Genomic DNA, 57671 nt, shown 5'->3' with positions numbered 1-57671 from the left:
TAAACCAGAATGGCTTTGACTTTACGGCCTACCCGCAGGAGATTCCGGCCTGGACCGGTGGAATTTGGTGGGCCAAGTTCAAAAAGCTAAAGGTATCGGGCTTCCCTAAAAACCAGTTTCATTTCTACGCCGTGGACATTGAGCGGCCTGCCTACAATGCGGGCGACGTGGCCAATCAATTCCTGACCTTTGAGGACGTGCAAGCCTACCGGGTCGATAACGACGATAGTTTGTGTCTGTACGCCGAAGGGCAATTTGGCCAGGTGCAGTTTTTGGGTAACTGCCAGTTCGACGGGCCGAATCTGGACAAAGGAACGCTGATCAAGCTCATTTCGCACCCGCACGATAACGCCAACGGTAGCGATAACGTGTACACCATCAACTTCATGGGTACCACCATGCAGGGGGCTAAGCTCGGCGTATACACCTATAACGTCAGCGGGGTTTGTTTCTACAACTGTCACCACGAAGCCTTACGGGGCGTCTACCACATCGACGCAGCCAGTCAGGTAACCATCGATGGGGCGACCCAGGCGGGCGGCTGTGGTGTCGATGGGGGAGCCGGATTCTTTCTCAAAAATTCGGTGTCCCACGTTACGTTTCGCAACGTGCCGGTAGGGGGTGAAGATACCACCGTTATTAATCAGAACGGTACAACCATTTCGGATGGTTGGTATGCAGCAGGTCCGGTCAAGTTCACCGGTACCACGCGTCAAATTCAGGTGGTGAACGGCACCCTATACTCAGCCAACGAAACGAAGATCCTGCTCGATACCGCTAACGTCCCGGACGTGGTGTTTAGCAGCATTAGCGGTGGCTTAGGCCCGGACGCCCTACTAACCTGCCGGGTGTGGGGATCGGGTTCATTCAAGATTATGACGGGGGGCAATATTAGCCTGCCCAACTGGATGAACGGGGTTCTGTATGCTAAAATGAACGACGTGTTGGTGTTCAAACACATGGATCTGCCCGACGCCTGGGTACTGGTCAGTGCGACCAGTGCCGACCAATCGGCGAACCTGGTCACCAATGCGGGACTGCCCACCACCGCCGACGTGGCACCCGGTAAAGCCATTCTGTGGAAAGATACCTCGGACGGTTCGGTCAAGTGGTATCTCAACGACGGGGGCATTATCAAGGCCGGGGCCGCTTTCGCCTAAAGAGCACAACGCTAATCAATCAAACTCAATCAATCTCAATACCCATGAAATCAATCCTTGTTGCCCTGCTTACCCTATTTAGTTTGGCCGTGCAGGCCCAAACCGTTACGCCCGTAATTAGCTATTCATTCGTTAACCAGGGCGGATTAAAGTTTGAACAGAAAGTTGTCACGTTACCTGCTCAGCCTGCCAGCGAATCCGCTATTTCGTGTCAGCGGATCGGGGAGAATATTGTTTGTGATACGATTCCCGCCCGTGCAGCGCTGCCCGAATCCAAAACGGCTACGTTAACCGGGCGCATCGTCGGCATTGAAACTGACGCGGCTCCTAATCCGCTGATTGCCGTGCCCCACAAACGGAAACTGGAACTGATCAGCTTGACCGAGGACGCCGAACAGGAATTAACCATTTTCGTGCAGGCCAACTACTACACGCCCGAAGGGGAGCGGATGACGGACGCTATTGCTCGTGATGCAAGTCTGAGTGATGACGCCCGGACTCAGAAACTACGGCTGTTTCAGTCGTTTCAGTTCAAGCCTAAGCGCACGAAAGGGAGCTGGGTCAACCCGGTAACAGGGGCCTTTGTCCCAGTGGGCACAGCGGGGGCCATCCCCGAGAATCTGTTTTACCAGCGTTTTCCCATTGAGGGGTTTGCGGCACTGGGTGTACCCCTGACGGCGGAGCAGAAACGCTACCCGGATTTGCTCAGAAAGCTAATGGTCGTGTACATGATTCGTAGTCTGGAAACCAGAACCGGCATCTAGTATGACACCAACGCCCAGCGTCAGCCAGCGTTTTCCCCTGTTCGCCTGCCCGATCCGCAAGGCCGAACAGGATCGTTGGCTGACGCTTTTTCCCAGCTGGTTCCTGGCGAACGGACAGTATATCCTGATTCCGGCAGGCTACAAATCGGACTTTGCTTCTATTCCCTGGTGGACGCCCAATATCGTCATTCCGGTGGGCGGATTAAGCGCTATGCCTGCCATCGCCCACGATTGGATGTACGAGTCAGGCTGCGTATCAAGGAAACTAGCCGACGATACGTTTCGGCGGCTCTTGAAACAGACGGGAATGGCCGGTTGGCAATACAATCTCATGTACAACTACGTGCGCCTGTTTGGTTGGGTGCGCTACAAGAAACGAAAACAGCTATGACCCCTCTCAAATGGTTTCTGGCCGTCCTGGCGCTCGCGGGCCTGGGTGGCCTGGTCTACTGGCTACTGACGGCGGGCGGCTCGGCGCAGACTCCCACGGCGGGCGCTGGTGCGACGCCTGGCACGGCAGCGGGCTTAACGTCAACGCAGGCTAGCCAACTGGAAGCATTAACGAACCAGGTGCAAACGCTGGCCCAGACCACGCAGCCGGTTTACGTGCCCGTGCCGACGCCCATGCCAGTGACCCCGTTCGACTACCTGAAGGCGTACAAAGACTACGTACCTAGCCCACCGGCCACGACCACCTAACTCGCTTCATCGATGGATAATTTATCGGGATTGACCGAAGAACAGAAAAATATCGCGCTGGCTTTTCAGGCCGTCAAAAAGGATATGCAGGCCCTGCCCCGCGTCGGGCTGGCCGAGAGTTTGGCAAAACTTTCCTCGCTGGAGCGCAACGGCATGACGGCGGTGTTTCTGCAAGACCCGAACCGGGGGGGCAGCTTTGCCTATCGACCCGCTTCGGCAAATCTGACCATCGACAACGGGACCGTTTTCGGAGCCGCTGACGGCGGCTACTGGATACGGCCCTACCAGGGCATGAAACTGCCCCAGTGGTACGGAGCTATCGGCGACGGGGTGACCAATGATCAGGCGGCCATCAACCTGCTGTTTGTCTCCCTTAAAGACGGGGACGTGGTAGACTTTGGCAACCGTACCTACCTGTTCGACGTAGTCCGGGTGCCCGTCAAAAAGCAGCTCACCCTGCGCAATGGTACCCTGAAAGGACGATTGGAAATTGGCTCATCGACGCTGACCGATGCAGCTTTTGAATACTGGATACAGTTGGACGACGTGCGTTTTGATCGTAGTCATTTAACCCAGCGGGATCACGCTATTGTCTTATCAAATGCCAAGAGCATCAACATCAACAAATGCTCGTTCAAGGGCGTCGATGCGGCTGTGTACGTGAGGGGCTTCAACAAGATGCAGCACGTCGCCCGCCTAACGATCAATAACTGCCGCACCGAGCAGGATTTGACCAAAGTGGTACCCAATGATCAGCTGATCAACTACCTGCTGTACGTCGATAACGAGCGCAAGTACCAGGCTGATTGCACCTTCGGTATCGGTGACGTGCATATCACCAACTGCAACGACGTAGCGTGCCGAATCAGCAACGTAGTGGGTTGGGGGGTGGACGGGGCGCAGATGGCCAATAACACCTTCTTTATGACGGGGGGCGGTTACCTGTCCACGACCAAAAAACAGAACGTCTATATCTGGCGCTCCAACTGGGTGTCGATCCAGAACAACCAGCTCTTTGAACCAGGTGAAGAAGGGGTACTGCTGGAGAACTCCAGCAATTACACCATTCTAAATAACCGGATCGCCTGGCCGGGTCAGCGCAACGCCCTACAGGGGTGGGGTATCCGGGTAGCAGGCAAGGGCTGGCCGGATGCGGATTACAACAATGGGCTGATCGCCAACAACACAACCGTTATTCCCAGCCGGGGCGGGGTGTGGGTGGACGAAGATTCGGCCAACGTCAACGTTATTGGCAATACGACGCTGAATCCCGGCAACCTGAGTATGTACTACGGTGACGCGACCAAACCGCAGGGGCAGGGCGTTCCCGCCGTCGATCCGGCCAACGCTACAGCCGGTGGCTGGCACGTCAACACGCGCCGGGTTTTATTCGTGGGCAACACCACCGACGTGGGTTCGTTCTCCTTTCCGGTCGATAACACCAAGCCCTATAGCGAGTACTTCAACAACCGGCAGGCGCATAACTTCGAGGAAACGGGCAGTACCAGCACCCGGTCGGGCTACGTGGTTACCTTTGCGGGTAACACCATTGATGTATCGAACGCCCAGTACGTGCAAACCAACGTGCCCGCTGGTGGCTCGGTCAGTTCCCTGTCGGGCTACAGCGTGGGGCAGGTCGTGACGATCTTCAACGGCTCGACGCCTTTCACGCTTATACATAACCCGGCGAGTCTGCGCCTGAAGGAAAACCAAAACACGGATGTGCCCTACGAGGGTACGATCACGCTGGTGCGCCGGGTTGGTTACTGGGTAGAGATCGGGCGGACCTACGATAAACCGTCATTTAAGGGCGCCGTCGATTTTGCCACCGATGGGGTAAGTAAGCAATTCACCGTCAATCACAATCTGTACATCGTCCCCAGTGCCATTTCGCTGGTGCAGATCGGCAGTGGCTCAGCGGGCACGTTTGCGGTGGTGGAGCGGACCAACACCACGATCAAAATCGAAACCAGTACCGTGATCCCAGCCGGTGAGGGTCTAACCGTCAGCGTCAATCTTTCCTAACCATTTATTCGATTCATTATGCGTATGACGCCGATTAAGTGGATTATCGTCGCTCTGGCCATTTTGGGCCTGGGCGGGTTGATCTACTGGTTACTGATTCCTAAGACTACCCCGTCAACATCGGGACAAGGCTCGGCCCTTGGCTTTCTGGCCAATCTGTTTGGTCCAAGTAGTTCAAGTACCACTACAACGACTATCACCTGGGACAATCCGGGCGGGGGTGGTTACGTGCCACCGGCCACGGGCGTCGATGACGGCGATAAGGGCGGGGGTAACTATACCGCGAATCCGAACTGGTATTTTGGCGAGTACGGAGCCATGCAAGGCACTGACTTCGAAGGTCGTCCCTACGTCGCTACGTCCGCGCCGGTGATCCCGTTCGAGGTTAAGAATAGTCCCTATACGTTTGGGGTTGATTATCCTTATCCCGAACAAACCGCCAAAGGAGTGGCCAACCTGCGCCGGTTTCCCGAATTTAACTTGCCCGCCAATAAGCTGCACATTATGGGGCCGTGGTACAACGACGGTTACGCCAACGAGAGTAATTTTAGCCGTGGTGTTACCTCTATTGTGACTTTGCCCAACTTCCGCAGCGAGGGGGCACCGCAGAGCATCGTTCATTTGCCCCGCTCTCAGAAAAACGATATGATTGGTGACCCGGTGCTACACGCTATTGCCCGGACGCTGGCGGCTGGCGATCCGACGCACCCCAACGCTGACGCCTGGGCTTGGCTGGGTCACTCGAAAACGTTTACGCCTAATCAGGCTGCGTATATGGAAATCGGCCGGCAGCTGTGGAATCAAGAGCGGTCGCTACAAGATGTCAACAACCAGGGCGTTACCTACATCTGCGTCGATATGGAGGACTCCCACCCCTGGGAGCTAAACCGTTTCTGTGTAGGGTCGGTCTATTTGGGTTTATGTCAGGCAGCAGCCGAAGAAGGTTTACAGGTCATTCCGTATCTGTATTCGAATGGTATCGGTCAGGTAGGTATCATCGGCTTTTCGGATGTGGTCAACGGGTTCCCGGAGTATTTACAGGATCGGTTTGACTGGTTTAATAACGAAGATACGCTCGTTCAGGCGCTCAATCAGTACAATGGGGTGGCCACGGTCGATACCTACATTCAGGCTGTTTGGGGATTGGAAGATTTCTTGGCCCGCGACGAAAGTGGCAACGCCTACACCGATGGCCAGGGCGAGCCGGTGTTTTCATCCCTGGGGCAAACCACCGTGTACGGGCAGGTTATTTATCTGGAGCCCGGTGAAGCCAAGCGGGCGTTGCAGGATCTTTACGAGCAATCAACGCGGCTTTACCTAATGAACCACCGCTTAGCGGGGGCGTATCCTGTTTACGGCGGGCAGCGTCGGCCATCGCTGGTGAACGCGCAGATGGGTTCGTTTACCCGCAACTCTAACGAGGGCGTAGACGGTACCATTCAGAACGACCGCCCGGTTCCAGCCTGGCAGCTGGAAATGTTCAACTCGATGAACCTGTTTCTATCGAATCATATTTATTGCTGGGGCGTCGATTTTAACCACGAACCGGGGGCGGTGGGTGCGGATCATAGTAGTGTCTGGAGTTACCAGGCGCATGGTACGATGGAAAGTATTGTGCGGGCGCTGCACCGGAGGTCCGCGTTTGCTCAGATTCAGACGGCCCAATTTAAGTGGCTCTGGTTTAACCTGGCCATCGTCAATAACCTGCGGGCAGACGGCAATACCTATAGTCAGAAAGCACTGACTCATGGCAAGATATTGAACGTAAACGGGGCGGCCTGGCTAGAGCTGTGGTTTGCTTTCCCCTGTGCGGATAACAAGCCCAAACTATTCACCGTCTGGGTGACCAAAAACGGCGTTCAGTCGGAGCCGTTTCAATGCTGGATTCAAAGCGGGCGGCACTATTTCTACGATGCGTTTCCGCTGCCTGGTGTATTCAGTTATGACCAGCTGGAGGGCGCGGATGTATGTCTGCACTACGTCGATGAGCACGGGGTAAATCGCTACTTCCGGGGTGATTATCGCGTCGATGCAAGCGGACTTAGTGTGCCTAACTCGTAAACTTTGCTACTGTATGTTTATTGCTTTTAAACACGTTCCGAACGATCCTGACCTGGCTAATTCACTGATTACGTTCTGGACAGAATCGGCCTGGACTCACTGCGAAATACTGCTAAACTATCCCCGGCCGCTGGCGGTATCGTCCCGGCCTGCTACTGGCGTGACGGCCAAAACCTGGGAGGAAGTATTGACCAGTCCGGATATTTGGGATTTGTACGACGTACCGGTTTCCTCACCGGAAAGCCTATGGGCGTTCCTGCTGGGTGAAATGGGTAAACCCTACAACTGGACGGGCTTGGTAATGGGCCACGTTGTGGGCGCTACTCAGCTGAACCCCAATGGCTGGTTTTGTTCTGAATTAACTTACGCAACATTAAGCCAGTATGCGCTGATTGATTTACCTTTACGGGAGCCCGCGCACGTTTCCCCGGCGCTGCTTAGACAATACCTAATCGATGCGGGCTGTACCCGCTACGGGCTGGATAACCACCAGCTTACCACGGTCTAACCTGACTCTGCTCCAGCGGAAGTAGTCAACTAAACTACTTCAAGTCATGGCTTTCACCGGCAACCAAAAGTACGGCTACACCGACGGCGATCAGATCGGTAATCACGGGGGGCAATTTCCCATTTTTGCGCGCGTTCGTAACGGCGAACTCTATGCCGTAGCACGGGAAGATAACCCGTCACACCCCACGCCTGGACGCTTCGGTAAGTTATTTACCTTGTCTCGGGAGTTTCTAAAAAACACGGTTTTCGGGGCTTATAAATCCGATGCAGATGTGTTCTCGGATAAACCGCAGAACGTAGAAGATACCTCGGAGCCGGGTAGCTCGTTCGTGCTGGTCAACAACACGGATACGCTGATTAAGCGGCCTAACCTGGGTAGTACGACGCCGACCAATACCAACCCAACGACGACCAACCCGACCAACACCAATCCGAATCCAACGACGACCAACCCGGCGAACACCAATCCGGCGCAGACGGGCCTAACTACCACGCCTAGCACGAGCACCAGCACCACGACGGTGATTACCCCGTCAACGATGACGCCTACCATCAAATATTCAATTATTGGCGTAGCTGTACTCGTTGTTGCGGGCATTATCTACATGGTCGTTAGCTCCAGCAAACGCAATGGCCGACGCAACTAAGTACACTGTTCCTGTCAACGGGCCGTCCGGGGGGCGGTTCGTTGACCTGGTCGAATTTGCGCAGCTGACCGAAGAAGCCAAGGCGCAGGCAGCTGATCCGGGACCGGCTGGGCCGCCACCAGTGGTTATTATCGCACCGGAGCCAACGCCAACGGTGTTACGGGTACTGGTGGCCAGTCGGGCCGGGCACGACCTGGTACTGGCGCAGCTCACGCCGGGCGATCCCTGGCTTATTGAGCCCGTGCAGCTGCCATCGGGGAATGACGCTTTTTTGGTACGGGCTAAAAACCTGCTGGCGAATCCGGACATCAAGCTACTCGCGCCGGTGGATCTGGCTAAGATCGCCGGTGAATCCAGCGATAACTACGGATTGGACGAACCGGCTTCGTTTCCGGGCCTACCAGGCTACCGCTTCGATCAATTCTATCCGGATAAAGCCAAGTACTGGGAGAAATCAGATCGGCCGAATATGGTGGATTATACCGCGCAGGCCCTTGCTGCTGGCGTTGCACCCGCACCATTACCGCCGTTGCGGCCTGAACCGCTGCCGTCACCCTTGAACGATCCGGAACTGGTTGGTCGGTTAATGGAAAGCCGTACAGCATCGGTACTCTCTGACGTGCCGTTCGGGTATGATCGCTTGCAGATAATTCATCCTCCGTATGAAGATGGTTGGCAGATGATGATGGGGGAAATCGGCATGAGAAACGCGCCGGGTTTCCCAAATGAAACGCCCGATCTGCTACGTCGCCACGGCAATAACTTCATGGACGCGATGTTCTACTACGGCGGATCGCGGGCACCCTGGGGGCTGCCTAAAAAAGATGAAGCCTTATTTTTCGAGGTGACGGGCGCTTGCTGGGACCCGTACCGGGCGGTAGCCGACGTGCTGCTAACCGGGCTAGAAACGATTGGTAACAGCCTGGTCAAAACCCTGCCCGCCTGGAACTCGGTCGAAGAAAACGGGCTGATTGATGGGATACCCACGATTAAGCAATGCCACTTTAATATAGAATATCATTGGTTACTAGAGCAGCCGTATAAAGGAGCCAACCCGGCTAATATCTGGCAGCTGTGGACCGACGAACAGAAGAACCGGCCGTTTTTTAATTACCACTCCAGTCAGCTGGAGAGCGCTCAGATCATCTACAACCGGGGCGGAATTGGGCTACTAAACGAAGCGCTGCACCAGAAATGGCGTAATATCGCGGCCCTATCGATTCAGATCATCAACCGCAGCAGCAACATGCAGGCGTATTTCGGTGACGGTCCGGGTATTGCCCCGATGCACTACATCAAATCGTTTGGTGGGGACTATACGCTGAGTGATTTGCTGTCAAGCAACGTCAACGACGCCAGCCGGTTCATGGATGCTAACCAGTACGCCAACGCGGGCAAAATTGAAGTCGGTGGCCAGGTTTACAACGTAACGGGTAATCTCAAAGCGATGGGGGGCAAGTCCCACTGTTACCATTACGAATGGGGCGTCAATATCAGTGCCCAGGATCGTGAGCTAGTTTTGTCGGGCCAGGGGCCGCGTGATATTCGAATCTGGCATGATCGGATGCAGCCGGAGTTGTATCGGCCCTATGACAAGGCGTTTCATGCGCAGTTGACCAATTACGTCGAAACCAAAAAAGGCTGGGTTCACCCGGTGATCTGGCAGACGGAGTCCAACTACGAGAACTGCTATTTTGTCGATGGCCAGGAGATACCGGGCAACTGGCTAGGCTGGACGGAGAATCAACCGCCGTTTTTGCCTTGCAAGGTGCCGCTACACCCGGAGGTCTGTAACAGCATCATCTATAATGCCCGTATGAACTTGCAGGGTGCCTATCTGTGGGGCTCGGCACGTCGGCAGGATCTTCCGGCAGGCGTATCGGAGCATACGAACCCAACGGTACACCAGACGGCCCGTGAGGGCTTGCAGCGGGCGCTGGACGAGGTCAATCAGCACCGGGCGTTTGGTCCCGATACAATCAATTTGTGGGATACCATTAAGATCTGGAACGAGGTCAAAAAAGAATGGTTTGCGGGGGATGCCAGTCAGTTACTGCTACGTAATGGCCGTAACGCAGCTGGACAGCCGGCGAGTCCAATTCCCTTGGTGCAGGGCGTTTACCGGCCTTCCGAGAAGCTAGAATTGTATTCCGTTTACGTGCCCCACCTAAAGCGGCAAGACACGTCTATGGTGCGCTTTATATCGCCCATCAACGGCAGGGAGCTGACCGCCCGCGCAACGGGCTGGGGGCCAACGCTGTGGACCCGTCAGGGCTAACAAAATCCGCTTATCTAGTCGCTCACCAGCTGGAGTACTGCTTCAGCTGGTGAGCTTACTTCTCTTCTCCATGAATCCCGAAACGCAACTCGTTGCCGCCGTCGTCAAAAAAGGGCTTAACCTGAAAGCGATACTACTTCCTGTTGTTCTGGGAGTGCTGCTAATCGTGGCCAGCGGTCTGGGTATTCACCAGTGCTCTCGTAAGCAGTTCTGGAATGGCCGCACGGATAAACTGGTAGCTGACTCAATCCGAAACGGGCAAGACCGGGTACGATGGCGGGGCGATTCGCTAGGGCAGGTAAGTATTATCCTGTCTCAGAAAAGCCAGATCGAAAAGGCCACCAGGTTGGCGGCTGATTGGGAAACCAAGTTTTACGGGCAGGTAGCTATTTCAGATCAGCAGGTAGATCGACTGTCTTACCAGGCTAAACAGGTCGCTCTTATGCGTGAGCTGGTGAATAACAAAACCCTATCACCTATCTACCTACGGGATACGCTGCGCATTGCCGTATCCGATACGGCGATCTTGACGGCGACAACAAAGACGGTAAAACGGGCAAATCTGGCCATGAGTCAGGTAGATAGTATGAAAACTGTCGTCGCTATTCAGCAGACTGCCCTGGAGAAGTCGGACGCCCGCTTACATCGAGCCCGCGAGTCGAGTCTATACGCCCAGGAGAAGCTACAAAAGCTGGCAGAACCTAGACCCTGGTTCAGTAAATCCCGGCGAAAAGAAGCTAGTGAAGCCGTTCCGGAAGTACGCAAAAAACGGGAATCCGAAGAAAGCGAACTTGAACGAGCGCTGAATTACTGACGGCTGGACTACAGTATAAAAATACATCTAAACGCACAGATTGACAAACGTTTAAAGTTCTTTTCATGGAATTTATTACTGCGCTTATTGACCTCTATCAAGCCGCCCTGGCTAACCTGGATTTCGTCTATAACCTGGCGTCATTTTGGGGGACGGTCGTTGGTTGTTTAGTTTTTAAACGAAACGCCGATTGGGGGGACCGGGCGAGCTGGCTACTGGCAGGTTATTTTTTTTCGCGCTACATCGGCCCGCCCACTGCCCAATATACCTTCCCGAATCTACAGGAAGCGATTCGGTTTGTGCTGGCCATGTTCTTCTCGTTTATCCTGGCGCTGATCGTGAAAATCTTTGAATACGTGGGGGGCAATCCCAAGTTTATCCCGGCCATTGTGATGGCGCTCTTACCTAGTTTTATCGCTAACAAACTACAACCGAAAGATGAAGAATCTATTAGCTCTTAACCTCCTGGCGAGTGGTCAGCATTTGCTGGCCCTGACCTGGCTACACTGGCTACACGTTAGTACCGTGGGTGCCTTTTTGTTTTATCTGATCAAGGGGTTCAATATGCTGCGACCCTCAAAAAGCTGGCCGTACCGTGTACTGGAGTGGGGGGTAGTATTAAGCCTATCGGCCTACCTGGCTGCGCTGGTGACTAATGCACCCGAAAGTAAGACCAGTGTACAAGATCTAATCGAGCCGTGGATCTTCTTAACGCTGGCCATTGGGGCGGGGTATTCGGTCAGTAAATGGCCGGGAATCGTGCAGGAAGCCATCGAGCAGCAACTAACTCCCGAGCGGGATTATTGGCGGCTTGCTCCCCACGCCGGTGGACTACTGATTGCGGGTTTGTTTTCGCTGGGTCTGTTATCGTCGGGTATCGATGATGTTAAACAGGGCCAACAGCAGGTTATTGCAACTGACGCAACAGCGGCCCGTGAAGCAATGGCCGCCCGGAAGGAAAACGCCCGCCTGCGGGCGATTAATGAGCAGCAGAGCGCGAAACAAGATACGTTGATTGACCTGGTTGCCCAGGTGCTAATTGTGGCCCAGTCGAACGGGCTAACTGCGCAAATGAGTGTCGAAGAAGGTAAGAAGCGGGAAGCGCTAATAACAAACCTAGCTCGTCAGCTGAAGCGTTACCAGCAGATCAAGTATCAACGGTCAGTCACCACACCGGAAAAGCTGCCAGCGTTGCCCTACCAAACCAGCCAGGTCGTTGATCCGGATTCGACTAAGGTAGATGTCCTATTTGTGCCGGACCTGGCCGTTATGCCGGACTGACAAAATTTTGTTTGTTAATATCCATCGGACGTAGATCCTGCGACCGACGATTATTTGGTTTGTTCTTTGACTTGTTGGTTTTGAAATAGGTGAGGGGGCTATCCCCCTCACCTACAAAATTACTGCCATTTAACTTCTTTCGAGATTCGTTTTTCGCCTACCCTGGCGTAATGCTTAACGTGTTTCGTGGAGTTGTGGCCAAGCATAGCCGCTACAGATTCCTCTGAAACGCACATATCGTTGAGCAGCATATCCGTAAACGTTTTTCGGGCTATTCTGACCGTTAGCTTTACCTGGATGCCAGCCATGTGCTGAATCTGTTTTAGCCAGTCATTATAGCCTGAATTACTGATCTTAGGTAGCTTCTCGATACCGCCGTACTTGTCGATCAACGCCAGGGCATTATCGCTGAGCGGGACGATCTGAACAGATTCATGGGTGAAGAATTGCGAGTCGGCATATTTGCCCCGTGGCTTGAACAGCCATAGCCGTCCATCGATACCCGTTCGTACTTCGTTGGGCGTCAATGTTTGGGCATCCTCGTAGTGCAGGCCCGTGTAACAACTGAAAAGAAACAGATCCACAATTCGGCGCATTTCGGGTCGCCAATCAAACGTATCGATTTGGCGTAGTTCTAGCGTCGTTAAATGCTCGGTATTGATCCGCTCTTTCTTTTTCAGTACAAAGGTGGCCAGCTTGTCAACTTTGTGAATTTCGCTACGTACCGCGGACTCTGTAATGTTTTTTAGAATCTGCGTGTGGCGAATGATGTACTGGTGATCGAGCCCACGGGACTTACACCAGCGTACAAATTCATCGGCTTTGCCCAGGTTGAACAGCTGAGAGTCGAGCGTTTTGTATCCGTTTTCTTCCAGGAATAAACGGATGTTCTGAATCCGGGTGTTGTAGTTTTTTCGAGTGCCCTTGTTTTTGTACGTGGCCAGGACGTGTTTTTCGAACTCGTCTACCAGCTCATAAAACGTGTAAAATTGCTGCTGTTTGCCTGTGTAAAGTTTAACTAATTGGTTGGCGGCAATGGGTTCCTCTCGGCTTTGAAACTGCAAAAACAACCTGGTTAAATCGGATTTGATCTGGTCCAATTTGAGATTGTTATCACTAACCTGGAGTGATTTGCCCTTTATCCGCTGTTTGCCGGAATCCCAGTCTGGAGGCATGACCTGAATGAAGGTGCTGAAATCGTTGGCGTGGACGCCGTTGAGTTTTACCCGACAGTATATTGTGGCCTGGGCTTCGGGGTTTTTTCGGTTTTTCTTCAGCAGAAAAAGCACACGCATTTTTGACGCTGCATAATAATCGGTTGTTTAAGTGGTATAGATGAAAACTTAAACAACTTTATGTATGTAAATACAGAAATGGATAGTGTATATAATTTACTAGGAGGTAGGTACACCCCGCTGTTTTGGGAGTACACCCCAATAACAACCCCGTTATACGATCCTGATAGTAAATAGAGTAGGAGGGAATACGCAAAAAACCCGCTGAAAAGCGGGTTTTTGGGCCTAATTACCTAGTTTCAGTGCACTCGTAGGGATTCGAACCCCAAACCTCCTGATCCGTAGTCAGGTGCTCTATCCAATTGAGCTACGAATGCGTTTCCCGTTGTTGGGAGTGCAAAAGTAGGCAGAGAAATAACGTTTGTCAACCTATTTGCCTAAAAAATTTGCGGGTCGCTTGCCCAAAAAAGCCTGTAATCCTTCCTGAAAGTCGGTTGTATACCCTAACTTATTCTGATTGTCAGCTTCTTGCTCCAGCATCTGGTCGAGGGTAGAGTAGAGCGATTGGTTGAAACTTTTTTTCATAGCGCCAAGGGCAAGGGTAGGAGTAGAGGCATAATAGGCCACGGTTTCATTAACAACCTCGTTCAGATCTCCCGCCGGTACTGATCGGTTCACCAGGCCAATGCGGGCGGCTTCTGGGCCATAGACCCGGCGTCCGGTGCTACTTAGTTCAAACGCCCGCTGTGGCCCCACCAGACGCGGCAGGAAAAACGTAGCGCCCGCGTCGGGCATGAGGCCAATGTTGACGAAGATCTGGCTGAAATACGCACTGTCGGCGCAGATCACCAGATCGCAGGCCAGTGCCAGCGACGAACCAGCGCCAGCCGCTATACCATTCACCCGCCCAATAATTGGCTTGGGCAAGTCGCGCATGGTTTTGATCAGGGGATTGTAGGTCGTACGTAACGTATCGCCCAAATTGATCTGCCCATCAGTAGGAGCGGCTTCTTTCAGGTCGGCTCCCGAACAGAATGCTTTGTCGCCCGCGCCTGTCAGTACCACTACCCGAACGGTAGAATCAGCCCCGGCGTTGTCGAAAGCTGTCTTCAGTTCCCGGAGTAGGGCGGGGCTGAGGGCATTGTATACGTGTGGACGGTTGAGCGTTATCCGGCAAACGCCATCCAGACAGGAATAAAGCAGGTGTTCGTGCATGAGGGATAGGACTAAAAGCTTTATGGCAAAGCTAACTTTTTTGTCATTCAGATTAGGACGCAGCCATCAGGAGAAATTGATCTTGCCACGGGAATATAAACAGCAAGATCTGCCCTAGTCATAATGACTTCGTAACCCAAATAAGCATGAACGTAAACCATTTACACCAGTAACAACACGGCGGCTACACTGACAACAAGACCGAGAGAGAGTCCAGCCCCGACTTCAGCGGGGGTATGAGCATTAAGTCTGAGCCGGGCACTGGCGACCAGTCCAGCCAGAATGACCAGAATGATCGTCGGTAGAAACAGTTCGGGCAGACTGAACTTGAGCGCTAGGGCGGCAATACTGCCCAGCACGCCCCCAATGCCCACACCGTGCGCGCTAATCTGCCAGTAGAGACTAATCAAACCCACAAGAAGAATAGATACGGTGATGCTGCCAAGCAGGATCGGGATTTCGGGCGAGAGTGTCGAGACGATCTGCATTCGATAGGCAAATAGGTAGCCAACGAACGTATAAATCAGGGCCGTCAGGAAATAAGGGATGCGCCGGTCAGCCAGCTGATCGAGGTAAAGATTTCGGATGTAGCCGCTCTGGAACAGGTAATAAATGAGAAGCGAGGGAGCCGCGAATGTCCCGATGAACAGCAACACCAGCAGGCTGGCCCGTAGCGAAACCGAAAAGACATCAAGTCCGATAACAGTCGGCGTTTGCAGCAGTAAAATGCCGAATAACAGCGTCGGCATCAGCAGCGGGTGCAGGATGGCCGATAGAAAGTAGGCAAATCGAGTAGCCAAAGGAATCCAGTTACAAACAACAAAGGTACCGCCGATTGGTCATTGAACACAATCGGCGGAGATTCTTTTGACAACTCGTAATTAATTACAACTGTTTCCGCAGGCGGGCTACCGGGATATTGAGCTGTTCGCGGTACTTGGCGACGGTCCGGCGGGCAATGTTGTAGCCCCGGTCGTTCAGGATTTTTTCGAGCTTATCGTCCGATAATGGGTTCATTTTCGGCTCGTTGTCGATCAGTTCTTTCAGGATATTTTTCACCTCGCGGCTGCTGACATCCTCGCCCGATTCGGTCGAAATCCCTTCGGAGAAGAAGTACTTGAGCGGGTAGATGCCAAACTCGGTCTGTACAGCCTTGCTGTTCGCCACCCGTGACACCGTCGATACGTCCATGTCGATCATGCTCGCAATATCCTTCAGGATCATGGGGCGGAGTTTGGACTCGTCGCCCGTCAGGAAAAAGTCGTACTGGAAACGAACGATGGCGTTCATCGTTTTGAGCAGGGTCTGCTGGCGCTGCTTGATAGCGTCGATAAACCATTTGGCCGCGTCAAGCTTCTGCTTCACGAAGGTGACCGTTTCTTTCAGCGACTTGTTCTGCTTGCTGCTCTTGTCGTAGGTGTCGAGCATGTCAGCAAACGATCGGCTGATCCGCAGTTCGGGTGCGTTTTTCGAATTGAGCGTCAGTTCGAGTTTACCGTTATTGTTGGTTAGAATAAAATCTGGAATCAGGTACTGCGCCGACCCTGAGTCGCCTTCGACCGATCCTGGTTTGGGGTTCAGCTTGATGATGATGTCGATCACTTTTTTTAGTGTCGCATCGCTGATGCCCAACCGACGCTGGATTTTGTCGAAGTGCTTTTTCGAGAACTCATCGAAAAAGTCGTCGATGATACGAATGGCCAGAGCGTTGCAGGGCTCCGCCGGATCTTTCCGTTTGAGTTGCAGCACCAGGCATTCCTGTAGCGTACGAGCGGCAATACCCGGTGGGTCGAAAGTCTGAATCTTATGTAGTACCTCTTCAATCTCTTCCGTGTCGGTAAAGATATTCTGCGAGAAGGCCAGATCGTTGACGATGGCTTGTAACGACCGGCGGATGTACCCATCGGCTTCGATGCTGCCAATGAGCTGTAAACCGATAGTCCGCTGTTCGTCGGTAAGTTGCAGGTAGCCAAACTGCTGTAGAAGAGAATCTGTCAGGCTGGAACTGGTAGCCAGTGGCATGTCGCGTTCTTCCTCCGCGTAGTTGCCGTCTCCCTGCATTTTATAGCCCGCATAATCTTCGTTCTGGAGGTAGGAATCGATGTCCAGATCATTGTTCCGGTCGTTGTAGTCATCGTCGTACTCATCGTCGAACGAATCCTCATCTTTCTGGTCGTACTCCTCGTCCATTCCCTCTTCCAGCGCCGGATTGACCTCCAGTTCTTCTTCAATACGGGTGTCCAGTTCGGCCGTAGGAATCTGCAACAGCTTGATAAACTGGATCTGCTGCGGAGATAGCTTCTGCTGAAGGGACTGGGAAAGGCTTAACTTTTGCATGTTGATACGGTCGGCTGCCTAGGCTATGGGTTGCGTTGAGCGGCAGGTACAGGTTGTGAAACTGGCCTGCGCAATTATCAGACCAAATTTCGGCCTTATTTGTTTACGGGTGAAAAAATTTTGTCGAACGGTCTCCGGCTGTACATTAGCGGCATGACAAATAAGCTCTATGATACGTCGCTCAGTCTATTTACGGATCTCTATCAGGTAACAATGGCCTATGGCTACTGGAAATCAGGACAGCTCAACGCCAGTATCACCGAAAAGGAAGCGGTCTTTAATCTGTACTTCCGCCGGAACCCCTTCGACGGGGGCTTTACCATTGCCTGTGGACTGACCAATGTTATTGGCTACATCAATAATTTCGGCATGTCTAAAAAGGATTTGCGCTATCTGCGGACACTGACGGGAAACGACGGTCTGCCGCTGTTTGACGAAGCCTTTTTGGAATACCTGGCCGATCTAAAACTTACCGTTGATATTGACGCTGTTCCGGAGGGTACCATCGTGTTCCCGAACGAGCCGCTGGTGCGCGTGCGTGGCCCGATTCTACAATGCCAGCTGCTGGAAACGCCCTTGCTGAACCTGGTTAATTTCGAGTCGCTGATTGCGACTAAGGCGGCCCGGCTGCGGCTATCGGCGGGCAACGATACGTTGCTGGAGTTCGGTTTGCGCCGGGCGCAGGGCGTGGATGGTGGGATGACCGCGTCGCGCGCGGCTTATATCGGCGGCTGCGACGCTACGTCAAACGTGCTGGCCGGGAAGCTGTATGACATTCCGGTGAAAGGTACGCACGCCCATAGCTGGGTGATGTCGTTTGATAATGAGCTAACAGCTTTTGAGACCTACGCCCAGGTGCTTCCTAACAACGTAACGTTGCTGGTTGATACGTACGACACGCTACAGGGCGTCCGCAACGCGATTGAAGCAGGTCGGCAACTGCGGGAGCAGGGTCATACGCTGAGCGCCATTCGACTGGACTCCGGCGACTTAGCTTACCTAAGCATCGAAGCGCGGAAGCTGCTGGACGAAGCGGGTTTTTCGGAAACGGCCATCGTGGCCAGCAATGATCTGGACGAAACCATCATCACCAGTCTGAAACAGCAGGGCGCTCAGATTACCATCTGGGGGGTGGGAACAAAGCTCGTAACGGCCTACGATCAGCCTGCACTGGGGGGCGTGTATAAACTGTCAGCTCTGCGCGACACGGAAACGGATGCCTGGCAGTATAAGATGAAACTGTCGGAACAGGCCATTAAGACCTCAACGCCTGGGATTCAGCAGGTACGCCGGTTCCTTGACGAGCGGGGATTCCTGGCCGATATGATTTTCGACGAGAGCCAGGGCGGACTGCCTGAGTCAACTGATTCGGTCATGATTGACCCGCTGGACTTCACCAAGCGTCGGCGTTTTGGGAATAACGATACGTACGAGGATTTGCTGGTGCCAGTCTTCCGGGCTGGTCAGCAGGTGTACGACGCGCCGAATATTCACGCAACCCGGTCGCGGGTACAGGCGCAGCTTGCCAGTCTGCACCCCGGCGTCAAACGATTTGTCAACCCGCATACCTATCCGGTCGGGCTCGAAAAAGGCCTGCATGACCTGAAAACGGCGTTGATTCTGAAACTCCGGGAAACGGCTGAATAAGAAAGAGAGTGTGCCGGTAATTTCTTTACGTTACTGTTAAGCCACTGGCTTGACGATAATGAATTGTTGATACGTACTGGTAGTTGATGGGAGATTCCACCGGTTAAATTGCGCTTTAATTGACTATTGACCGTCTGATCAACAGACGGGAGAACGCATTTTGACGGCTCCATTCCGGCTGCTTGCTTGATTAGGAGACTCAAACGTATAAGCTATACACGCATGAAATTGTCTGTGTTGATTGTTGGGCTAGCCCTAGTACAAGTACTGATCAGCTCGCCCCTGCTGGCGCAGAAGTCCCGTCGGAAAGCTGTTTTCGTCATTGTCGACGGGATTCCTGCCGATGTGATCGAGTCGGCCAAAGTGCCCAACCTGCGGGCCATTGCCAAAGCGGGTACGTACACGCGGGCACACGTGGGTGGGGATAAGGGAACGTATTCGCAGACGCCAACCATCTCGGCGGTGGGTTACAACAGCTTACTGACGGGCACCTGGGTAAACAAGCACAACGTCTGGGACAACAGTATCAAAGCGCCCAACTATCACTACCCAACTATTTTTCGCCTGTTCAAAAACCAGTACCCTGACCGGAAGACCTCCATCTTCTCCAGCTGGCTCGATAACCGGACCAAGCTGATCGGTACGGGTCTCCCGCAGACGAACAATGTGCAGGTCGACTACGCCTTCGACGGCTACGAACTGGATACGGTACAGTTTCCGCACGACCAGGAAAAGCGGTACATGAGCCGGATTGATGAGCACGTAGTGGACAAAGCCGTCGATTGCCTGAAAAAACAAGCGCCGGATTTGTCGTGGGTATACCTGGAATACACGGACGACATGGGTCATCGGCACGGCGACAGTGAACCTTATCGCGCGGCTGTCGAAGCGATGGACGCCCAGATGGGGCGGCTCTGGAAAGCTGTTCAGGAGCGGCAAAAGCGGGGTGAAGAATGGCTGCTGGTCATCACGACTGACCACGGCCGCGACGAGCAGAACGGGAAAAACCACGGCGGGCAATCGACCCGGCAGCGAACGACCTGGCTGGTCAGTAACCAGGCCGAACAGAACGCCTACGCTCGTTATAACCAGCCCGGTGTTGTTGACATCATGCCGACGCTGGCCCGTTTTCTGAACGTAACGATCCCGGCTGATATCAGCCGGGAGGTGGATGGCATTCCGCTGACGGGCCCCGTATCCGTCGCCGATGCCCAGGCAAACTACTTCCAAAACCAGCTTAGTGTAAGCTGGCAGGCGCTGGAGCCCAGCGGAACGCTGAAAATATGGGTAACCACAACAAACCTCTTTGAATCAGGTGGTAACGATGAGTACAGATTGATGGCCGAGGTGCCGCTGGCCCAGAAACATGCCGTGATCGATGTCGCAAAATATCCGTCATCGCTCTATAAAGTTGTGCTGGAGGGGCAGCACAATACGGTAAATCGCTGGGTTGTGCTCGAGGAGAAAAAGTAACTCGGCTTTTACCTATATTTGGTGTGAAGCACGGCAGTGTAGGCCTGGCTGTCATACCATGATTCCTCGATTCCCCCTTGGCTGCTGTTTATTGCTATGCTGGCTCTGTTTAGCGGCTGAAGGATGGGCGCAGCCTATTGCTCACCTCAAATTGCAGCCCGAGCGTTTGAAGCACGCCCAGGAAGCGGAACGGGCGGCTCGCCAGAGTAATGACGCACTGCAACTCGCCGAAGCCTGGTATCTGTACGGTAAGACTCACTCGTTCGCGGGCGATTATCGAGCCTCGCAGAGCTACTTCCTGAAATCGTTACAACTCCTGGAACCGCGGGGAGACTCCGACCATCTGAGCCGGCTCTACATTCGACTGAGCGAAAACGAAGGTCGTATGGATCACCTCCAGCCAGCAACTCAGTACGCTCGACAGGCATTGGCCGTTGCTCGTCGGGTTGGCAAGCCTAAAACCCTGGCGCTAGCATACGGGGGAATGGCGCAGGTGTATAGTCTGCGGTGGGATGGGACAAAAAACGCGGTAGCCGATAGTATTTTGTTTTTCTACCGCCAGCAGGAACGTCTGTACCGCCAGCTTAACGACACCCTGGGAAATGCTGAAGCTGGCCTCAAGCTAGGGATTTACTTCACGCACCTGGGCAACCCGCTGGCTATTACGTATCTGAAACAGGCGCTGCATCAATTTGAACTGATGCACAGGGCTCGTATGACCACCAGTGCATTACTGCATCTGGCCGAAGGGTACCTGCGATTTGATCAGGCTCCCTTAGCCTACCAGACGCTTAAACAGGCCGAAAACGTATATGCGTCCAACAACGTCGATGAGATCGATATTCAGATGGGGTTCGAGCAGCAGTACGTGAATTATTACCGGGCAACGGGCCAGTGGCAGAAAGCGTTTACGCACCTGGAAAACTACAACCGGCTGGAACGTAAACAACTGACCTCGGATTACGACGGCACGGTGGCTCGAATGAGCGTATTGTACGAAACCCACAAGAAGGAAGCGCAACTGTCCGCTCAGCAGATCGAACTGGAATACTTAAAAGCCCAGCGCTTGTCTACCGTGCTGATCTCGTTACTGCTGATAGTCGCCATTGGGGCCAGTATTATTCTGTTTCGTCTGTACCGTATCAACAAACGCACAAGTCTCCACAATGCCGAACTGGTCCGGGAGCAGAACCACCGCGTTAAGAATAACCTGCAGGTGGTATCGAGTTTACTGACGATGCAGGCGCGTCGGCTGACAAACGAAGTGGCCCGCAAAGCCGTGGAAGAAAGTCGCTTGCGGATCGATTCGATGGCCTTCGTGCACCGGCGTTTGTACGAAAGCGATAAGCTGGTCGCGGTTAACCTGAGAGAGTTTATCCAGGACCTGACCGATGGCGTTCTGGAAACGTTCGACTGCAGCCACGTGCACGTAAAACTAAATGTAGAGGCTAACTACCTGTCGGCCGATAAGGCTACCCCGCTGGGGTTGATTCTGAATGAGTTGATTACCAATGCCTGCAAATATGCGTTTCCGGGGCAAATGCAGCCCATGCTACGGATTGACTGCCACCTGAAACAGGACCTGATTAAACTTCGGTTCATGGATAATGGCCCCGGCCTGGACGAGTCGCTGGCAATTACGGTAACGGAAAATCAATCGGCTCGCTCGCCAAAATCGTTTGGAATGTTGCTAATCCGGTCGCTGGTCGCCCAATTGAGAGGGACCTGCCAGTTCAGTGCTGCCTGGACGGTTGCGCCGGTTGGCTCACTGGCCGAGACCAGTCCGGAAACAAGCCCCGGCACGCTGTTCACGCTATCGTTTCGCACGACGGATGAGTAACGGAATAACCGCCCGACGTTTCTTTTTTATTTCTTAATACGCGGGTTGGCAGGGCAATCGAAACTTTCTGTTGCTTTACAGAACTTTTCGCTTGATTTCTGGAGCTATGCAACCCATTAAATTAGTTGTTTTCGACATGGCCGGTACAACCGTAACCGACCACCATGAGGTCGAACGGTGTTTTGCGCGGGCAGCCGCTCAGACGGGTCTGTCCGTTTCCGACGAACGAATTCTAGCCATGCAGGGACTGGCCAAACGTTACGTATTCGAAACGCTCTGGAAAGAACAGCTGGGAGAAACCAGTGCTGATATAACCGCCCTTGTGGATGAGTCCTACGCCGTATTCAAAGAGGTATTAGAGAATCATTACCGTACCAACGGGGCTACGCCCACCGAAGGCTGCCTAGAAACGTTTGCGTACCTGAACGAACAGGGGATTGCTATCGCACTGACGACAGGCTTCTACCGGGTTGTGACGGATATTATCCTGGAAAAATTAGGGTGGCTGTCTGGTCTGGATGGTCGGCGAATTGGTCGACCGGACAGCCTGATTCAGGCTTCGATTGCCAGCGACGAGGTGGAGCGGGGGCGGCCGTATCCACTCATGATCGAGCGGGCCATGACTTTGCTGGATGTGGTAAATCCTAAAACGGTGGTAAATATCGGCGATACCCCTTCGGATCTGTTGTCGGGGCGGGCGGCCGGGGTGGCGCTAAATCTGGGCGTGACGAACGGCACTCACCGCGCCGATCAACTCGACACGTACCCACACGATCAGCTGCTTGGTTCACTGGCCGAACTGCCTTCGCTGCTGGCATCCCGCAATGAACTGATAGTGCCTTAATTATGACGTACGATTTGCTTATTGTTGGTGCCGGAGTACTCGGTACGTTTCATGCCTATCACGCGGCTAAAGCTGGTCAGCGGGTGTTGCTGCTGGAAAAAGATCGTTACCCGGTAGGAGCAACGGTCCGAAATTTTGGACAGGTCGTTCCCTCGGGACTGGCGGGGCGCTGGTTCGACTATGGCCGCCGAAGTCTGGATATTTACGGAGAGATTCAACGAAAAACTGACCTAACGATTCGTCAGAACGGAACGGTGTATATCGCATCCGACCAGGCCGAATGGACGCTGGCCAACGAACTGCACGACCGCTACGCGAGAGTTGGCTACGCGAGTGAGCTGCTATCCAAAGCGCAGTGCCTGGCAAAATACCCGAGTCTGCAACCGGACTACGTAAAAGGGGCTATTTTCTTCCCGCAGGAGGTTAGCGTGGAGCCGGATCAGATGATTCACCGGCTGATCGCTCACTGCCAGCAACTGGGCGTTACGTACCAACCGGCCTCCACCGTGATTGGCGTGAATGAAACCAGTACCCAGGGTGTGCGGGCGACGCTCAACAATGGGCAGCAGGTTTCAGCCGTCCGGCTGCTGGTTTGCAGTGGACACGAAGTCCGGTTGCTGTTTCCCGAAGTGTTGGCGAAAGCTAATCTGGTTGTCAGTAAGCTCCAGATGCTGAAAGTAGCGCCGGTGGCTGGCCTGGACCTGCCGGGTAACATCCTGACGGGGTTGACGATTCGCCGGTACGAAGCCTTTGAAGAATGCCCATCGTTTGCCAGTTTAGTAACGCCTGAGCCGCTGGCTGAATTGAAAAAATGGGGGATTCACATTCTCTTTAAGCAGGCCCTCGACGGGTCGATCATCGTTGGCGATTCGCACGAGTACGCTCCGGCTACCGAAGCTGAAGATCTGGGCTTTCATACGCAGGAATACATCAACCAACTGATGCTGACGGAAGCACAACGTATCGTGCAGTTTCCGCTGGTTGTTCAACAGGCCTGGTCAGGGTTTTACAGCCAGACCAAAGCCGAAATCTTCGAGCATAACGTAACGGACAGCATTCGTATCATCACCGGTATTGGTGGTAAAGGCATGACGTCCAGCGCGGGTTACGCGGAAGAAAGCATTCGACAATGGTTACGTTAGCCCGTTCGACTCGATCAGACAGTTCCACTGTTCATCACTCAACTTCATAACGCTCAGCCGGGGTTGTCGTAGTAATGGGCTATTCTGAAAAGCTGTGTTCGCTCTCAAGGCCGCTAACGAAATTGGCGACGGTAGCATTCGGGCAGGCACCAGTGTGATGGCCAGCCAATGCTGGTCGCTGCTGGTTGGATCGGGGGTGGCCTGACTTGTCACGATCATGGTGCCCCAAATGGTTTGCTGATAATAAAAAAGAACACTGTCGCCGGGCTGCATTTGGGCGATAGCCTGCCGGGACTGTGCACTACGAATGCCGTACAGTTGGAACTGACCAGCCGCCACTACCCGCGCCCAGGTTCTCGATTTAAACGGTGATTTCACGAGCCAGTAAGCCATCACCTTTTTGTCTCGTTCAACAACCGAAGTACTAGATGCCCTCGCTCAGTTGTGTAATATTTCTGTTGAGAGCTGCTGGGACGGTCTGGGACCGTTCGCGCCAGTAATTTTGCGTTCAGCAAAGGGTCTACGTAGCGCGTTGCGTTTTTGAGCTGGTTCGTAAGCGCCAACGTATCTTCCAGAATAAACTTCCGGCTTCTAGGGGCTACACAGGCGCGGAGAATCATAGCGAAGTAGGGTTCCAAAAATTCGATCAGGGGGCGGTATCGGTCAGCTTTGGCCCAGTCGATGATTTTGCGATCTTCACTGACATCGTACAGAAACCGGTTGAGCACTTCCCAATAATTGTTGCCCGTAATCGGTACGAGATCGTCTTCAACCTGGTTACTAACTTGATTACTGACCTGGTTACCGGGGCCGCTGTCCGTAACTAACCAGGCTGGCTGAATGGGCAGTACCGTCAGGAAATATGTGTGTTCGCTATCGGTTTCAAATCGGGGTTCGGGTGAACCGTTCTGGCGCATTTTACGCCGAATGAGCGGCAAACCGGTTCCGCGCCCCTCGGCCAAGCGCAGCTCTTTCAGAAAATCGCCGATACGCCGGTTCCGGTAGTCGCGGGCAATGATGCGTTCTTGTTTCAGCGTCTCGTTACTTACCGGCGGCACCGGTCCCGGATAACTAAGTACCTGAAACGAATCAGGCAGAATCTGAATCTCGATGGGCTTGGCTTCTTCATACGACTTATGATACACCGCGTTGGCTACTGCCTCTTCGATGGCATCGTAAGGATAGTTGAAAAAGCGGGCGGCCTCTGCCTGCCCGGAAATTTTTACAGTTCGCTCCTGAATAATTACGGCCTGTAAATAAGCCAGGCAATCGCGGAGTTGCTTATGAAGGGGTCCACGAAACGTTTTCTCCGTAAACCGGCGGGCACTGTCATCTTCGTGAATGACTACTTCGATCCAGGCGCGGCCAAAATAGTACTGCGGCTCAGGGTGAAAAAAAAGCAATCCTACGTTGAGCGGACGTACCCACTCGGCCGGGCCACGAGCAATCTGCATCTGCTGGGCCAGAGCGGGCAGGTCGGCATGGCTGCTTTCCTCGAACAAATCACTACGAATTTCCTGCAAATAATCCCGCATAAGGCCCAATTGCAGGGCGTTGAGATCGGCCTGCTGATTGATCCGGTCATCGTAGGGTATGCGTGCAGTCAACTCGTCCAGCCGTTGTCGGTGAACGCCCTGCGCAATAATACTACTGGTGCCGACACGAATGTATGGTTGACGCTGACCTTTGGCCCCCTGCGTAGTGGGGGCCGTGTAAGGGCGCAGATCGCCCGATGGTACCCACACGACCAGAATATGCTGCTGGAATAGCACATAAGGCTGAACAATGGGTAAATAGTTGGGCTGGAGCTGGTGGCTTAGTTCAACAAGTTTCTTCTGGATGGCATCGAGCTGATCGGGATTAAGCCCCTTCGGCGGCAGAACGGGACGCCCGCTTTGCTCGGCCATACCGATGATAATGTAGCCCCCGCCCCAGTTGTTAATGTCGTTGGCAAAGGCGCAGATGGTGTGAACGATTTCTTCCGGGTTCCAGCCTTCCTTGAATTCCAGCCGTTCCCACTCGACCGACTCGCCGTTGACCAGATTCTCGATATTTACAGGTAGTGCCATTATACCAAAGGCATTGTTTTCAACATTTCGCAGAATGGCAACCGGTAACTCACCGGCTCGTTGGCCCCCAACTCGATCAGAAACACATTCATATTGAACGAAGTCGTTTGCTCAGCAGCCTGCAATGCGTTTAGTAGATGCTGAGCGGTGCTGGCCGGTAACCCTTCGTCAACCGCTAATGCGATAACCTGACGAAAAAAATCTGGATTCGACAGGCTCGCTACTGCGCTGTTAAACGAGGGTACGTGCCGAAAGTCGATACCTTCAGGACTAAGGGGATGACGCAGCGTCCAGGGGTGCGAAAAGTGGCGAATTGTATAGAGTACCAGCAGGCCATACAGCGTTGGTAGCAGGGCATGACCGTGGGTATGGGGCCGGGGCAGAAAATACCGCTGACGTAGTTCGTTGACCGTAAAACGTAGGTTTGTCTTGGCCCGTGTTACATCCGTTTCGGTTACGACTAGATCGGCCCAGGTAAGGTGATTGCGGATCAGATCCAAAAACTCGCCGATATACTGCCGAATTTCCTTCTCTGGCTCGTGGTTACACGCCAAAAACAGCAGGAAATTATACTGGTAATCAGTCGCCCGAAAAAATTGTGGATAGTCCTGCTGAAAACTTTGCCGGATGCTATCTGACGTAATATCAGCGTTGAGCGACAGGTTGATGTCGTACTGCTTTTTCAGGGCCGACAAATGCCCCTCCAGCTCGTAAATAAATTCGTTGATGCGGCTTTCTGTATTGTGACGGCCCGACCGCAACGTTTTGGTCTGACTGGCTTTCTCGCGGAAGAAAATCCCCAGGGTATGCTTCAGGTATTCCAGTGTGACCCGATCTTCGGGCAAGGTAGGCGGTATCATTCGGTTACAGGGGTTGGGGTTGATGTAGTAGCAACGGCTATAGCCTTCTCCCTGTTTCTTCGCTGCGCTTCAGCCAGTTTGGGGTAACGCCGGGCATACCAGGTTTCTACTTCCTGAATGTCTGCTTCATTTAGCCCGTAGGCTTCGTACACCAGTCGGTCAATTTCAATCTGCTCGTTGCTGGCGTAATCGTAGCGTGGGTCAACTTTTTGCTGCCTAATTATTTGCTGAACGAGCAAAATGATTTTCCTAACCTGTGCTTCCCTCTCATCAATATATGGAAAAGGAAAGGCAGCAATGTCATCGCCACTAGTATCTACAGAATGCTTTATGTAAGTCTTAAATAGATATTTAGCAAATCTGGAAGAAAGTATTGCCAGGAGTGTTTCATTACCGTAATAGTCACAAAAAATCCCTGATCCCTTTGCCTCAAATACACCGCCACTATTCAGTCGAAATGTTGGTGAATAGACGCCAGATATGGAAAAAGTAAGACCATTTCTAAAAAAGTATCTTTCGTTTTTCCAAGCGGAGCCTGGATTACTCTTCATATCTTTAATTGCTCCGCTTGCCCAATTAATGTAATAGGGTGTTGGCACATTGTAATTAGGCATCCATCCGTCTGATGAGTCAGACTCGCCCCCTTTCTCAAAAGGAACAAAGCAACCCGTCAGCGTCTGCCAGTCCTTGTTCATTCCCTCCACCTTTTCCTTTGAGGTTAGTTGGGCCATTTCCTCGGAAGGGCAAATCATCCAACTTTCTATACAATCATAACTTCCTTTTGTGCCAGGTAAAGCTCGAACGTAATGCTTATTGCCTCCAGTCGAAATACCATGTGGAGAATCTGCTATATCGCCGAATCGGATTATGTCAACTGATAAGTTATTCATGGTTGCGATACGAGCTTGAAATGTATCTCCGTTAAGAACCACTTCTTTTCTTACAGCTTGTTTACCAGCATCGTTCATCAGCGCGAACAGCTTGGGCGAGGCCACAAAGAACGGCAGGTTGGTGTTGGTCGTAATCAGGTATTGCGGATACTGATAAATAGCGTATTCGGGGGTCGAGACAAGTTTGGGAGATGTTGCCTGACCGTAGGCAACATCTCCCAAACTTGTCTCGTTCAACAATTCCAGAAAACGCTCATAGTGATCGTGGATCGATACGTTGGTCAGGTCGGCCATCAGCACCTGATGGGCCGGTTTACCTGCATCCGTTCCAATGGTGGTCGGCGAGTCGGCGCGAGACAGCAGGCTGGTTTGCACGGCCTGCGCGCGGCCGTCGAGCGAAAGCTGCCGACCGGGTACGCGGGTTTGCAGCGCGGGGCCGTCGGCGGGGTGTCGGAGCGGGGCCGGGGTTTGGCGGGGTGGCGTGTGGCACTTTTGCGCGAAGATAATGGCCGTGTTTACCGTCGCCGAGAACGTATCGGGATGCACCCGTACCATCTTGTGCAGGTAGTGCGCGCTCATCTGTCGGCGTAGGGGCAGGTGGGTTTTGATTGTCATGAACGTATCCGACACAATGAACGCCAGTACGCCATCTTTGCGTAGGGGCGTCGTGCGTTGCCCATCACCCAAAAACCGGCTGATGAATGCCCCATACGGGTCTTTCGAGCCCAAACCGAGTGTGGTCTTCACGTCGTCGGCAATGGCCGTTCCGCCGTAGGGCGGGTTGCCAAGCACAATATCGAAGCCCCCCCCCCCGGTCTCGTAGTTCAGGGAAAAAAGCCGACAGGTTGAAAAACGGGGCCGACAGATTACCGTGCTGAAACCAGTCTTTCAGCAGTTGGCGGTTGGCAATGCGCTTGCTGGCGGCATCAGTATGTTTCACCTTGCTGATCGCCATCCCAAACTGCTCGTAAGGGTAGAGCGTATCCAGATACTCGGCCAGTTGATCGGCGATGCGGTCTTTCTCTGCGAGGGTGCGGTTGCGGTCGTAATACTGCTCACGGGCGTCGGCCAGCCGGTCGACAACCCCCAGATCGAACACCGATGGGCTAATGTCTTTCAGTGAATTGGCACAAATAATCTTAGTTTCAAGATTGGGCAGGGGCGAAATATTGTAGTTCGCATTCGTGGCCGACAGATCAACGTCCTGCTCAATCAGCAGACTGATAAAAAACCGCAGCTTGGTAATGACCGATGCCATTGGTAGGATGTCGAGACCATAAATAGCGTTACGAATCAGGCCTAGCTTGCGGGCGTAGTTCTGATCGTGGCGGGTCAGTTCGCGCCGGGTCTGATCGCGGAGTTCGGCGGGTAGTCGTCGTACCTGCTTTTCTATCCAGCGATGATTACCACCGTCAACCAACTTCAGTAGTGCTACTACCCGGTTGAGCATACCCATCGGAAAGGCTCCCGAACCGCAGGCCGGATCCAGCATTTTCAATTCATCGAACGCATCGAGAAACAAGTCCGAAAGAGCTGAATCAGCAGGTGTCTGATCGTGAAATACCAAGTCTGTAATGGCCTGCCGGGTAGTAGCTGTTAACTTATTATTCTGGTTGGCAAACGTAGTCAGATACAGCACCAGCGACTCATTGACCATGTAGTCGATTACGCGCCGGGGGGTGTAGAAGGACCCGGATGCTTTGCGAGCGGTTTTGGCAGTGTTCTCGTCGGGGTCAGTTTCGGCCAGCAGGTTTTCAAACACCATACCCAGCAGTTCGGGGTCGAGGGCTACTTCTTCTTCAAGTGGCGTGTTTTCATCGATGGTAAACTTATAGCTGCTCAGAAGCCGGTTTAATCCCTGCGTTTTCTGCTGTTTTTTGCCGTCAGTTCTAATCAGTTCAGCCCCGTAGAATAGGCGGTTGGGTACGCTGATTTTACCATCTTCAATAACATCGTTCGCATTATCTTCCTCCAGTTTGTCGAACAGACCACCATTTAGATACGGTACACGGTCGAACAGGGTATAGTCGAAACTGGTGGGCAAATACCGTTTCCCCATGTACTGACCGGCCCGACCCCGACCCATCGGTTGGTTGAGGCAGGCAAAAAAGACGTTTTGCAGAACACCCCGATAATATGAGTTTCGGCTCAGAAAGTCGGCGGCACCGGTGTCTGGTAGTAGATCGACAGGTACGTCGCGCAGGTCATAGAGCTCGAGCAGCCGCCGGTCAATCAGCCCTTTCTCTTTCAAGAACCAGCAGAACAGCGTTCGGCAAATAAGCCGCACCGTAAAGTGCTGTACGTTTTCAGCATCATTGGCATGATACGACGCTTTGATCGGTAGCTTGATCGTAGAAATGGCAATGTAGTACCAGGTTGACAGTTCTTTGTAGAACCGATTGTTCAGCTCCCGGATGTTAAGGGTCGTCTGCCAGCATTTAAGTACCTCATCGAAGTTCTGAGCAGGCAGATTTCCAACCGTTAACCCATGCAGAATTCGTAGGTGGGCGGGGTGTGGCTGGGCTAGGCTGATGTCTTTGATAAGCGTAACCTTTTCCAACACATCACGGCTTTTGTCCTTTTTGTTTGTCCGCCGGGCAATGACCCCCAGTGTCAGGTGCGTATCAGTCTGAATCAGCACCACCGTCGGTACACCAAAAGGCCGGTTCAACTGCCGGGTAATATCCGCCAGTTCGGTACGGGAATATGGCTTCTCGCGCGTTTCGAGTCGGAGGGCATGGAAGAAAAAACTATTTTTCTGACCCGGCTCAATTTCATTGAACAGCGTCAGAGATCGTTTTACTTCACTGTCGGTAAGCTGGAACAAAAACTCGAATTGTTTCCACTGCTCAGTCAGTGCTTTTTGGTTGTTAAACTGATCGGGCTGTATGTCAAATCGTTCTTTGAAGCCTTCAGCCGTGCTATCATCCAGCCGAATAACCCGGCGGCTTTCGTAGCCCAGGGCACGTAACAAATTAGTGGCTGCCGTGCGGAGATCAAGCGAAGTAAACTCGGTAAGGGCGGTATTGATAGGGGCTAAGTCGGAATGCATTGGAATATAACTTATTTAATAATCAGCCAGGTAATTAGATCGAAGGAAGCATTTTCGTCGGTCTTCTCGTCGGCGGATTCGTCTTCTTCTTCCGGAATGACAAACGCATTACTATTCGTTTTTACCTGAACGGCTACTTTCTTCTGAATACGCCGGGTGTTGGCGTCAATGGCTTTTTTCATCAGGCTGGTATAGTGTCCTACGTCAGTGCCGTTCTGCGTTTCAGCGTTGAACAGGTCGCAGAGTTGTTCGTATGCCTGTTGCCGATCCTGGCAGAGCAGGCGGAACACTTCCAGAATTTGCTTGGCACTGACATAGCTGTAGCGTACCGCCCCGTCGTCGTACACGTAGGCCAGGTAGTAAGGATGCAGTGGGTTAATAGCCCGGCTCTCGCTGGCAACCGCATCGGTTTTCTGCCGTAAGCAATACAAGGCTCCCGGCTTGATAAGATCGTTATTGCCAATTTTTAGCTGACCCTTATCCGCCAAGTCAGCGTACTTGCCAATTGGCGAGGGCACGATGGCATACAGACCAAGCGGTGCGTCGGCAAGCTGCTTCTTGTTTTTTTCAATAAACCGCATCAGTTCGACCCGGAAATCATCGAGCGTAAAATCAGTTAGCGAAACGCCCCCTTCGTTGAGATCTTCCAGATCCAGGATTTCTTCCTGCAAGCGTTTGAGCTGTTTGTCGCGGTACTTCAAATCCTGCTCAACCAGTTCCTCAATCTGATCGTTGCTCAGCAGGTTATCTTCCCCCGTGGCCGTCACGTCGACCAGCGCCATGCGTGCTTCAACGCGGGTTTTCAGGTTGATGTACTGATCGAGGTCTTTGGTCGGCCAGAAGTTAACCAGTTGAATGCGGTCGTTGACTGAACCCAGCCGGTCGATCCGCCCAAACCGCTGGATGATGCGGACTGGATTCCAGTGAATGTCGTAGTTAATCAGGCAGTCGCAGTCCTGTAGATTTTGCCCCTCCGATATACAGTCCGTCGCAATCAACAAATCGATTTCGTCGGTTTGGGGCATCGTTTTCGTCAACTGATCGCGACGCTTCGAGCGGGGCGAAAAATTGGTCAGAATGGCATTGAAATCGGTTTGCCGGGTATAGCCTTTCGGCTGAAAGGTCGTTTGGTTGCCCCCGCTTCCACCCGATACCAGTGCCGAATGCAGGCCAAGCTCTGTCGATGTCCAACCGTGCAGGTTTTCGTAGAGGTACTGCGCCGTATCGGCAAAGGCCGTGAAGACGATCACTTTCCGGTTATCAACGTTGAGCGGACTCTTTACTTTGTCGAGGATCAGCTTTTTCAGGGCCTGTAGTTTAGCATCCCGGTCGGGTGTGATGGCTTCAGCATCATTGTAAAGAGCGATCAGTTTGTCTTTATCGTCGCGCAGGTCGTGCAGCCAGCTATCCAGATCGATATGAGCAAGGTCGAACTTTTTCTTGCCGCCCACCAGATACGCATCTTCGGCAGCTTCTATTTCTTCGTCACCAGCCGCATCGATAGCCAGTTCATCCGATTCAAGAATAGTGCGAACGGGATTAGCCTGATAGGCCGTGATTTTTTCTTCCAGCCGCTCAATCTTCTTGATGGTCCGGTCCATCGAAAGTTCGAACGATTGCACCGAGCTTTCCAATCGCTTTAGAAAGCCTACTTTCATCATCCCGATTAGGAAATGCTCACGTTTTTCCTGCGAGAAATTGGCCGTCTTCTGCGTATCGATACGCTCACCATACTCGCCCTTATACGGATCGAGCAAATACGCCGACGGATTGAACAGGCTAAGTTTATAAGAGGAGATTTCCCGGTTAATGGCGTCATACGAACGAAAACGGTGCCGAGTGTCCATGTCAGGATAAACGGCCATTGGTTTTAGTCGCTCCGGAAACTTACCAATAGCGTTCATGTCATAAAACGTCTCGATATGTCGCCGGGAACGGGCAATGGTCAGTTCATCGAGCAGCTTGAAGAAACCACTATCTAGCTTCTCCAGCAACCCCTGCACCGTGCGATTCGGATTTCTCTTAGGGTCGGCCCAGTCGGTAAACTGCTTTTGCGCGGCTGCTAACGTAGTGCCGATGTTCTTAACTCCCGCCGATTCACTCAGTGCCGTATCGCTTCCCCCTGTGATGAAATAAATCTGATTCCGCAGGTCTTTCAACGTGTTGTTGACCGGCGTGGCGGATAACAGTAATACCTTGGTTTGCCCCCCCCCCCGCCCGGATAATGTCGTCCATCAGGCGGCTGTACCGGCTTTTAATGAGATTCCCATCGGCGTCGTATTTGCCGACCGTGTTGTTGCGGAAGTTGTGTGATTCGTCGATCACAACCAGATCGTAAGCCCCCCAATTAAACGTCTCAATGGCGATGTTGTCGGCCTGGGAGACACCCTGTATCCGGCCCAGATCGGTATGATACATGACCGCGTAGTTCAGCCGGTCGCGCTGTAGAGGATTCAATACCGAATTTTTACGAGCCTGATAAATCGTCCAGTTGTCGCTCAGCTTTTTGGGGCAGAGCACCAGCACGTTTTTATTCTTAAGCTCGTAGTATTTGATAACAGCCAGTGCTTCAAACGTTTTACCAAGTCCGACGCTATCGGCCAGTACGCAACCTCCGTGCTGCTCGATTTTATTAATTACCCCACGAACACCATCTTTCTGGAATGGATATAACTTATTCCAAACAACCGACTCAGTAAATTGCGTTTTACCGTCGAGCAGACTGTTTTGCTGCTGCTGAGTTAGGTACTCCTCAAAGATGTGATATAGTGTTTTGAGGTAAACAAATTCGGGGGCGGTATCTTTATAAAGCTGTTCCAGGTACTTCAATACGTCAGCTTTCACGTCGCGCACTAGAGTCTCGTCAGCGTTCCAGAGCGTATCGAACCAATCTTTCAAATCGGTCAGCGACGATTTGCTATCGACAATCAGGTTAAGCTCCATGTTAGGTCGATTTCCAAAACCCAGCCCGCTTGCCGTAAAGTTGGAACTGCCTGTAATTGCATCTTTATCGCCTGACGCCTGCTGAATATGGTACAACTTGCCATGCAGGAAGTTAGGCTTAACCACGGACCGGATGTCTACCTTATCTTTAATCCATTGAGCACAATCCTGGGCTACTACCTTTTGTTTTGTCGAGTTGCTCAGTGAGATACTATCTTGTTCAATTCTAGAGGAACGGTACGTCTTGCTATCATCTAGGACAAAGTTGGGTTCACCAAACAGAAATCGTAACTCTTTGATCTGATCGAGTTGTTCCTTTAAATGATAGTAAGCGTAGATGGTAAAATAGGCGGAAACGATGGACAGCCTGGACTCCGGGTTGATATAATCACGTAAAAAATCACCAACACTACCCCTGTCTTTATTGTCGCGTATTCCAGAATGCATAGAGGGAAAAACGTTTTTGCATTCTCCAAAAATATAAAATTAACAGGCGCCAACCAGACCAGAGACACTAAAAAAGATGCGACGAGTCACGTTACGACATGGCTTTTCCTTAACATCCGCATCATCACCGGTATTGGCGGTAAAGGCATGACGTCCAGCGCGGGTTATGCGGAAGAAAGCATTCGACAATGGAGCTAGACCGGTAGCGGAAAGCTGCTAAGCAAACCTAATGGTTGGGGGCAGCCCGAGTAAGACGTTCCCAGTTGCCATGCGCGAACAGCGCCTTCTGATCGTCCGAAAGAGCAGCCTGCTCCAGAAACGAGCGAGCTTGCCGGCCCGGCCTGTACTGGTAGGGATAATCGGTCGAGAACAGAATTCGCTCCGGGCCGACAATCTCCAGCGAGCGCTGCAAATACGACTGACTCCACATGCCGCTGGCCGTTACGTACAAGTTCTGTCGGAAATAGTCGGCGATGGGCCGTTGCAGACCTGCGATGTTCCCAAGCGCGTTCATTCGCTCCAGGTAGAAGAGAACAACCTCGCCCCAGTGGCCGAGGATCAACTGAAGCGTAGGGAATTTGTCAAAAACGCCAGCTATAATCAGGCGAACAAACTGAATACCCGCTTCGTAATGCCAGCCCAGGCCAAAAGTAGCGAAAGCCGTATCGACCGTATCATTGAAGCCTGAGTAATACGCATCCCGGACGGAGCGCTGGGGAATCTGCGGGTGAATAAAAATCGGTACCCCTAGTTTAGCCGCTGTCTCAAACAGAGGCAGGAAGTCGGGGTGATCCATGTTTTTGTCGCGGGTGCGTCCGCACAGCATAGCGCCCACCAAACCGAGCTGGTTTACGCTACGTTCCAGTTCGGACGCCACATGGTCCGGGGCAGCCGTTGGCAGGGTCGCAAAACCCTGAAAGCGGGTAGGATGCTGAGCTATCGTGGCGGCCACAAAATCGTTTGTCTGACGAGCTAGCAACACACTCTGGTCGGCTTCGAGATTATGTAGGGCGGGCGTCGTTACTGACAGCACCTGCACGTCGACCCCCGCTTCGTCCATTAGCGTTAGTCGCTGCGGGCCAAGGTCGGCCAATCGTTCGTCGATAATGCCCTGATCCAGCCGGTCGGTACCTTCCTGACCAATGGCGGACGCAGCCCATGCCGAACGAATCTCGCTCGTTACAAAATGCTCTTCGATAGCAATCAGCTTAGTCATGTTTTCGTCGATGAAGTTTCCTGGTAGAATGGAGAACCAACGTCCTGGAATGTCAACTGGCGAGTGGGCGAAATGGTTGAGTCTATTAGTAGGCTCGTCAACGGCTACAACGTAAATGACGCGCTGCGCTAAACACGTAATCAAACCGTTAGCGTGGCTTCCTGCACAGCGGTTGGTGCTGGTTTGATCGTGGTTTTCGCGCGTCGGGCCTGCCGCAGATAACGAACGTGGAAGGCTCCGATACCCAGTGCCAGTAGTCCCTGAATCAGTACCGTGTTCTGGACGCCAACGTGCTCCGAAATCGTACCAACCAGCAGACTTCCAAGTGGCTGCATTCCAGCATTGGCCATCACAAACAGACTGATAACCCGACCCCGCATAGCTGGGGCCGACTGGGTCTGGAGCAGTGTGTTGGTAATCGTTACCTGCGACATCATTCCGAACGCCCCTACAGCAATCAGCGCCAGCGCGAGTGGATACCAGGGCGCGTGCGAAAACAAGATCAGGCCAGCACCAAATACGAAGGTGTTGATCGCCAGTATGTTGTTTAGGTTGGTGGTAGGTTTTAGCGACGCCAGGTAGAGTGCGCCAACGAATGCCCCCAGCCCGATAGCGCTGTCGATGAGCCCGAAAGTTGAAGCCGTCCCGTGGAAAATATCTTTGGCGTACACGGGCATCAGCGTCGTGAACGGTAACACCAGCAAACTTGTCAGCGCCAGACGACCGAGAATAAACCGAATCGATTCTGTGTTCTTGGCGTACGCGAATCCCTCAACCAGTTCGCCCAGGATATTTTTGGGGTGGGGGCGCGGGGCAAAAGCTGGCAGTTTCAGCATGAGCAGCGTACTGATCACAGCAATGAAACTAACGGCGTTCAGGCCGAAACAGGCCACTTCACCGAGCGTTTCGATCACCAGCCCCGCCAGAGCAGGTCCAATCAACTTTGACAGGTTGACCATCGATGAATTCAACGCAACGGCGTTCGGTACGTCAGCTTTATTCTCAACCAGATCGTACACCAGCGATTGGCGAGCCGGTACGTCGAAGCCGTTAATGAGGCCCAGCACTACGCTCAGACCAATGATTGTCCAGACGGCATCGGCCTGAAAATAAACGACGGCCGTGAGTAGAATCGCCTGAATCATGGACAAGACCTGCGTCAGCAGCAGGACCTTGTAGCGATCGTAGCGGTCGGAAACGACTCCTCCAATCGACGTAAGGAGTGCCGACGGAAACAGCGTCGCAAAGACGCTGATTCCCAGCATCAGCTTCGAGTTCGTGGTGGAGTAGATAACCCAACTGACGGCGGTTTTCTGCATCCAGGTTCCCAGCAGGGAGAGGGATTGCCCGGTAAAGTAAAGTCGGTAATTACGGCTACCGAAAGCCCGGAAAGTTTGACTGTTCAATTCAGTAATGTTGTCGTAAAAAAATCAGTAAAATCAGCTTATTCAACATCCAATAGCCGGTTAAGCGGGCCCAGTGCCTGACGTAATAACAACTGTTCATCCGCAGAACAGGTTTGAGAAATGGCATCGCTTAGCCACTCGTCGCGTTCGTGTCGGGTGGCTTCCAGAAAGTGCTGCCCTGCTTCGGACAGCGAAATGCCAACCTTGCGCCGGTCTGACTCCAGTGGTTGCCGAACGATGTAGCCCAGCGTGTCCAGATGCTGTAGAATTTGTGACATCGATTGTGACGTAACCTTTTCCCGTTTGGCCAGCTCCCCCGGCAGCCGATTCGGCTCTTCGTGAAGTAGCTTGATGACGCTGCGTTCGGTCATCGACAGGGGACTGCGCCCTGATGAATGACTGCGCAGTTTTTTCATGAGCCGGGAAACAATCGTTCGCAAGTCAGCCGCTAGTTGTGAATCGTCGAGTTGTGTCATATTAGTTCAGTAAACTACGTAAGTTACTTTACTAATATGACAACGATTAAGCTGGATTAGTGCCGGAGTTCCGTACTTTTTTTGATAGCCTGCAGATTGCTTCACTGGTAGCAGCCGACCAGGCTACGAAGCCTCTTTACTCATTTGTTAAGCCGCTATTACGGCCCCAGAAAGTTAATGGGCCTGATATAAACAGATGTCATGATAAGCATCCATCGCGGCTACTATTTTGCCAGAAATCGAAAAGAGTCGCGTATTAAGATTACGTAAATTTTTACGACACACTATTTATAAAGTGTTGATAAACAATTGACTGTGGTCAGGGTTGGGGGCGGGTACTTTTGCAGGGGATACTTACTAACCTGCGCTTTATATGAAGTTTTCTTTCCTGTCAACACGAACGAACAGTCGTCTTCGATCGCTTACGTGCACCTGGATGCTCGTTTGCGTCGGTACGCTGTCAACGTTCGCTCAAACCATCAGCGGTCGCGTTACGTCGGCCGAGGATCAACAGCCGCTGCCGGGCGTATCAATTCTGATCAAGGGCAGCACGTCGGGCACGACTACCCGCGAAGACGGTACGTATAGCTTAAACGTAAGCAACCCCGCCAGCACGACGTTAGCCTACTCATTCATTGGCTATGACAGCCAGGAAGTGGGGGTAGGCAATCGCTCCGTTATCAACATCGCCATGAAGACCGGTGCATCAAACCTGAACGAGATCGTCGTGACGGCCCTTGGTATCAAGAAAGACGTGCGGCAGACGGGAGTTACCGTTCAGACGGTAGATGGCTCGCAGTTGCTGAAAGCCCGTGAACCAAACCCGATCAACTCGCTAACGGGCAAAGTCGCTGGTCTGACTATTGGTAGCTCGGCCGAACTGCTGGGTCGCCCCAACATTTCGCTCCGGGGTAATTCAGATGTACTGTTCATCGTTGACGGTATCCCCATTACGTCGGATACCTGGAACATCAGCGCCGACGACATCGACACGTACACGGTGCTAAAAGGCGCTTCGGCATCTGCTCTGTACGGCTTCCGGGGAAAGAACGGAGCTATCCTGATCACGACCAAGCGCGGTACCAAAGACAAGCGTGGTTTCTCGGTAGAAGTAAACACCAGCCAGATGTTCGACCAGGGCTTTCTGGCCATTCCGAAAGTTCAGGATGAATACGGCCCCGGCGACCACGGTGTTTATGCCTTTGGTGATGGGAAAGGTAACGGACTGAACGACGGTGACTACGACATCTGGGGACCAGCGCTGAACGGCCAGCTGATTCCGCAGTACGACAGCCCGGTTGTTTCGGGTCAGACATTCACGACCACTTTCCCAAACGGAAAAACGTTTACCAGCAATCGCCAGCCGACGCCGTTTCTGCCCCGTGGTAAAGACAACCTGAGCCGGTTTATCCAGACGGGTATTCTGTCGAACAACAACGTAGCCATTGCAGCATCGGGAGACAAATACGACATGCGGTTCTCGCTGTCGCACAACTTCCAGCGGGGACTAGTGCCGAACACAAAACTGAACGTAACGAACTTCAACCTGACGGGCGGCTATAATTTCTCACCGAAACTGCGCTTCGAGGCCAGCATGAACTTCAACCGGCAGTACACGCCTAACTTCCCGGATGTAAGCTACGGTCCGAACTCGCTGATCTATAACGTTATTGCCTGGGGCGGAGCCGACTGGAACATTGATGACATGAAGCAGATCTGGCAGCCGGGCCACGAACTGACGCAGGATAAGCAGATTTACGCCGAATACCAGCGGTACAACAACCCCTGGTTCCTGGCGAAATACTGGTTGCGCGGCCATTACAACAACAACTTGTACGGCTACACGTCGCTGCGGTACCAGATTGCCAATGGGCTGCAACTGACGGCTAAAACCCAGCTGACGACCTATAACCTGCTACGAACGGAGAAATTACCGTATTCGGCTACGACGTATGGTCGGGAGGAAGGCCGTGGTGATTACCGTGAGGACCGCCGGAACCTGTTCGATAACATCAACCAGGTGTTGTTACAGTACAACAAAAACGTAGGTGGTAACCTGAACATTAACGCGCTGGCCGGTGGCGAAGCCCGGATTTTCAATTACAACTCCGACTACGCCAGCACAAATTACCTCAACGTACCGGGCGTGTATAACTTCGCCAACTCGTCGAACCCGGTCATCGCCAGTAACTTTACTGCCGATATGCGGGTGCTATCGGCTTACTACTCCGCCGACTTTACGTTCCGCGACTACGTAACGCTGACAACGACCGGCCGTCTAGACAAACTCTCGACGCTCCCAAAAGGGAACAACGCGTATTTCTATCCGTCGGTAGCCTTGAGCACCGTTATTTCGGATTACGTGAAGCTGCCATCCGCGCTGGGAATTTCGTTCCTGAAGGTGCGGGCGTCATATGCCAACGTAAAAGACGGTCTGACGCAGTCGACCATCGGGTCGACGCCGGGCGCTTCCTTCCCGGTTGGCTACGGCGACAACTATACGTCGTCCTACGGTGGGCCAACGTATCAGAACTCGGCGGTGTATTCGCTGCCGCTGCTGTATAACAACAAGCCGGGCGCTTATTTCACGAATACGCTCAACAACCCAAATCTGAAGCCGAACTCGACGTCGCAGACGGAAGTAGGGCTGGATATACGTTTCCTCAACAACCGGATTGCGCTGGACGCGGCCTACTTTATCAGTAACGATGGACCGCGGATCTTTACCCTGCCTTCGTCGGAAGCAACGGGTTATACCGGACGGCTGGTTAATGGGATCATGACTCAGAAAAAAGGCGGGGAAATCTCGTTGACGGGTAAGGCGTTGCGGACCAATAGCGGTATCAACTGGGACGTCGTAGCGAACTACTCAACCTACACCGAACGGCTGAAAGAAGTATATCCCGAAGGTGGTATCAACACACTGGCCTCCAGCTACTTTGTGGGCAGTAGTAACGGTAACCGCTTCATCAGCGTCGGCGACCGGACGGATGGCTTCTATTCCAGTGCGTTTGTTCGTACGCCCGACGGACAGCTGATCAATGATGGCGGTGGGCGGCCGATCGTCAACCCAACGGCGCAGTTCCTGGGCTACGTGAATCCCAAATTTGTCTGGGGTATCAACAACCGCTTTAGCTACCGCGACTTTACGTTCAGCTTCCAGTTCGACGGTCGTGTGGGCGGTGTCATTGGTGACTATGTCCGGCAGAAAACCTTCCAGGGGGGACGTAACATCGAAACGGTACAGGGTGCGCTGGGAGCTGCTCGGGTGAATGACGTGCAAGGCGTTAAATCATACGTGGGTAGCGGGGTTGCACTGGCAAGCGGTTCGTTAAATTATGACGTCAACGGCAATGTGTTAAACTACGGTGAACTGAAATACACGCCAAACACGACGGCCACCTTCGCACAGGATTACATTGCCCGGGTCTACGGGGCTACCGAAGCGTATCTGATGGACCGGAGCTTTGCTAAGCTGCGTGAAGTGATCATTGGCTATTCGCTGCCGGCTCGCCTGGTTAGTCGTTTCGGCGTTCGGCAGGCCAGCGTATCATTGGTTGGTCGTAATCTGCTCTACTTTGCCCAGTATAAAGACATCGACCTCGATCAGTTCCTGACCGGTGGCATTTCCAGCCTGCAAACGCCAACTACCCGCCGGTACGGCATCAATCTTAATCTGACATTCTGATAAACTATCGCACTCCCAACCCCTCTGCTGTTTTAGGAGCTAAGCTTGTAGGGCGGCACTGACCACCGGCATGGGCCGCCCTACAAGCTTGGGGGTTAGTGGTAGGAAAACACTAAAACGATCTTATTAAATGAAACGTCATAAATACATTGTATCACTGCTGGCCCTGCTAACTCTGGGAAGCTGTGAAAAACCGTTCGATCAACTCGAACAGGACCCCAACCGGCCAACCAGTGCACCGGCATCGCTGGTATTCAACGGTGTGCTGAACGATATGTACAGTGTAGCCGGTGGTGGCGGCTGGAACGATATTCAGCGGTATAATCAGTTCTACGCCAGTAACTATAACTACTACGGAACCAACGAATACTCCTGGACCACGACGGGTTTGTACTACACGACGTTGAAAAACGTGGTGAAGCTGGAGGAGGAGGCCAAAAAGGCTGGATTGGCTGACCTGAATGCGTATTCGGCGCTGGGTAAATTCTTCCGGGCGTACTTTTTTGAAAACATGACCCGGCGCGTCGGCGATATTCCGATGACCGAAGCCCTGTTAGGCCTGAACAACGCAACACCGAAGTACAACTCGCAGAAGGAAGTATACCTCCAGGTACTAAGCTGGCTTGACGGCGCCAATGCCGATCTGGCGTCGCTGATTGCGCAAAACAACAGCACACTGTCGGGTGATATCTACTTCGGCAACAGCCTGAGCAAGTGGCAGAAAGTAGTCAATACATATAAGTTGCGCGTGTTGATCAGCCTAAGTAAGAAAGAATCGGATACTGGTCTGAACGTAAAAACCCGTTTCGCTGAAGTCGTTAACAACCCGACGAAATATCCGATCATGACGTCGATGGACGATAACCTGCAATACGTCTACAATAGTCAGTTCAACAAATACAACCGCAACCCAGACAATTTCGGGGGGAACGCTACCCGCGAGAATATGGCGGCAACGTACCTTGGAACGCTAACCAACCTGAAAGATCCGCGTACGTTTGTAGTGGCTGAACCCGCTACGGCAAAAATCGCTGCTGGTGTGAAACCAACCGATTTTTCGGCCTTTGTGGGTGCATCGTCAGGAGAGGATCTGGCCACGATGGCATCGAATGCGACCAAAGGAGTTTATTCATTCCTGAACCGGAAGCATTACTACAGCACGTATACGGCCGAGCCGTACCTCATTATCAGCTATCCCGAATTGCAGTTCAATATCGCTGAAGCCGTCAACCGGGGCTGGGTATCTGGTAGTGCTGAAATGTACTATCAGAATGGGATCAAGGCGTCGTGGTCGTCTTACGGTATTACCGACGGGGCCAATACGGTTTACTTCTCGGCCGATGGTGGCTACCGTAATTTTAACACGTATACGGTTACGGTTAGCTTCGCCGACTACTATGCGCAATCGGCGGTGAAATACGCGGGGGGGGCGACGGGATTGTCGCAGATTCTGACGCAGAAGTATCTGGCGTTTGCACAGAACTCGGGGCTGGAGGCTTTCTACAACCAGCGCCGGACGGGTGTGCCAACATTCATGGTAGGACCCGGCACGGGCAACAGCCAGCGGATTCCGCTACGTTGGCAGTACCCGGCTACCGAGCGTTCGTACAACACCGCCAATAACAGCGCGGCTGTAGCGAGTCAGTACGGCGGTAACGACGATATCAACGCCCAGATGTGGTTGCTGAAATAAATTAGTATTTTTCTGTCCTCCTGATGGTAGCCCGGTGCTGTCGTCAGGAGGACAAAACACGTAATAGACCCGCTCATGAATCGTATACGTCTTTCTTTGTCCTGGCTGATCCTATTCATGAGCGGCTCATTAGTGGCGCAACCGGCTCAGAACGTAATTTTGGTTACGCTGGATGGCGTTCGCTGGCAGGAAGTGTTTGAAGGGGCCGATTCGACGTTGCTGTTTGACCCCGCCTATACGCGCGATACGGCCGCAGCCCGAAAACTGTACTGGAGGCCTACGCCGACCGAACGTCGGGAGCTGGTACTACCATTTCTGTGGAAGACGGTGGGAAAACAGGGACAACTATACGGCAACCGGAGATTGAATAGCCGGATGAACGTAACGAATCCGCACTGGTTCAGTTATCCCGGCTATAATGAAATTCTGAGTGGTTACGCCGACGACCGGATCGACTCCAACGACAAAGTCGATAATCCGAACGTAACGGTTCTCGAATACCTCAATCAGCAACCGAAGCTAAAAGGGAAAGTAGCAGTCTTCTCGTCCTGGGACGTTATCGAAGCTGCCGTCAACGAGAAACGGAGCGGTATCTACGCCAGCTCGGCCAACGAACCAGCGCAACCGCGTACGCAGACCGACTCACTGCTGAGTGACCTCACAACCCTGTACCCGCGTGAGTTCGGCGACGGTGTTCGGGCCGATTTTCTGACCTACTTTACCGCTCGTCAGTACGTAAAGCAGCATCAACCGCGGGTGCTGTTTCTGTCGTTCGATGAAACCGATGACCTGGCCCACGCTGGGCGCTACCTGGATCACTTGAATATGGTGAAGTCGATCGATACGTACCTGGCTGACCTTTGGCAGATGATCCAGCGGATGTCGCAATACGCGGGTAAAACAGCGTTGCTCATCACCACCGACCACGGCCGGGGGCACACGCCCAAGGCACAATGGAAAAGCCACGGCAACAAAACGATGGACTCTTATCAAATATGGCTGGGTGCGCTGGGGGCGGGCGTCGTCACGTCGGGCGTCGCTACGTCGGGCGTGTCCACTTCGGGTGAGCAGAAAGGCGGGCCGCTGCTGTTCCAGAATCAGATTGCGGCCACGCTGGCCCAGCTAATGGGCTATACCTTTACGGCTAACCATCCGGTGGGCGCGCCTATCAATACGGTGATTGGCAGTAACCGGTGACCAAACGCATCTTTGTCCTTTAACCCGTTGCTTATTCAACAAGTTGCCGAGAATACATTAGGTTATTATTGTCCTGCTGACATAGTCAGGCGGCCGGTGCCGAAGCAGGACAAAAAAGCCCGTTTGGCCTGCTCTAAGCTGTTTGTGAATTAGAACTTATTCCTACTACGCCCATGAATCGTAGATCCCTTCTAAAATCAGCGACCTTGCTGCCGCTGGCTACAACGACTGAACTGCTGCCTGCTGCGTCGCAGGCTGCCCGTAAACGGAGCGTCCGCTTTGCTTATCTTGGTGATACGCACATTACGCCCGAGGCTAAACCGATGGACGCCATTGCCAAGTGCTTTCATCACGTGCAGGATCAGAAAGATAAACCGACGTTTATCCTACATGGCGGTGATGTCATCATGGATGCGCTGAAACAGGACCGCGCTGAGGTGCAGAAGCAGTGGGACGCCTGGCACACGGTAGCCAAAGCTAATAACTCGCTGCCCATCGAGTACTGCATCGGCAACCACGACATCTGGGGCTACGAACAGGCGAAAAGCGATCCGGCGTACGGCAAAAAATGGGCCGTCGATCTGATGAAAATTGGTAATCGATACCGTTCATTTGATAAAAATGGCTGGCACTTCGTCATTCTGGATAGCGTACAAACTAAACCCGATGGTGCCTGGTATACAGGAAATATCGACCCGGAACAGATGGATTGGCTGAAACAGGATCTGGCGAAAACGAGTAAAAATACGCCGGTGCTGATCCTGTCGCACATTCCGATCTTTAGTCCGACGGGTTTCTTTAGTGAATCAAACGTCAAGGATGGTATGTGGGGAATTTCGGCGGGGCTGGTTTTGTCAAACACCCCCGAATTGCTGAAACTGTTTTACCAGTACCCGAATGTAAAAGCAGCTCTGAGTGGGCACATGCACTTGTTGGATCGGGTCGATTACAATAATGTTACGTATTTCTGCAACGGTGCCGTGAGCGGCAACTGGTGGAAAAGCGATATGTACCAGCAGACCAAAGCGGGGTACGCCCTGTTTGATCTGTACGACGATGGCACCGTAGAACGAACCTTTGTGCATTACAGCGAATGAGTCAGCCCGTTTCAGAACAGATTAAGGCTTTGTTCGCCCAAAGTGGCGATGAGGCTTACTTCGGAGAGCCAGTCACTCAGCTTGAACACGCCCTGCAATGCGCCCTGCTGGCCGAGCAGGCGGGAGGGGATGCCGACACCATCCTGGCGGCTTTGCTGCATGACATTGGTCACTTGTTGCCCGCCGATAACGGCTACATGGATGGCTACGGGACCATCGATCACGAGCGGCTGGGCGCTGACTATCTGCGGGGGCTGGGGTTCTCCGAAAAAACGGCGCAACTGATCGAGCACCACGTCAACGCCAAGCGATACCTGACGTTCAAAAACCCGAGTTACTTTGCTCGCTTGTCGGATGCAAGCCTGAAAACGCTGGAGTTTCAGGGGGGACCAATGACTGCCGACGAAGCGGCCGATTTTGAGGACAATCCCTACATGAAAGGAATTCTACAGATGCGCGTCTGGGATGAGCAGGCCAAGATTCCTGGTTTGCCGACGCCCGACATCGCGTATTATCTGGCCCTGTGGCTGCCGAAAAACCAATAGAGTTAGGGTTTCTGGCCAGTGGACTGTAGTTTGTACGCTAAAGATTCCGGCTCATTTGTCATTGCTGTACCAATTAACTGGATGCGCTTTCTCCGACACCCGACCGTTTTTGTTTTGTTCGGCGCCGTAGCCGCTTTCTGTACATACGCCTGCATGTATGCCTTCCGTAAAGGAATTACGGCCGTTACGTTCGAAGGCGTTGCCTTCGCGGGAATAAACTACAAGATCTGGCTGATCACAGCGCAGGTGCTGGGTTATGCGGTTTCCAAACGGATCGGGGTCAAAGTCGTATCGGAGATGTCGCCGGGGCGTCGGGCGCTGAATATTCTGCTATTTGTCGGCTTTGCCGAGCTAGCCCTGCTGGGTTTCGCCCTGGTGCCCGCCCCCTGGAATATCGTTTTTCTGTTTCTGAACGGACTGCCGTTGGGAATGGTGTACGGCATCATGCTGGGCTTCCTGGAAGGACGGCGGCAGACCGATGCGCTGATGGCTGGACTAACAGCCTCGTTTATTTTCGCGTCGGGTTTTGTCAAGACCGTGGCGCTGACTATCCGGGCCGATTGGGGCGTGTCGGAGTTCTGGCTGCCGTTTGTGACAGGAGCTTTGTTCGTAATTCCGCTGCTGATCTCCGTTTATGCGCTGACCTTATTACCACCGCCAAACAACGAAGATCAGGCGTTACGAACGGAACGTAAACCCATGAACGCGCACGAACGAAAAGCGTTTGTCCGGAACTTCGGGCCAGGACTGGTATTGCTACTGATCTCTTACGTATTGCTGTCGGCCTTCCGTGACTTCCGTGACAACTTCGGCCCTGAGATTCTTCGGGATGCGGGCGTATCGAATCCGGGTATTTTTGCCAAAACGGAAACCTTGGTCGCCGTGGGCGTGCTGGTCGTGATGGCATTGCTGCAACGGGTGACGAACAACTTCCGGGCGTTTGCCTTGCTGAACGGGATTATGCTGTTTGGCGGTCTGCTGGTTGGTATCAGCACCTGGGGTTACAGCGCCGGCATGCTCTCGACGGGTACCTGGTTTCTGCTGACAGGCTTAGGACTCTACATGGGCTACGTGCCTTGCAACGGACTGTATTTTGAACGGCTGGTTGCTTCCTTTCGCTACGTTAGTACAGTGGGTTTTATCGTGACGCTGGCCGACTACTACGGATACATGGGTAGTGTAGCGGTACTGCTGTACAAAAACTTTGGCCAGTCGTCAATCAGCTATCTCGCTTTCTTTATCAACGGCGCTTATATACTGGCCGCCCTGTATAGCGGTCTGGTTATTACGTCGTTTCTGTATTTTCGAAAGCGTTATCAAACCGAGCTTGTGCGGCCGGAAACGCAGTCCGACCAAATGACATCGCCTACGTTGCTCAGTTGACTGAATCCGGAAGAAGATGTTACTTTGCTCAAAATCAGACGTTATGATCAGTCCCGTCGTTGAACCCATCATCCGTGAATTTAAAGAGGCCTTACAAGGCTTGTATGGCGATCGGTTACGCGATGTAGTGCTGTACGGTTCATACGCTCGTGGTGACTACAACAGTGAATCTGACGTTGACCTGATGGTCGTGCTAAACGACGACAAAGTAAATACCTATGCTGAAATCCGTCGCATAGCAGAGCTGGAGGCTACTTTCCTGCTTAACTATGGGTTAGTCATATCTCCGCTGCCGGTTTCCTGTAAGAACTACCTGATGTCTTTCGGACCTGTGTATCAGGAAGCGCGTAGAGAAGGCGTTGTACTATGAAAGAACATATTACTCGGTTTCTTGACCATGCTGAAACGGCTTTGGAAGATGCAGAGTATCTGTATGAAGACGGCCGCGTATTAGCCTTGGCAAACCGAGCGTATTACGCTATTTTTTACTGTGTTTCTGCACTTCTGGCTTCAGAAGGAGTTTATACCAAGAAGCACTCTGCCGCTCGGGCCAAGTTTAGCGAGTTGTTCGTGAAAACAAACCGATTTGATATGCATGCCAGTAAAATTGTTGGCAACAGCTTTGCCGCTCGCCAAGCTGCGGATTATGATATGGAAGCGTATCTGGATGAACTAGATGCTAAGTTGCTACTTGATGACGCTCGCCACTTTTTCACGTTGACAACAGCGTACTTTCTGCAGCACCCCACGATGTAGTATTCGCTACGCCGTAACTACAAAACCCATCGCCGGATCGCTGATACTGATTTCGCCCGTTTCGACCCGACCAGCGTAGCGTTGCTCGAACGTAGCGTCGTCTTCAATCCGAATACTGAAATCGTACCATCCCTGGGTTTTTCCCAGGTTGAATTGTACCTTGACTAGCTCAGTGCTGAGCGACTTTTCCTGTGAGCCGTATTGGTACGCGTTGTCGGTTATCGTAACCAAGCTGGCGGCTGGCCCGGTCAGTTGGAATGTCAGACCGGCAACTCGTTTGGGAATCAACAGCATATCATCACATTGAATCTGTACCGACGAACTGGCTGGATTGCCCATGAATTCCCGGAAAAAACCATTGGGACCGTACACCCGGAAATGATAGGTGCTGCCGTTGGCAACCGGCCAGGCATCGGTGAGCGTGTCGCCGGGTGAAACGGCGTAATCGCGCACGGAATGATCGGCCATATTGTAAACCATGAATGGCGATCCGGCGGAGGCTTTGCCAAAGCGCTTGCTCCGGGCCGAAAGAGTAATCTGATACGCTTTTTTGTCGGTGCTTAGTTTGCCGTCGGCGACAAGCTCATAGGGAAGGGCATTGGCCAGGCGCGTGCCGCTTTCCTGTTGGACCAGCTTAGCCGGGCTCTTCTGCTGATTGATCTGCTTGATTTCTTCTTCGCTCAACGCCTGGAAGTTGCTCGGTACGTCCTTGAACTTCGCCTTGTGCACACTTTCGATGAACGGCTCTTTAGCGACAAACGTCGGCAGCGAAATCGACTCGCCGTTGTACGGGCGGAACACTGATGTCAGATCACCACAAACAGTTCGGCGCCATGCGCTGATGTTGGTTTCGCGGACATCTTCTTTTGCCTTTTGACTCAGAAAACCTTCCAGGAACTGGAGCACCGACGTATGATCAAATACTTCTGAACAGACGTAACCGCCCCGGCTCCAGGGGGAAGCAATGACCATCGGCACCCGGTAGCCCAGGCCAATAGCACTGGCTCGCGAGCTTTTCTGGGCGTCATTGACCGGCCGGGCCATTTCCTGCTCCAGCGTTACGTGCTCCGTCCGTGTGTCGATGCCTTTTGAAACCAAACCTGTTTCGGGACGATTGGGGTGAGGAGCTACGAAAGGAGGTATATGATCGAAATACCCGTCGTTTTCGTCGTAAGTCAGGATAAAGATTGTTTTCTTCCAGACCTCCGGATTTTGGGTCAGGATATCCAGCATTTCCGACAGATACCAGGCACCGTACCAGGGGGCACTTGGGTGATCGGAGAAGTTTTCTGGCGCGACAACCCATGACACAGTAGGCAAGGTGCCTTTTTCAACGTCCGTCCGGAACCGATGCAGAATGTCACCTTTGGGTAGCGTAATGGTTCGGCTCTCAGCTCCATCCTGATACGTAAACGTACCCAGTTTTCGGTAATCTGGATCGCCACTATTGGTGGCAAATGCGTTTCGGTGCAGAGCCTGCTCGCGGGGCGAAAGCTGATCGACGGATTTGGTTGGCTGATTAGCTTCCTTCGTCAGGTATACTAGCTGCTCTTTCTTTTGACGAAGCGTGCGCCGGGCACTTTTGCCATCAGGCGTCGTTTCTGGTAGCGCATTGACCTTGTCCTCCAGCGCCTTAATTTCGCTGGGTAGTTTTTGGAGCTGATCGGCGCGGAACTGCCGGTAGCTGTCGGCAGCTTTGACGTTGTATTGCGAAAACCATTCGAGGGGATTATCCGAAAAATTAGCGAGCCAGGAATCCTCCTCGCCCGTTAGTCCGCTCGACAGATTAATTTCATTCTGATACACCCGCCAGGAAATGCCGTTATCTTCCAGGTGTTCCGGGAACGTGGGCCAACTGGCCAGCCGGTCATAATCCAGTTCTTCGTTGCGAACGCGGGCATGTGCAGTCGCGTCTTCGCGAATGGTGCCACTCCAGAGGTAGGATCGGTTAGGCGTAGTACCCGTTAGCGACGAACAGAAATGCTGATCGCAAACCGTGAACGCGTCGGCCAGGGCGTAATAAAAAGGAAGGTCTTCACGGTTGTAATAGCCCAGCGTGAGCGGCATGTCGGCGTAGTCGGCGTGACCCGACGCTTTCGACTCCAGCCAGCGGTCGTATTTGCCGCCGTTACGGGCATCAACCTGGTTCGTCCACGAGTGGGGCAGCGAGCTCATCCAGGTAGCCTTCGTATCTTTCAGATTTAGCCGAAAAGGCGCGTACGTTTTACCCGCGTCATTCGTCTGTAGCCAGACTTTGTTTTGATTGGGCAGCGTAATAGCTCGTGGATCGTTGAAGCCCCGAACCCCCCGCAGGGTGCCGTAGCAATGATCAAACGACCGGTTTTCCTGCATCAGAATAACCACGTGTTCGGCGTCAAGGTACGTACTGCCGGGGGCGGGTGCGATAGACAGCGCTTTCTGAATGGAATCGGGCAGATGATCCAGTAATCCTGCACTACCGGCCAGTAGAGCCGCTTTCTTCAAAAAATCCCGTCGGTTATCCATACGTCTATCGGTTGAACAAGTACAGACAAAAATACGAACTCTGTCAGGTAGTTAACAGCTTGCGTGTGGGTTTTAACAAAAGCGTAACGTAATCATAAACAGAAAGCGATACGTTTCTTTCAGCCAAATAGAAGAGTGGTTAGGATACTTTTTTTTGGGATTTCTAGGTATAAACTAATCTCCACGAAGAGGCTCGCTTAACGCTACTTTGCTTTGAAATCCTGTCATAAAGAAAAACGAGTGCCCCTATGGTCTGTTTTCTGGATTCCTGAACTTATTCGATAAACCCATTTGTCGATCATCCTTGTTATCTATGTACTCGGTTATTGGCTGGTGTTGGCGATGTTCGTTCGCTCTGCTACCTTTTTACTCATTCGCTTTTATTCATGAAACTACTTAAAGTTGCCGCTGGCGTACTCAACCAAACTCCTCTCGATTGGGAGCACAATAAACAGAATATCATTAATGCGATCGAAGAAGCACAGCGACAGAAAATAAGTCTGCTGTGTCTGCCGGAGCTTTGTATTTCGGGCTATGGCTGCGAAGATGCGTTCTTCGCCCAGAATACCGTCGATCAATCGATTACCTCCCTGCTAGAGATTGTTGAGCATACGGGTGACATAGCTGTGGCGCTGGGTTTACCGCTTCGGCACAACAACCGTTTGTTCGACGTAGCCTGCCTGATTGCTAACAAGCGGATTCAGGGATTTGCCGTGAAGCAGTACATGGCCAATAACGGGATCCACTATGAATCGCGCTGGTTTCAGCCCTGGACGCCCTACGTTCGGGATGAGATCAAAATAGGCGAGTTCATGTATCCATTCGGGGATGTTGTCTTTGATCTGTCTGGTATCCGAATCGGGTTTGAAATCTGCGAGGATGCCTGGATTGCCAACCGCCCCGGTCGGATGCTGTACGAGCGGGGCGTTGATATCATCCTCAACCCCACGGCCAGTCACTTCTCATTCTTCAAATCGCAGGTACGCGAACGGTTCGTCGTCGATGGGTCGCGGGCCTTTGGGGTCAGTTACGTTTATGCTAACCTGCTGGGAAATGAAGCGGGCCGTGCCATTTACGACGGCGATGCGATGGTGGCTTCTAACGGCGAATTACTCGTATCGGGGGCTCGACTGAGCTACGAAGATCTGGTAATCGTTCCCGCCGTTGTCGACGTAGAAGCGACCCGGCTGAGTCAGGTTCAGAACCGGGGTAATCTAGCGCTGGCCTACCCGAACCTACGGGTAACAAATACGTTCGATTGGCCGGAAATTGCGCCTGTTGTTCAACATCCTGAGCTCGAAGCCTGGGAGCGGGGGGGCTATCTGAAAGAAGAAGAATTTGCCCGGGCCGTCGCCTTAGGGTTGTTTGATTACTTACGCAAAAGTCGGTCTCAGGGCTACGTCTTGTCGCTGTCGGGTGGAGCCGATTCGTCGGCGATTGCGTCCACGGTCTTTCTAATGATCCGGATGGCCGTCGAGAACCTGGGCCTTGATGGCGTCAAGAAAAAGCTGGGCTACATCAAAGCCATTCAGGACTGCAAAACCGCTGAGGAAATCATTGGTAAATTGCTAACGGTGATGTACCAGGGGACCGAAAACTCATCGGATGATACGTTCCGTTCGGCGAAAGAACTGGCGGATGATATTGGCGCTAAATTTTTGAATATCAATGTTAACGGTCTAGTCGAGACGTATCGGGGTTTGATCGAACAGCAGCTCGGCCGGGAGCTGTCGTGGGATACTGATGATCTGGCGCTGCAAAATATTCAGGCGCGGGTACGTGCCCCAAGTATCTGGATGCTGGCTAACATCAACAATGCATTGCTGCTAAGTACGTCGAATCGATCAGAGGCAGCCGTTGGCTACGCAACCATGGATGGCGATACAGCAGGCAGCATTAGTCCAATTACAGGCATCGATAAGCATTTCCTGCGGGGATGGCTACGCTGGCTCGAAACAGTAGGGCTCAACGTCAAGAATGCACCGGAGCCAACGGATCGAACCAGTCTGGCAGCCGCATCGGAGGTTCCCGACCGACTTATCAAAATCAGCGGGCTGCAGGCTGTTAATAACCTGCAACCAACGGCCGAGCTGCGGCCGCTGGACCGGAAGCAGACCGACGAAGACGATCTGATGCCGTATGACGTATTGAACTCCATTGAGATAGCCGCAATCCGCGATAAGCAGCCGCCCGTAGAGGTATTGAAGCAAATAGAGGTGCGTTACGCTGGGCAGTATGATCGGGACACACTACTGGTGTGGGTGGAGCGTTTCTTCAAACTTTGGAGTCGGAACCAGTGGAAACGCGAGCGGTACGCGCCATCATTTCATCTGGACGATCATAACCTCGATCCTCGGTCCTGGTGCCGCTTCCCGATCCTATCGGGGGGATATGAAAAAGAACTGGCCGAGATGCGCGACTGGGCAACCGATCAGAAACCAAACAGCCGCAAAGGCAAGATTGGTTTCTAAATACAACGGGGCCGTGATTACGTCAATCACGGCCCCGCTGCTTTTAGGAAGGAACTGATTAGTCTTTCTTCGCAAAGGCATCGTAGACCAGGCCAGCGGCCAGCGCATAAACGGCGTGGTGGACGACATCGATACCGATTGTTTTGGGTTCTTCTTCCGTGATGGGCGGGGCAAGTTTGAGACTAGGCAGCATGACCTGCTCAGCGCCCCAGATCGCAGCAAAGTGAGCTAGTGTCGCAGGGGCTCCCGTTACGCCGGCTAGCCCCAGGACGGCCCGCGCCAGCCCCCAGCTGGTACCGTAGGCCCAGTGTACCCCCTGCGATGCCGTTTGCTTATCCGTGTTGGTTTCTTTGGCGATATTCGTATGGAACACTTTAGACGCTGCATCAACCGGCGTGTTACTCGGCTTCCGGCCCGTGATTTTCATCTCGATAGCCTGCGAGATAGTAATCGCAACGGTTCCGGCCAGGCCAGCTAACAGACCAATACCCACCGCTTTACCTAGTTTCTCTGCTGGAGTGGTGCGGTCGAATACGTTTAGTTTGTCGAGTATTTTCGAAGTTTTCATGGTCGTTGAGTTATTGATTTTCCTTAACTACCAACTTCGGGCCAGAAGGTTTATTTATCTAATTATCTGGTTAAATCGAGTTCAGGCTCTAGTCTAGCTGCTTCATAATAGGCTCACAAGGCGACTATCAACCCCGCCATTTTCTCCCGCGTCTTTGCGTCAGGTAGGGGGCCAAAGCCCGCTCGGGCGTTATCGGCCATGTGTTCCGGCTTGCTGGTGCCGGGTATGACACACGTAACGGCCGGATGCGCCAGGAGAAACTTAAGGAAAAACTGACCCCAGCTCTCAATGGTGTACTCTTTTGCCCAGTCGGGTAGTTGTTTACCGCGTACTTTAGCGAATAGGCCACCTTCGCCCAGGGGGCGATTAATGAGCGTAGCAACACCATGATCAGCAGCCGCAGCTAGTAGTCGTTTCTCGGCATTACGGGAAACGATGGAGTAATTAAACTGGACAAAATCGACCGGTGTCTTCGATAGAATCTGCTCCAGGTTGTCGTGCATGGAGTCGGTGTAGTGCGTAATGCCAATGTACCGAATCTTACCGGATGCTTTCCAGTCGTTTAAGGTAGCCAAGTGCGTTTTCCAGTCAACCAGGTTATGAATCTGCATCAAATCCATTGTTTGCCGACGCATGAGTTTGAACGATTCGTCCATTTGACGAATTCCGGCTTCCCGGCCCTGCGTCCACACCTTGGTCGCGTAGAAAAACTGGTTTTCTAGGCCCGAGCCGTCTGTCAGCTCGCCAACTACGGCTTCGGATCGGCCGTACATGGGCGAGCTGTCAATCAGCGAACCACCGGACCGATGCAGCATTTGTAAAACCTGCTTCAGCGGTTCTTTAGCCGCGGGCGTAGCCGCGTCAAATGTTTGCCACGTACCCAGCCCCACAACAGGCAAGGCTTCTTTAGTAGAAGGAATCAAGCGAGTGAGCATGTTGCAAAGGGAAGTCAGATAAAGCTTTTTATTTCTTGATACTCTCTCCAGCCATCTCTAGTTCGACAATCGTGTCGATCGCATCGGCTGCTGGTACGTTGGCTAATGTCAGGATAACGCCCTCGGGAGACTGGGTAATTTTCACCGGACTTTTGTCGGAGAAGAGTTTGGCCGAACGGATTTTACCGCTCATAGCGGGGAGGCTGAGCTGGCGGTCGGGCCAGTCCAGAATATGGACGTATACCTTGTTACCCTTGGCGGTGGTGACGCCCCAGTCGTGGGCGCTGATCGGGCCACCGCGGGTACCGTAAACCGTTTCGCCGTTCTGTTGCATCCACTGTCCCATTTCGGCTAAGGTGTTGACAAATTCGGGCTGGATTTTCCCGTTCGGCATAGGACCAACGTTCAAGAGGAAATTCGCGTTGTTGCCCGCGGCTTTTACCAAATAACGGACCAATTCTTTCGTGCTTTTGTAACGGGAATCCTTGATGTTGAATCCCCAGTTGCCATTCATCGTTTCGCAGGTTTCGAGAGGCAACTGGCTGATGGTCTGCTCGACATTGAAACCGGTTGTTTTTGCGCCGGGTAAGTCTTTTTCGAACATCTGAAAATCCTCGCCGGGTAGGGGCGTTACGTGGTGATTGTTACCAATCAGTGCGGCTGGCTGTAGTTTGTGAATTAGGCTATACGTACGGTCGAGGTGCCAGTCAATGTTGGGTTTGATGAGTTCGCCGTTCGCTTTTGAGGTCTGATCCCACCAGCCGTCGAACCAGATGCCGCCAATGGGACCGTAGTTGGTTAGTAGCTCGGTTAACTGCGTGTCCATGTACGACAGGTACTTGTTAAAATCACCGGATTCAGGCCGACCCAGGTTCTGCCCGGTACGGCCCCGTGGGTAATAATCCGGATGGTGCCAATCGAGGTGGGAGTGATAAAAGAATAATTTGATGCCCTGCGCCCGGCACTCATCAGCCAGCGCTTTTAATACGTCCTTTTTGTACGGGGTCCGATCAACGATGTCGTAGTCAGATACTTTGGAATCATACATGGCAAAACCATCATGGTGTTTGCTGGTGATGGTGATGTATTTCATTCCGGCATTTTTGGCCATCGAAACCCAGGCTTTTGCATCAAACTCCGTTGGGTTGAAAAACGTAGCCAGTCGTTCGTAATCTTTGACGGGGATACTGCGATTATTCATGACCCATTCACCGTCGCCCAGAATACTATATACTCCCCAGTGAATAAACAACCCGAATTTGTCGTCCTGAAAAGCTTTACGGGCTGCCAGATTTTCGGCGGCAGGCTGGTAATTGGTCTGGGCGAGTACAGGTAGGGTGAAGAGGATAAAACAGGCGAAAAACAAGCGTTTGAAAGTCATCGGAAGCTGATTTAGGACAACAAAAGAAGTCTATTCAGTCCGTATTTTACTTCTTATAACGTAACGATTACCAAGAACGTAGTGACCTTCGCTGTTGCATTCCTGCGAACGCTGGGAGCTTACCTGAGCCGCTTTAGACAAAAATATAGTCAACTTCGCCATTGCAATGGAGTTGACTTCTAGTAACAGCCGGTATAAAAAAAGCTCGCGCGAGCCTTTTTTTAAGCAGGTTCCAGGCAGTCGTGCAGTGTCTGAATGTAGCGTTCGAGGTAAACGGGGATGTCTTTGGTTTTGTACTGGAGAATATAGCGCGGGTGATCGAGCGTAACGATCCGTCCGAAAAAGCCCTGCTGATCGTTGAGTCGCTTCAGATACGTTTCGTTCTTCCGGCCCAGGCAAACGGCCACACGCTGATCGGCGCCAAACGTGAGCTGCGTCCGAACGGTTTCGGTAATAGCTGGCCACAGGGTCTGGGTCGTGACGCGATCGTCGTAGAAATTGTAATTCTTCGGTCCGCCGTTGCGGCCATCCTTTGTCAGCGCCAGCGGGAAGAGTGATGTCAGAAAAAACCGCCCGTAAAATTCCTGCGCACCACCCAGTGCTTCGATAGTCTGGTAAATAAACCGGCTCGACAACTCGGGCGTGTCTCGTAAATCGTTTTCAATGCCACAGTACCGGCGAAGGTTCTGGGGCGTGGTAAACGAAATGCCTGTGACGCCCGCCCCGAACCGTCCGGGATTAATGCCCAGCACAAAAACGCGCGGATTCGTGTCGGAATAGAACTTGGTATAAAATGCATCGACGATCTGCCGGACGGCGGGTGCTTCGTAGGGATTCATCACCCCAACGCCCGGCGGCAGCGTAGTAGGGGCCGTCAGCGAGTTATAATACGGGATAGCGCGGTCGGCGAAAGTGGTCATTGTGATTGTCAATTAACGCGAATAACAGTAATTCCCCGAATGATAATGGTCGGCAGTAGATAGACGGCTGTAACTTCCTCACCCTCATGTTGGGCAGGTAACCATTTAACGTCCTTATACGCCAGCATATAGGTTTGTTGAACCAAGTACAGCAAATGAGCACCAACTCACCAATAATCCGCTCGGCTTCTGGCTTAGGCGTTTCCTGAACGAACACCAATAGAGGAAATGAATGCCAAGCGCACACAATACCGACATCTTAGGCATTATTTCAGTAGGTCCGACTGTTCTTATAACCTTCTATAGCTTTTGCTTCTTCAAGTATTGCATAAAGGTTGACTTCTTCAATCCATTTGGTATTGAGTTGTCGTATAGCAACTTGATTGCCATTATATCAGCCTCTGGTATTACTGCCGGGATTGAATCTACTTCTTCAAACTCGTCAATACTGTCATACAAACGCACTCCAAGCAGATGATCTTCCTTCCATAATTTTTTTGAGTGTCCCGACAGACCTAACGCATGACAGAATTCATGGCGCAAAACCAAACCTCTTAATCTTCCTTTTAATGCTGGGCTTACATACAATTTAGCCTTAGTTAGGCGATCTGAAAATGAAAACGTGGGATAAGTAAATCCATTGACATCGATACCCAATGTTCCTTGCTTTTCTCTTTCGAAATCCTGTTGTAAAGTCGGAAAATAGACAAATACATTAGCCTGGTCTGATACTAATGCTATTTTATCCTTACCTATTATATCTGATACTTCCCGCACAATAGTTTGTACATCCAGCCTGTCAGCTTCGCTACAAGCGCCAACAATCGTGACGGCTATTTTCTCGTCCCATTTCTTGATCTTGTCTGGATACCCGAAAGCTACATCCGAGAAATACGAAAGTTGTTCATTTGAATATTTCCTCAAGTTTACGGTTGAGGAAAGGCTGACCGTTTCACTTCGCCAGTAGAGAACGCATGCTATCAGAAAACAAACACCGAGAATTAACTGCCCGAAATTTTTACGTAGGTTCATATCAAGTATGTATTTCCCGATCTACAATTTGATCGGTTTAGGAAGTGCTATTGGGCAACAATTATAAAATAAAGCTATATTCTATAGTAATAAAAAAGTTAAGAGTGTGTTGGGGAATCTAAAAAGCTGGTAGTCAGGTCAACTTTGTAGCGACCAAGCAACAAAAGCA

Annotated in this window: 46 protein-coding genes and 1 tRNA gene (1 of these 47 running past the window's edge); 26 read left to right on the top strand and 21 right to left on the bottom strand. The window is 52.5% G+C overall.

Annotation, left to right across the window (positions count from 1 at the left end):
• The 12 genes from ACYVAD_RS19550 to ACYVAD_RS19495 all read left to right on the top strand — a co-directional run.
• A protein-coding gene (locus ACYVAD_RS19550) for a right-handed parallel beta-helix repeat-containing protein (protein ID WP_461141214.1) crosses the window boundary here: on the top strand, window positions 1-1160 show its final stretch. The gene continues 2128 nt to the left of window position 1, outside the view; 1160 of the gene's 3288 nt are visible here — the last part of the coding sequence; the start codon falls outside the window, past its left edge; the stop codon is at window positions 1158-1160.
• A 44-nt stretch (window positions 1161-1204) separates the two neighbouring features.
• Complete coding sequence (locus ACYVAD_RS19545; protein ID WP_461141213.1) at window positions 1205-1924, top strand: hypothetical protein; 720 nt, start codon at window positions 1205-1207, stop codon at window positions 1922-1924.
• 1 nt (window position 1925) lies between these two features.
• Window positions 1926-2315: a DUF1353 domain-containing protein gene (locus tag ACYVAD_RS19540; protein WP_461141212.1), complete on the top strand. Its 390-nt coding sequence runs from the start codon at window positions 1926-1928 to the stop codon at window positions 2313-2315.
• Window positions 2312-2623, top strand: coding sequence for a hypothetical protein (locus tag ACYVAD_RS19535; protein WP_461141211.1), 312 nt, complete (start codon window positions 2312-2314; stop codon window positions 2621-2623). The genes ACYVAD_RS19540 and ACYVAD_RS19535 overlap by 4 nt, the downstream gene beginning before the upstream one ends.
• A 12-nt stretch (window positions 2624-2635) precedes the next feature.
• Window positions 2636-4648, top strand: a complete 2013-nt coding sequence (locus tag ACYVAD_RS19530) for a right-handed parallel beta-helix repeat-containing protein (protein WP_461141210.1) — start codon at window positions 2636-2638, stop codon at window positions 4646-4648.
• Window positions 4649-4672: 24 nt separating this feature from the next.
• Window positions 4673-6709 (top strand): hypothetical protein, encoded by a 2037-nt coding sequence (locus ACYVAD_RS19525; RefSeq protein ID WP_461141209.1) that lies wholly within the window; start codon window positions 4673-4675, stop codon window positions 6707-6709.
• A gap of 13 nt (window positions 6710-6722) precedes the next feature.
• The gene (locus tag ACYVAD_RS19520; RefSeq protein ID WP_461141208.1) at window positions 6723-7217 is read left to right on the top strand and encodes a hypothetical protein; all 495 of its coding nucleotides are present in this window, start codon (window positions 6723-6725) and stop codon (window positions 7215-7217) included.
• A gap of 46 nt (window positions 7218-7263) precedes the next feature.
• Window positions 7264-7866 carry a hypothetical protein gene (locus ACYVAD_RS19515; protein WP_461141207.1) on the top strand — a complete coding sequence of 201 codons (603 nt, stop codon included), beginning with the start codon at window positions 7264-7266 and terminating at the stop codon, window positions 7864-7866.
• Window positions 7850-10144 carry a hypothetical protein gene (locus ACYVAD_RS19510; protein ID WP_461141206.1) on the top strand — a complete coding sequence of 765 codons (2295 nt, stop codon included), beginning with the start codon at window positions 7850-7852 and terminating at the stop codon, window positions 10142-10144. The genes ACYVAD_RS19515 and ACYVAD_RS19510 overlap by 17 nt, the downstream gene beginning before the upstream one ends.
• Before the next feature lie 70 nt (window positions 10145-10214).
• Window positions 10215-10958 (top strand): hypothetical protein, encoded by a 744-nt coding sequence (locus tag ACYVAD_RS19505; RefSeq protein WP_461141205.1) that lies wholly within the window; start codon window positions 10215-10217, stop codon window positions 10956-10958.
• Window positions 10959-11023: 65 nt separating this feature from the next.
• Window positions 11024-11419, top strand: coding sequence for a hypothetical protein (locus ACYVAD_RS19500; protein WP_461141204.1), 396 nt, complete (start codon window positions 11024-11026; stop codon window positions 11417-11419).
• Window positions 11397-12239 (top strand): hypothetical protein, encoded by an 843-nt coding sequence (locus ACYVAD_RS19495; RefSeq protein WP_461141203.1) that lies wholly within the window; start codon window positions 11397-11399, stop codon window positions 12237-12239. Before ACYVAD_RS19500 ends, ACYVAD_RS19495 begins: the two co-directional genes overlap by 23 nt.
• Window positions 12240-12358: 119 nt before the next feature.
• Here ACYVAD_RS19495 and ACYVAD_RS19490 read toward each other — a convergent pair whose 3' ends face one another.
• The 5 genes from ACYVAD_RS19490 to rpoN form a co-directional block, all read right to left on the bottom strand.
• Window positions 12359-13534, bottom strand: a complete 1176-nt coding sequence (locus ACYVAD_RS19490; RefSeq protein ID WP_461141202.1) for a site-specific integrase — start codon at window positions 13532-13534, stop codon at window positions 12359-12361.
• Between the two features lie 243 nt (window positions 13535-13777).
• Window positions 13778-13851: transfer RNA gene (locus ACYVAD_RS19485), tRNA-Arg, on the bottom strand.
• A 52-nt stretch (window positions 13852-13903) separates the two neighbouring features.
• On the bottom strand, window positions 13904-14689 hold the full coding sequence (locus ACYVAD_RS19480) for an enoyl-CoA hydratase/isomerase family protein (RefSeq protein ID WP_461141201.1): 786 nt from the start codon (window positions 14687-14689) through the stop codon (window positions 13904-13906).
• Window positions 14690-14850: 161 nt separating this feature from the next.
• Window positions 14851-15489: a hypothetical protein gene (locus ACYVAD_RS19475; protein WP_461141200.1), complete on the bottom strand. Its 639-nt coding sequence runs from the start codon at window positions 15487-15489 to the stop codon at window positions 14851-14853.
• 85 nt (window positions 15490-15574) lie between these two features.
• Window positions 15575-17026 carry an RNA polymerase factor sigma-54 gene (gene rpoN, locus ACYVAD_RS19470; RefSeq protein WP_461141199.1) on the bottom strand — a complete coding sequence of 484 codons (1452 nt, stop codon included), beginning with the start codon at window positions 17024-17026 and terminating at the stop codon, window positions 15575-15577.
• A gap of 153 nt (window positions 17027-17179) precedes the next feature.
• On the opposite strand from rpoN, the gene ACYVAD_RS19465 reads away from it, so the two are divergent.
• The 5 genes from ACYVAD_RS19465 (at window position 17180) to ACYVAD_RS19445 (ending at window position 23972) form a co-directional block, all read left to right on the top strand.
• Window positions 17180-18673: a nicotinate phosphoribosyltransferase gene (locus tag ACYVAD_RS19465; protein WP_461141198.1), complete on the top strand. Its 1494-nt coding sequence runs from the start codon at window positions 17180-17182 to the stop codon at window positions 18671-18673.
• A gap of 222 nt (window positions 18674-18895) precedes the next feature.
• Entirely contained in the window at window positions 18896-20146 is a 1251-nt protein-coding gene (locus ACYVAD_RS19460) for an alkaline phosphatase family protein (protein ID WP_461141197.1), read from the top strand.
• A gap of 58 nt (window positions 20147-20204) precedes the next feature.
• Window positions 20205-21986, top strand: a complete 1782-nt coding sequence (locus ACYVAD_RS19455; RefSeq protein WP_461141196.1) for a sensor histidine kinase — start codon at window positions 20205-20207, stop codon at window positions 21984-21986.
• Window positions 21987-22092: 106 nt separating this feature from the next.
• On the top strand, window positions 22093-22830 hold the full coding sequence (locus ACYVAD_RS19450) for an HAD family hydrolase (RefSeq protein WP_461141195.1): 738 nt from the start codon (window positions 22093-22095) through the stop codon (window positions 22828-22830).
• 2 nt (window positions 22831-22832) lie between these two features.
• On the top strand, window positions 22833-23972 hold the full coding sequence (locus ACYVAD_RS19445; protein ID WP_461141194.1) for a TIGR03364 family FAD-dependent oxidoreductase: 1140 nt from the start codon (window positions 22833-22835) through the stop codon (window positions 23970-23972).
• Here the strand turns inward: ACYVAD_RS19445 and ACYVAD_RS19440 are convergent.
• The 10 genes from ACYVAD_RS19440 to ACYVAD_RS19395 all read right to left on the bottom strand — a co-directional run bounded on the left by ACYVAD_RS19440 (window position 23964) and on the right by ACYVAD_RS19395 (window position 37331).
• Window positions 23964-24365, bottom strand: a complete 402-nt coding sequence (locus ACYVAD_RS19440; RefSeq protein ID WP_461141193.1) for an EVE domain-containing protein — start codon at window positions 24363-24365, stop codon at window positions 23964-23966. The two genes, ACYVAD_RS19445 and ACYVAD_RS19440, sit on opposite strands and share 9 nt — an antisense overlap.
• Window positions 24365-26041: an RNA-binding domain-containing protein gene (locus ACYVAD_RS19435; protein WP_461141192.1), complete on the bottom strand. Its 1677-nt coding sequence runs from the start codon at window positions 26039-26041 to the stop codon at window positions 24365-24367. Before ACYVAD_RS19435 ends, ACYVAD_RS19440 begins: the two co-directional genes overlap by 1 nt.
• Window positions 26041-26901: a hypothetical protein gene (locus ACYVAD_RS19430; protein ID WP_461141191.1), complete on the bottom strand. Its 861-nt coding sequence runs from the start codon at window positions 26899-26901 to the stop codon at window positions 26041-26043. The genes ACYVAD_RS19435 and ACYVAD_RS19430 overlap by 1 nt, the downstream gene beginning before the upstream one ends.
• The gene (locus ACYVAD_RS19425; protein WP_461141190.1) at window positions 26898-28583 is read right to left on the bottom strand and encodes a DNA methyltransferase family protein; all 1686 of its coding nucleotides are present in this window, start codon (window positions 28581-28583) and stop codon (window positions 26898-26900) included. The genes ACYVAD_RS19430 and ACYVAD_RS19425 overlap by 4 nt, the downstream gene beginning before the upstream one ends.
• Entirely contained in the window at window positions 28471-30843 is a 2373-nt protein-coding gene (locus ACYVAD_RS19420; RefSeq protein ID WP_461141189.1) for a hypothetical protein, read from the bottom strand. The genes ACYVAD_RS19425 and ACYVAD_RS19420 overlap by 113 nt, the downstream gene beginning before the upstream one ends.
• Before the next feature lie 11 nt (window positions 30844-30854).
• Window positions 30855-33002, bottom strand: a complete 2148-nt coding sequence (locus ACYVAD_RS19415) for a helicase-related protein (protein WP_461141188.1) — start codon at window positions 33000-33002, stop codon at window positions 30855-30857.
• Window positions 32941-34233 (bottom strand): phospholipase D-like domain-containing protein, encoded by a 1293-nt coding sequence (locus ACYVAD_RS19410; protein WP_461141187.1) that lies wholly within the window; start codon window positions 34231-34233, stop codon window positions 32941-32943. Before ACYVAD_RS19410 ends, ACYVAD_RS19415 begins: the two co-directional genes overlap by 62 nt.
• Window positions 34234-34459: 226 nt before the next feature.
• Complete coding sequence (locus ACYVAD_RS19405; RefSeq protein ID WP_461141186.1) at window positions 34460-35593, bottom strand: amidohydrolase family protein; 1134 nt, start codon at window positions 35591-35593, stop codon at window positions 34460-34462.
• A complete protein-coding gene (locus ACYVAD_RS19400; RefSeq protein ID WP_461141185.1) occupies window positions 35590-36855 on the bottom strand; it encodes an MFS transporter in 1266 nt (421 codons plus the stop codon). The genes ACYVAD_RS19405 and ACYVAD_RS19400 overlap by 4 nt, the downstream gene beginning before the upstream one ends.
• Before the next feature lie 38 nt (window positions 36856-36893).
• On the bottom strand, window positions 36894-37331 hold the full coding sequence (locus tag ACYVAD_RS19395) for a MarR family winged helix-turn-helix transcriptional regulator (RefSeq protein WP_461141184.1): 438 nt from the start codon (window positions 37329-37331) through the stop codon (window positions 36894-36896).
• Window positions 37332-37767: 436 nt separating this feature from the next.
• Here ACYVAD_RS19395 and ACYVAD_RS19390 point away from each other — a divergent pair, with 436 nt between their 5' ends.
• The 8 genes from ACYVAD_RS19390 to ACYVAD_RS19355 all read left to right on the top strand — a co-directional run bounded on the left by ACYVAD_RS19390 (window position 37768) and on the right by ACYVAD_RS19355 (window position 47690).
• Window positions 37768-41019, top strand: a complete 3252-nt coding sequence (locus tag ACYVAD_RS19390) for a SusC/RagA family TonB-linked outer membrane protein (protein WP_461141278.1) — start codon at window positions 37768-37770, stop codon at window positions 41017-41019.
• Between the two features lie 130 nt (window positions 41020-41149).
• On the top strand, window positions 41150-42712 hold the full coding sequence (locus tag ACYVAD_RS19385) for a SusD/RagB family nutrient-binding outer membrane lipoprotein (RefSeq protein WP_461141183.1): 1563 nt from the start codon (window positions 41150-41152) through the stop codon (window positions 42710-42712).
• 75 nt (window positions 42713-42787) lie between these two features.
• On the top strand, window positions 42788-43909 hold the full coding sequence (locus ACYVAD_RS19380) for an alkaline phosphatase family protein (RefSeq protein WP_461141182.1): 1122 nt from the start codon (window positions 42788-42790) through the stop codon (window positions 43907-43909).
• A gap of 173 nt (window positions 43910-44082) precedes the next feature.
• The gene (locus tag ACYVAD_RS19375; protein WP_461141181.1) at window positions 44083-45006 is read left to right on the top strand and encodes a metallophosphoesterase family protein; all 924 of its coding nucleotides are present in this window, start codon (window positions 44083-44085) and stop codon (window positions 45004-45006) included.
• The gene (locus ACYVAD_RS19370) at window positions 45003-45551 is read left to right on the top strand and encodes an HD domain-containing protein (RefSeq protein WP_461141180.1); all 549 of its coding nucleotides are present in this window, start codon (window positions 45003-45005) and stop codon (window positions 45549-45551) included. The genes ACYVAD_RS19375 and ACYVAD_RS19370 overlap by 4 nt, the downstream gene beginning before the upstream one ends.
• Window positions 45552-45632: 81 nt before the next feature.
• The gene (locus ACYVAD_RS19365) at window positions 45633-46934 is read left to right on the top strand and encodes a DUF5690 family protein (protein ID WP_461141179.1); all 1302 of its coding nucleotides are present in this window, start codon (window positions 45633-45635) and stop codon (window positions 46932-46934) included.
• A 43-nt stretch (window positions 46935-46977) separates the two neighbouring features.
• A complete protein-coding gene (locus tag ACYVAD_RS19360) occupies window positions 46978-47304 on the top strand; it encodes a nucleotidyltransferase domain-containing protein (RefSeq protein WP_461141178.1) in 327 nt (108 codons plus the stop codon).
• The gene (locus ACYVAD_RS19355) at window positions 47301-47690 is read left to right on the top strand and encodes a HEPN domain-containing protein (protein ID WP_461141177.1); all 390 of its coding nucleotides are present in this window, start codon (window positions 47301-47303) and stop codon (window positions 47688-47690) included. Before ACYVAD_RS19360 ends, ACYVAD_RS19355 begins: the two co-directional genes overlap by 4 nt.
• A gap of 6 nt (window positions 47691-47696) precedes the next feature.
• Here the strand turns inward: ACYVAD_RS19355 and ACYVAD_RS19350 are convergent, their stop codons facing one another.
• Complete coding sequence (locus ACYVAD_RS19350) at window positions 47697-50195, bottom strand: phosphocholine-specific phospholipase C (RefSeq protein ID WP_461141176.1); 2499 nt, start codon at window positions 50193-50195, stop codon at window positions 47697-47699.
• 386 nt (window positions 50196-50581) lie between these two features.
• Between ACYVAD_RS19350 and nadE the strand changes: the two genes are divergently transcribed.
• Window positions 50582-52666 (top strand): NAD(+) synthase, encoded by a 2085-nt coding sequence (nadE, locus tag ACYVAD_RS19345; protein ID WP_461141175.1) that lies wholly within the window; start codon window positions 50582-50584, stop codon window positions 52664-52666.
• A gap of 58 nt (window positions 52667-52724) precedes the next feature.
• On the opposite strand, the gene ACYVAD_RS19340 is transcribed toward nadE, so the two are convergent.
• The 5 genes from ACYVAD_RS19340 to ACYVAD_RS19320 form a co-directional block, all read right to left on the bottom strand.
• Window positions 52725-53234, bottom strand: a complete 510-nt coding sequence (locus ACYVAD_RS19340; RefSeq protein WP_461141174.1) for a hypothetical protein — start codon at window positions 53232-53234, stop codon at window positions 52725-52727.
• 113 nt (window positions 53235-53347) lie between these two features.
• Window positions 53348-54169, bottom strand: coding sequence for an aldo/keto reductase (locus ACYVAD_RS19335; protein WP_461141173.1), 822 nt, complete (start codon window positions 54167-54169; stop codon window positions 53348-53350).
• 28 nt (window positions 54170-54197) lie between these two features.
• Complete coding sequence (locus ACYVAD_RS19330) at window positions 54198-55550, bottom strand: alpha-L-fucosidase (RefSeq protein ID WP_461141172.1); 1353 nt, start codon at window positions 55548-55550, stop codon at window positions 54198-54200.
• A 221-nt stretch (window positions 55551-55771) separates the two neighbouring features.
• The gene (locus ACYVAD_RS19325) at window positions 55772-56470 is read right to left on the bottom strand and encodes a uracil-DNA glycosylase family protein (RefSeq protein WP_461141171.1); all 699 of its coding nucleotides are present in this window, start codon (window positions 56468-56470) and stop codon (window positions 55772-55774) included.
• A gap of 300 nt (window positions 56471-56770) precedes the next feature.
• Window positions 56771-57502 (bottom strand): hypothetical protein, encoded by a 732-nt coding sequence (locus ACYVAD_RS19320; RefSeq protein WP_461141170.1) that lies wholly within the window; start codon window positions 57500-57502, stop codon window positions 56771-56773.
• Between the last annotated feature and the right edge of the window lie 169 nt (window positions 57503-57671).

Source organism: Spirosoma pomorum, assembly GCF_054776615.1.
The sequence above is the reverse complement of the archived record's forward strand: the minus strand, read 5'-3'. Positions and strand labels throughout refer to the sequence as shown.

Bases quoted from the DNA above. Each gene is read 5' to 3' on its own strand.
- ACYVAD_RS19545 (WP_461141213.1), top strand. From the start codon at position 1,205: ATGAAATCAATCCTTGTTGCCCTGCTTACCCTATTTAGTTTGGCCGTG.
- ACYVAD_RS19540 (WP_461141212.1), top strand. From the start codon at position 1,926: ATGACACCAACGCCCAGCGTCAGCCAGCGTTTTCCCCTGTTCGCCTGC.
- ACYVAD_RS19535 (WP_461141211.1), top strand. From the start codon at position 2,312: ATGACCCCTCTCAAATGGTTTCTGGCCGTCCTGGCGCTCGCGGGCCTG.
- ACYVAD_RS19530 (WP_461141210.1), top strand. From the start codon at position 2,636: ATGGATAATTTATCGGGATTGACCGAAGAACAGAAAAATATCGCGCTG.
- ACYVAD_RS19525 (WP_461141209.1), top strand. From the start codon at position 4,673: ATGACGCCGATTAAGTGGATTATCGTCGCTCTGGCCATTTTGGGCCTG.
- ACYVAD_RS19520 (WP_461141208.1), top strand. From the start codon at position 6,723: ATGTTTATTGCTTTTAAACACGTTCCGAACGATCCTGACCTGGCTAAT.
- ACYVAD_RS19515 (WP_461141207.1), top strand. From the start codon at position 7,264: ATGGCTTTCACCGGCAACCAAAAGTACGGCTACACCGACGGCGATCAG.
- ACYVAD_RS19510 (WP_461141206.1), top strand. From the start codon at position 7,850: ATGGCCGACGCAACTAAGTACACTGTTCCTGTCAACGGGCCGTCCGGG.
- ACYVAD_RS19505 (WP_461141205.1), top strand. From the start codon at position 10,215: ATGAATCCCGAAACGCAACTCGTTGCCGCCGTCGTCAAAAAAGGGCTT.
- ACYVAD_RS19500 (WP_461141204.1), top strand. From the start codon at position 11,024: ATGGAATTTATTACTGCGCTTATTGACCTCTATCAAGCCGCCCTGGCT.
- ACYVAD_RS19495 (WP_461141203.1), top strand. From the start codon at position 11,397: ATGAAGAATCTATTAGCTCTTAACCTCCTGGCGAGTGGTCAGCATTTG.
- ACYVAD_RS19490 (WP_461141202.1), bottom strand. From the start codon at position 13,534: ATGCGTGTGCTTTTTCTGCTGAAGAAAAACCGAAAAAACCCCGAAGCC.
- ACYVAD_RS19480 (WP_461141201.1), bottom strand. From the start codon at position 14,689: ATGCACGAACACCTGCTTTATTCCTGTCTGGATGGCGTTTGCCGGATA.
- rpoN (WP_461141199.1), bottom strand. From the start codon at position 17,026: ATGCAAAAGTTAAGCCTTTCCCAGTCCCTTCAGCAGAAGCTATCTCCG.
- ACYVAD_RS19465 (WP_461141198.1), top strand. From the start codon at position 17,180: ATGACAAATAAGCTCTATGATACGTCGCTCAGTCTATTTACGGATCTC.
- ACYVAD_RS19460 (WP_461141197.1), top strand. From the start codon at position 18,896: ATGAAATTGTCTGTGTTGATTGTTGGGCTAGCCCTAGTACAAGTACTG.
- ACYVAD_RS19455 (WP_461141196.1), top strand. From the start codon at position 20,205: ATGATTCCTCGATTCCCCCTTGGCTGCTGTTTATTGCTATGCTGGCTC.
- ACYVAD_RS19450 (WP_461141195.1), top strand. From the start codon at position 22,093: ATGCAACCCATTAAATTAGTTGTTTTCGACATGGCCGGTACAACCGTA.
- ACYVAD_RS19445 (WP_461141194.1), top strand. From the start codon at position 22,833: ATGACGTACGATTTGCTTATTGTTGGTGCCGGAGTACTCGGTACGTTT.
- ACYVAD_RS19440 (WP_461141193.1), bottom strand. From the start codon at position 24,365: ATGGCTTACTGGCTCGTGAAATCACCGTTTAAATCGAGAACCTGGGCG.
- ACYVAD_RS19435 (WP_461141192.1), bottom strand. From the start codon at position 26,041: ATGGCACTACCTGTAAATATCGAGAATCTGGTCAACGGCGAGTCGGTC.
- ACYVAD_RS19430 (WP_461141191.1), bottom strand. From the start codon at position 26,901: ATGATACCGCCTACCTTGCCCGAAGATCGGGTCACACTGGAATACCTG.
- ACYVAD_RS19420 (WP_461141189.1), bottom strand. From the start codon at position 30,843: ATGCATTCCGACTTAGCCCCTATCAATACCGCCCTTACCGAGTTTACT.
- ACYVAD_RS19410 (WP_461141187.1), bottom strand. From the start codon at position 34,233: ATGCATTCTGGAATACGCGACAATAAAGACAGGGGTAGTGTTGGTGAT.
- ACYVAD_RS19395 (WP_461141184.1), bottom strand. From the start codon at position 37,331: ATGACACAACTCGACGATTCACAACTAGCGGCTGACTTGCGAACGATT.
- ACYVAD_RS19390 (WP_461141278.1), top strand. From the start codon at position 37,768: ATGCTCGTTTGCGTCGGTACGCTGTCAACGTTCGCTCAAACCATCAGC.
- ACYVAD_RS19385 (WP_461141183.1), top strand. From the start codon at position 41,150: ATGAAACGTCATAAATACATTGTATCACTGCTGGCCCTGCTAACTCTG.
- ACYVAD_RS19380 (WP_461141182.1), top strand. From the start codon at position 42,788: ATGAATCGTATACGTCTTTCTTTGTCCTGGCTGATCCTATTCATGAGC.
- ACYVAD_RS19375 (WP_461141181.1), top strand. From the start codon at position 44,083: ATGAATCGTAGATCCCTTCTAAAATCAGCGACCTTGCTGCCGCTGGCT.
- ACYVAD_RS19370 (WP_461141180.1), top strand. From the start codon at position 45,003: ATGAGTCAGCCCGTTTCAGAACAGATTAAGGCTTTGTTCGCCCAAAGT.
- ACYVAD_RS19365 (WP_461141179.1), top strand. From the start codon at position 45,633: ATGCGCTTTCTCCGACACCCGACCGTTTTTGTTTTGTTCGGCGCCGTA.
- ACYVAD_RS19360 (WP_461141178.1), top strand. From the start codon at position 46,978: ATGATCAGTCCCGTCGTTGAACCCATCATCCGTGAATTTAAAGAGGCC.
- ACYVAD_RS19355 (WP_461141177.1), top strand. From the start codon at position 47,301: ATGAAAGAACATATTACTCGGTTTCTTGACCATGCTGAAACGGCTTTG.
- ACYVAD_RS19350 (WP_461141176.1), bottom strand. From the start codon at position 50,195: ATGGATAACCGACGGGATTTTTTGAAGAAAGCGGCTCTACTGGCCGGT.
- nadE (WP_461141175.1), top strand. From the start codon at position 50,582: ATGAAACTACTTAAAGTTGCCGCTGGCGTACTCAACCAAACTCCTCTC.
- ACYVAD_RS19340 (WP_461141174.1), bottom strand. From the start codon at position 53,234: ATGAAAACTTCGAAAATACTCGACAAACTAAACGTATTCGACCGCACC.
- ACYVAD_RS19335 (WP_461141173.1), bottom strand. From the start codon at position 54,169: ATGCTCACTCGCTTGATTCCTTCTACTAAAGAAGCCTTGCCTGTTGTG.
- ACYVAD_RS19330 (WP_461141172.1), bottom strand. From the start codon at position 55,550: ATGACTTTCAAACGCTTGTTTTTCGCCTGTTTTATCCTCTTCACCCTA.
- ACYVAD_RS19325 (WP_461141171.1), bottom strand. From the start codon at position 56,470: ATGACCACTTTCGCCGACCGCGCTATCCCGTATTATAACTCGCTGACG.
- ACYVAD_RS19320 (WP_461141170.1), bottom strand. From the start codon at position 57,502: ATGAACCTACGTAAAAATTTCGGGCAGTTAATTCTCGGTGTTTGTTTT.